Genomic DNA, 57671 nt, shown 5'->3' with positions numbered 1-57671 from the left:
AGGGCCCACGCGATCAGCTTGACGAGGGCGATCCCGAGGTTGGCGCCGAGCGCCGCGAAGATCGCCTTGTTTCCGTGACCCGAGCTCATGCAAAGCCTTCCTCGTGATTCGCGACCCGGACCCCTGCGCCCGCGTCGCTGCCGCCAATCCTAGGATGGACGAATGACCACCACCCTGCCCGCCACAGCGATTCTCGGAGCCGGATCGATGGGCGGTGCGATCCTGCAGGGGCTGCTCAGCCCGGAGGTGACCGTCGAGGGGGGTCTCCGCGTGACCAACCGCTCCGAGGCCAAAGCGGGCGCCCTGCGACGCGGAGCCGTCACGTCTCTGGCCACCGAGACCGATCCGGCCGCCAACGCGTCGGCGGTCACGGGCGCGAAGCTGGTGCTCATCGGCGTGAAGCCGTACCTGGTCGTCGACCTGCTGCGCGAGATCGCGCCGGTCCTCGAAGCGGGCACGATCGTCGTCAGCCTCGCAGCCGGGATCACCACCGCCGCGATGGAGGCCGTCCTGCCCGAGCACGTGGCCGTGCTCCGCTCGATGCCGAACACACCGGCCGTCGTGGGCCTCGCCGTCACCGGCCTCGCCGCCGGCAGCCGGTCGAGCGACGCCGACCTGGCGCTCGCCCGCTCTCTCTTCTCGTGCGTCGGCGACGTCGTCACGATCCCGGAGGAGAAGATCGACGCGCTCTCGACCATCTCGGGCTCGGGACCGGCGTACGTCTTCTACCTGATCGAGGAGATGACCCGTGCGGCCGTCGACCTCGGCTTCACCGACCACCAGGCCGCGACCATGGTGCAGGGCACGTTCCGCGGGGCGAGCGAGCTGCTGGCCCGCGAGGTGATCGATCCCTCCGAGCTGCGCCGCCGGGTGACGAGCCCGGGCGGGACGACCGAGAGGGCGGTGGAGGTGCTGCGGAGAGCCGACCTCAAGGCCGTGTTCGACGACGCCGCGGCGGCCGCGCTGGCGCGGGCCAAGGAGATCGGCGGCGAGTGAGGCGGCGTCGGGCGGTTCCTGCGACCCGCTCTACGACTCCAGGGCCGAGAACCGCTCGAGATCCGTCTCGGTTCCGCTGACGATGATGAGGTCGTGGTCGCCGACGACGGTGTCGGGGCGGGCCTCCTGGAAGGCGCCGCCGGGGCTCTTCACCCCGACGATCGTGACGCCGAACTTCGGCAGCACCTTGCACGCGCCGAGGCTCTGCCCCCGCACCGACTTGGGCGGGTACATCTTGACGATCGAGAACTCGTCGTCGAACTCGATGTAGTCGAGCATGCGGCCCGAGACGAGGTGCGCGACTCGCTCCCCGGCCTCGGCCTCCGGGTAGATGACGTGGGTCGCGCCGATGCGCGTGAGGATCTTGCCGTGCGAGGTCGAGATGGCCTTGGCCCAGATCTGCGGAACTCCGATGTCGACGAGGTTCGCCGTGATGAGCACGCTGGCCTCGATCGACGATCCGACGCCGACGACCGCGATGGCGAAGTCCGCGGCGCCGATCTGGCGGAGCGCGTCGATGTCGCGAGCGTCGGCCTGGACGGCGTGCGTCACGCGGTCTGCCCACTTCTGGACGAGTCCGGCGCTGGTGTCGACGACGAGCACCTCGCGGTCCTGGCGTTCGAGCTGGCCGGCGGTCGCGGCGCCGAACCGGCCGAGCCCGATGACCAGGACGGGGGCGTCGTGGGGAATCCGTTCAGCCAACGATCGGCCTTTCTTCGGGGCGGGTGAACAACTGGCGGCGCTGGCTGTTGGCCAGGGCCACGGCGAGCGTCACTGTACCAACGCGGCCCATCCACATCGTGACCGCCAGCACGTACTTGGCCGGGTCGGGCAGCGAGCTGGTGAGGCCGGTCGAGAGGCCGCAGGTGGCGAATGCCGAGATCACCTCGAAGAGCACGTGCGAGAGCTCCGCCTTGGTGATCTGCAGGATCACGATGGTCGCGACGGCCACGATCGTCGCGCCCCACAGGGCCACGCTGACCGACAGGCGCAGCACGTCGGAGGGGATGCGGCGGCCGAACGCCTCCATGCTGCGCTTGCCGCGCGCCTCGGCGAAGGCGGCCAGGAACAGCACGGCCAGGGTCGTCACCTTGATGCCGCCCGCGGTCGACGCGGAGCCGCCGCCGATGAACATCAGCATGTCGGTGACCAGGAGGCTCGAGTCGTGCAGGTGCGCGATGTCGATCGTCGAGAAGCCGCCCGAGCGCGCCATCGTGCTCAGGAAGAACGACTCGAAGACCGTCTTGCCGGCGTCGTCGGTGCCGAAGGTGCGCGGGTTGTCGAACTCGAGCACCAGGTAGAGGACGGCTCCGGCGACCAGCAGCACGGCGGTCGTGACCAGCGTCAGCTTCACGTGCAGCGACCAGCGGCGCGGATGCAGGGGGTTGCGCGTGATCGCGTAGATGACCGGGAAGCCGATGCTGCCGAGGAAGACGCCGACCATCAGCAGCCCGAGAAAGACGAAGTCGCCTTCGAACGGCGCGAGCCCGGCTGCGTTCGGCGTGAAGCCGGTGTTCGTGAACGCCATGGCCGAGTAGTAGAAGCTGTCGAGCACGGCGTCGCCGAACGGGATGCCGTCGATCAGCATCCGCGGAATCAGGAGGAGGGCGATCGCGAGCTCGATCGCGAGGGCGCTCACCGCCACCGTCGTCAGCAGGCCGCCGACCTCGCCCAGCCGCACCGCCTGCCCCTCGGGCACCGGGCCGGCGTGGGCGCGCAGCGGGTTGGTGTCGCTCGCCGCCATCAGCTTCGACCGGAGGCCGAGTCGGCGCGACACGACGAGGCCGAGGATCGACGCCACGGTCAGCACTCCGATCGCGCCGATCTGGACGCCCACGAAGATGACGACGTGGCCGAACAGCGACCAGTGCGTCGCCATGTCGACGGTCGCGAGCCCGGTGACGCAGATGACCGACACGGCGGTGAACAGCGAGTCGGCGACCGGGGTGATCTCGCCCGACGTCGACGAGATCGGCAGCATGAAGATGCCGGTGAAGACGAGGATCAGCGAGGTGAAGATGAGTATCGCGAACCGCGCCGGCGACTTGCGGGTGATGTCGTCGACCGAGTCGCGGAGCACGGCCAGAGGCCCTCGCGAGCCCTTCGAGACGGGGCGTCGCGGCTGGACCCGACCGGTGCGACCCACCTGCGGAGCTGTCGCCACCCGTCCTCCAACGCCGCCGAGATTCGCCTAGAAGCCTCCATGGTAGTCGGGCTCGCGGATCGATACCCTTGCGCCATGGCCGACATCTACACAGTGATCGCCGACCCTACGCGTCGCGAGCTGCTCCGTGTGCTTCGCGACCGAGCCGACGGCCAGGGCGCCCGTGGCCACGACGGCGACGGCCGCGGCAGCGACGGCGAGATCAGCGTCGGCGAGATGGTCGTCGAGCTGATGCTCAGCCAGCCGACCGTGTCGAAGCACCTCCGCGTCCTGCGCGACGCCGGGCTCGTGTTGGTCCGCGAAGAAGGGCAGCACCGCTACTACCGCATCGACTCCGAGCCGCTCATCGCCGTCGCCGAGTGGCTCACGCCGTTCGTGGCCGTCGTCGACGAGCCGATCGAGGCGCAGGAACTCGCCCCCGCCACCGGGCGCACCGTCCCCGCGCCGCTCCGCCGGGCCGCCGAGACCCTGCCCGATGTCGGCGACGTGGGGGCCACTCTCGGCCGTACCGTGGCCGGCGCCCGCAGCCGCATCCTCGACACCGCCAAGAAGCGGCTCGGCCACCGCGAACAGGGGTAGCCGGCTCGCTGGACACCGAGTCACATGCGCCCCTAAAGTAGCCACGAGGCACACGAGCAACACTCAGCGGGCCCCAAGACGATGTCGTCCGCTCCGAGTGAGCGGGTCGACCCCTAACCCGAGGCAGGACCATGTCGGACGATCTGACAGACGCGCGCTTTCTCACGGTGGCCGAGGTCGCCGACATGATGCGCGTCTCCAAGATGACCGTGTACCGCATGGTGCACTCGGGGGAGCTGCCGGCGATCCGATTCGGCCGCTCGTTCCGCGTGCCCGACTCGGCCGTGGCGGCCGTGCTGCGCGGCGGGGTCGCCGACGTCGGCTGACGTCGTGCAGGGCGGGCAGTTCCTGCGCCGGTTCGTGTTTCCGATCGCTGGCGAGTAGACTGACGCGAGGTATTTTTCCGCGGTTCTTGATGGGCCCGGTTTTTCCAGGTTTCATCCAACAGACAACTGCGAGGTGCCCTATGGGTTCTGTCATCAAGAAGCGTCGTAAGCGCATGGCGAAGAAGAAGCACCGCAAGCTGCTTCGTAAGACGCGTCACCAGCGCCGCAACAAGAAGTAGAGCAAACGCAAAAAGGCTCCTGCCCTTCGGGCGGGGGCCTTTTTTCGTGCCTCGCACGGCGGCAGTAGCATGACGGAGTGCCCGTGCCCCATGTGACCCTGCTGACGAAGCCCGGCTGCCACCTGTGCGACGACGCCCGCACCGCCCTCGAGGCGGTGCTCGACGAAGTGGAGTTCGCCGGCGCTCGCGACTACGACGAGCTGTCGATCCTCGACGATTCCACGCTGGCCGACGAACACGCCGAGGAGATCCCCGTCGTGCTCATCGACGGGCGCGTGCACACCATCTGGCGCGTCGAGCCGGAGCGCCTGCGCACAGCGCTGCGCGCTGCGGCACCGCCCCGCTGATAATTGTGCTCTGCCCGGTCTACGGCTCGAGGCGCGTAGGCCCGCGGAACAGGTAGGTCGTCTCGCGCAGGTTCGGCAGGTGCAGCATCAGCATGAGCACGCGCGCCAGGCCCATGCCGAAGCCGCCGTGCGAGGGCACGCCGTAGCGGAAGAAGTCGAGGTAGCCGCCGAGCTCCTCGGGATCGAGGCCCTTGTCGCGGGCGTTCGCCTCGAGGTGATCGATGCGGTGCTCGCGCTGGGCGCCGGTCGAGATCTCGGTGCCGTTGTAGATGAGGTCGTAGCTGTTCGTCAGGCTCTCGTCGCCCTCGTTGCGCATGTGGTAGAACGGCCGGATGCTCGACGCGTAGTCGGTGAGGAAAACGAAGTCGTGGTCGTAGGTCTCTTTGACGTAGGCCGAGATCTGGCGCTCGCCCTCGGGGTCCATGTCGTCGTCGGCGCGGGGGATCTCGTAGCCGCGATCGGCGACGATCTGCTTGGCCTCGGCCAGGGGGATGCGCGGGAACGGCAGCGACGGAACCGTCAGCTCGACGTCGAACAGCTCTGCGATGGCGGCTCCGTGCTTCTCGACCACGGCCGAGAACGCCGCGTGCAGAAGCTCTTCGTGCAGCTTCATGACGTCTTCGTGCGACTCGATCCAGCTGATCTCGGAGTCGACCGAGGTGAACTCCGTGGCGTGGCGGCTGGTGAACGAGGGGTCGGCGCGGAACGCGGGCCCGACCTCGAAGATCTTGCCGAAGCCGGCCGACTGGGCCATCTGCTTGAAGAACTGAGGGCTCTGCGCCAGGAACGCGCTGCCCTCGAAGTACTCGACGCGGAACAGCTCGGCCTTCGACTCGCTGGCCGAGGCCATGAGCTTCGGCGTCTGGATCTCCACGAAGTCGTGCTCGACCCAGTAGGTGCGGAGCGCGTGGAGCAGCGTCGTCTGGATCTTGAAGATGAGGGCGTTCTTCGGAACGCGGAGGTCGAGGAAGCGCCAGTCCATGCGCTTGTCGATGCCGGAGTCGTCGGCGATCGGGGTCTCGGGGATGGCGAGCGACGCCACGTCGAGCGACTCGAGCTTCACCTCGACGCCGCCGAGCTTGACGCGCTCGTCGTGCTTCAGCTCGCCGGTCGCCGTGAGGAACGAGCCCTGGGACAGAGCGGAGATGGTGTCGGACACCGGGGTGGCCTCGATCTCGCCGGCCTCGTTCGAGACGCGGGGGGCGACCAGCTGGACGGCACCGGACTCGTCGCGGAGCACGACGAACTGCACCTTCTTCTGATCGCGCACCGTCTCGACCCATCCGGACACCGTGACGGGCCCGTCGGAGGAAGCAGCGAGGTCTTTGATGAGGGTGCGTTCAGTCACGGTCCCCGAGTTTACGTGTCGGGCGGGTCTCTCGGGGCCGAGAGACCGCATCCCTGTGGAAAACCCTGGTGGGAGGTGTGCGCGACGGCGCAATCTACACTGGATGCCGTGCCCGCGAACCAGATCCACCTCGTCCGCCACGGCGAGGTGTTCAACCCCGAGGGCGTCCTCTACGGGCGCATCGAGGGGTTCGGGCTGTCCGACCTCGGCCATCGGATGGCCGAGGCGGCGGCCGACGCGCTGTTCGCCGAGAAGGCCCCCGTGCACGCTCTCTTCGCCTCGCCCCTCCAGCGCACGCAGGAGTCCGCGGCGCCCTGGTCGCACCTCTTCGGGCTCGACATCCAGACCGACGAGCGCCTGATCGAGCCGACGAACAAGTACGAGGGCCGCGCGGGCGGCTTCACGAAGTCCCTGGTGCGACCGGCCGAGTGGCCGTGGATCGCCAACCCCCTCAAGCCCAGCTGGGGCGAGGCCTACGTGAGCATCGCCGCTCGCATGCTCGCCGCCGTCGACAGCGCCTGGCGCAGCGTCGACGACGGCGACGTCGTGCTCGTCAGCCACCAGCTCCCGATCTGGATGGTGCACCGCAGCCTGGAGGGCGAGCGGCTGTTCCACGACCCGCGCCGACGTCGGTGCTCGCTCTCGAGCGTCACCACTCTCGAGCGCCACGACGACGCCTTCGTCGAGGTCGGCTATCGCGAGCCGGCCGCAGCCCTCCACGCGTCCGCCATCGACTCTGGAGCCGTGTGAACCTCAAGCGCCCCTCGACCCTCGTCCGCGCCGCCGTCCTCGGGGCCGCTCTCGTGGTGGCCCTCGCCGGCTGCTCGTCGAACGACCTCCTCGCGCAGTACCAGAGCGGATCGAACAAGAACTACATCTCGGGCGACGGCAGCGTCACCGAGGTCAAGGTCTCGGACCGCACCGACCCGGTGCAGTTCACGGCCACCACCGACGAGGGCAAGTCGATCTCGCGCAAGACCTACGAGGGCCACGTCGTCGTCCTCAACTTCTGGTACGCCTCGTGCCCGCCCTGCCGTGTCGAGGCCCCGGCGCTGCAGTCGCTGAGCGAGCAGTACTCGTCAGACGGCGTGCAGTTCATCGGCGTCAACGTGCGCGACGAGTCCGACACCTCGCGCGCCTTCGCCCGCAACTTCAAGATCACCTACCCGTCGGTCACCGACGTCACCGACGCGAAGGTCCAGCTGGCGCTGGCCGGCACCCGCGGACCGAACTCGACGCCGACGACGATCGTGCTCGACTCCAAGGGCCGCGTCGCGGCGCGCATCCTGGGCGAGGTCGACAAGAGCATCCTCAACACCCTCATCTCCGACACGGTGGCCGGCAAGTAGGTGTTCCAGGGCAACCCGTTCTACGAGGCGGTCACCAGCGGCCAGCTCGCACTGGCCCTGCCGGTGGCGATGCTCGCCGGCCTGCTGTCGTTCGTGTCGCCATGCGTGCTGCCTCTCGTGCCGGGGTACCTCGGCTACGTGGGCGGCCTGGCCGGCACGTCGCAGGACGCCCGGGGCAAGCGCCGCGACCGCGCCCGAGTGGTGGTCGGCGTGGTCCTCTTCATCCTCGGCTTCACCATCGTCTTCGTGGCTCTGAACACGGCCGCCGGCGCTGTGGCGGGGTTCTGGTACCTCCAGTGGCGGGTGCTCATCTCCCGGGTGCTCGGCGTCGTCGTGATCCTCATGGGGCTCGTCTTCATCGGCAACTTCCCCTTCTTCCAGCGCACGGCGAAGCTCACGATCAGCCCGAAGGTGGGCCTCGTCGGCGCCCCGCTGCTCGGCATCGTCTTCGGCCTCGGGTGGAGCCCCTGCCTCGGGCCGACTCTGGCCGCGATCACCGCGATGTCCGTCAACTCGGGCTCGGCGGCGCAGGGCTTCCTGCTCGGTCTGTTCTATTGCGTGGGCCTGGGCGTCCCGTTCCTGCTGGTCGCCCTGGGCCTCAGCTGGATGGCGCGCACCATCGCATTCGTCAAAAGGCACATCCGTGCCGTCAACCTTGTGGGAGGCAGCCTTCTGGTGGTCATCGGAGTTCTCATGGTCGTCGGGGTCTGGGCAGACCTCATGTCGCGCTTCGGGGCGGTGATCGCGAACTATGGCACGGTCGTCTGACACCGACAAGGGGCTGACCGGCGGCTCGAGCGACACCTCCGAAGACCGCGGTGTCGACCAGCGCGCCGATCCGCTGAGGCCGAGCGACCACATCGACTCCGAGCCCGGCGACTCGGGCGACTCCGGCATCACCCAGCCGCGGCTGAGCCCGCTCGGGTACCTCCGCTTCTTCTGGCGCCAGCTCACCAGCATGCGCACGGCGCTCCTGCTGCTCATGCTGCTGGCCCTCGCTGCCGTGCCCGGATCGCTCGTGCCGCAGACCAGCTCCGACCCGAACGGCGTCGCGCAGTACAAGTTCGACCACCCGACGCTCGCGCCGATCCTCGACAAGATCGGCCTGTTCAACACGTTCTCGACGCCGTGGTTCTCGGCCGTCTACCTGCTGCTGTTCGTGTCGCTGGTCGGCTGCATCATCCCGCGCGTCAAGCACCACCTCGAGGCGCTCCGCTCGGTCCCGCCGAAGACCCCGGCCCGACTCTCGCGCCTCGCCGGCTTCCAGGCCTTCGACGTGCCGCGCCCCGCCGATCCGAGCGCCGCGCCGGTGTCGGCCGAGATCGCCGTCGCGCACGCCAGGTCGCTGCTGCGCCGGGCCGGGTACCGCACGCGGATCGTCGGCGACTCGGTCAGCGCCGAGCGCGGCTACCTGCGCGAGACCGGCAACCTGGTGTTCCACATCGCGCTGCTCGGCATCCTGGTGACCGTCGGCATCGGCGGCGGCTTCGGCTACACCGGCCAGCGCGTCGTGGTCGTCGGCCAGACCTTCTCGAACGTGCTCGGCTCGTACGACTCGTTCAACCCGGGCCGGTTCTTCAACGACGCCCAGCTGGCGCCGTTCAACATCAAGGTCGACAAGTTCACGGTCAAGTACGAGCAGAAGATCCTCGACGCGATCGGAACGCCGATCGAGTACAAGACCGACGTGACGACGACCCAGCCGGGGGCGACGGCCGAGAAGAAGACGATCAAGGTCAACGAGCCGCTCCAGATCGGCGGCACCAACGTCTACCTGCTCGGCAACGGCTACGCGGTCAACGTGGTCGTCCGCGACGGCGAGGGCAACGTCGCGTTGAAAGACTCCATCCCCTTCCTCCCGCAGGATTCCAACCTCACGTCGCTCGGCGTCATCAAGGTGCCCGACGCACTGCCGAAACAGCTCGGCATGCAGGGCTTCTTCTACCCGAGCGCCGTGAAGCAGGCGACGGGCGCCTACGCGTCGAACTACCCCGACGCCATCAACCCGCTCCTCTCGCTCAGCGTGTACTCGGGCGACCTTGGTCTCGACGACGGCGTGCCGCAGTCGGTCTACACGCTCGAGACCGGAAAGCTCAAGGTCCTCGCCGGAACCCAGTCGACGGCCGAAGAGAAGCCGATCACCCTGAAGCCGGGCCAGACGGTGAAGCTGCCCGACGGACTCGGCTCGATCGAGTTCACCGGCGTGAGCCGGTTCGTCTCGCTCGACATCCACCACGACCCCTCGCAGCTCTACGTGCTCGTCTTCGCCGTGCTCATCGTGCTCGGCCTGCTCACGGGCCTGTTCGTGCCCCGCCGCCGCGTGTGGGTCAAGGCCGTCCAGGGCGAGAACGGGCTCCGCATCGAGTACGCGGGCCTCGCCCGCGGAGAAGACCCGACGCTCGAGCGCGCCGTCGGCGACCTGGCCAAGAGGCACCAGGCCGTACTCGACCCGAAATCGGCCTCCGATCGACGTAAGGTGAACCCGTGACGACTGATCAACTCTCGCTCTACTGCCTCTATGCGGCCTATTCGGCGATGGCGATCTACACGATCTCCTTCATCGCCTTCGCGCTCGACCTCGCGAAGCGGTCGGGCGACGCCCAGGTGGCCGCGACCGCGGCGATCAAGGCTCAGGCCCAGCGTCTCGCCGGCAAGGCCGAGATGATCGCAGAGAGCGCAGGAACTCCTGGCGGCTCCGTCGCCGTCCTCGAGCGCACCGACGTCGACACCGGCGCCGACGCGCCCCGCCGCTCGTCGAAGTTCGAGCGCATCGGCATGTCGATGATGGTCCTCGGACTCGCCGTCCACATCTCCTCCGTCGTGCTCCGCGGGTTCGCGGCCGACCGGGTGCCGTGGGCGAACATGTTCGAGTTCGGCCTCACCGGCACGGCTCTCATCGTCGCGGTCTTCCTGATCGTGAACCTGTTCGTCAACCTGAGGTACCTCGGCGCCTACGTGATGGGCCTGAACCTCATCCTGCTGGGCGTCGCCGTGGTCAACTTCTACGTCGCGGTCAGCCCCCTGGTGCCGGCGCTGCAGTCGTACTGGCTCGTCATCCACGTCTTCGTCGCCTGCCTCGGCACGGCGTTCTTCGCCATCGCCGGTGGGCTCTCGGCCGCGCAGATCATCCAGGACCGCCGCGAGACGGCGAAGAACCCGGGTCTGCGCCTGTTCGACACGCTCCCCGGAGCCGAGCGCCTCGAAGACCTCGCCTACCGCATCGCGCTGGTCGGCTTCGTGCTCTGGACCTTCACGCTCATCGCCGGCGCCATCTGGGCCGAGAAGGCCTGGGGCCGCTACTGGGGCTGGGACACCAAGGAGACCTGGACCTTCATCATCTGGGTCATCTACGCCGGCTACATCCACGCGCGAGCGACCCGCGGGTGGCGAGGAGCGCGATCGGCGTACCTGTCGCTGGTCGGCTTCGCGGCTGTCATGTTCAACTTCTCGGTCGTGAACCTGTTATTCAAGGGCCTTCACGCCTATTCGGGTCTGTAAGCGCCGCCGTTCTCGTCGAGGAGGGCGTGGCAGGCTCGGATGCGGTCGAGCCACCAGGCGCGGCGCTCGGCGGGCGCCGCGTGCTGCCGCAGCAGGTCGATGTCGACGTCGATGCGCCGCACGTCGACCGCACCGCCCGAGGGGAGCAGCGGCTCGCGAGTGACGTCGGCGTTCAGCATCGCCGCGGTGCCGAGACCGCAGTCGTGGGGGAGCGCGGGCACGGCGGCGGCGAGGTAGGCCCCCATCGAGAGCCCGACCGACGTGTCGATGGCGCTCGATACGACGACCGGCAGCCCGGCCTCGCGCACGATGCGCGTCGCGGCGGCCACCCCGCCGAGCGGCTGGGCCTTGATGACGAGGAGGTCGGCGGCTCCGGCGCGGGCGACGGCCAGAGGGTCGGCGGCCTTGCGGACGCTCTCGTCGGCGGCCACGGGCACCCCGGTGCCGGCGGCCCGTACGGCGGCGAGCTCTGCGACGGTGCGACAGGGCTGCTCGACGTACTCCAGGTCGAAGGGGGCCAGCGCCTCGAGGGCGGCCAGCGTCTCGTCGACGGACCAGTGCATGTTGGCGTCGACGCGCACCCTCCCGGCGGCACCGACGTACTCGCGCGCGGCCCGGACCCGGGCGACGTCGCCGGCGAGGCTCTGCCCCGGCTCGGCCACCTTCACCTTGACGGTGCGGCAGCCCGGGTACCGGTCGAGGATCCCCGCCACCAGCGCCGCGTCGACAGCGGGGAGCGTCGCGTTGACCGGCACCCGGTCGCGCAGGGGAGCCGTCTCGTCGCCCCACCCGAAGTCGATGGCGGCCCGGAGCCAGGTCGAGGCCTCCGCAGGCTCGTACTCGACGAACGGGCTGAACTCGGTCCAGCCGCGGGGCCCCTCGACGAGCAGCGCCTCGCGCACGTCGACACCGCGGAACCGGTTGCGGAGCGGAAGGGCCACCACGTGGGCGTCGCGGACGAGGTCGTCGATCGAGGGAAGCACGCGGCCCAGTCTTCCACCGGGGCCGGTGGCTAGGCTTGCAGCCATGCGCGACACCGTCTCCGACCTGTTCGATCCCCGCGAGTGGAATGAGGTCGAGGGCTTCGCCGGGCCGACGAATGCTGCGTTCACTGACATCACCTACCATCACGACGTCCGCGGCCAGGTCGCCCGGATCGCGTTCGACCGCCCGGAGGTGCGCAACGCCTTCCGGCCGCACACCGTCGACGAGCTCTACCGTGCCCTCGACGACGCCCGCATGAACCCGCGGATCGGAGTGGTGCTCCTCACCGGCAACGGGCCCAGCGCGAAGGACGGCGGCTGGGCGTTCTGCTCGGGCGGCGACCAGCGCATCCGGGGCCGCGACGGCTACAAGTACGAAGGCGACGAGGCTCTCAAGCCCGACCCGGCCCGGAGCGGCCGACTCCACATCCTCGAGGTGCAGCGGTTGATCCGCACGATGCCCAAGGTCGTCATCGCGGTCGTCCCCGGCTGGGCCGCGGGCGGCGGCCACTCGCTGCACGCCGTCGCCGACCTGACGATCGCCAGCCGCGAGCACGGCAGGTTCAAGCAGACCGATGCCGACGTGGGCTCGTTCGACGGCGGCTACGGCAGCGCGTACTACGCGCGGCAGATCGGCCAGAAGCTCGCCCGCGAGGTGTTCTTCCTCGCGCAGGAGTACTCGGCCCAGCGCGCCTACGAGATGGGCGCGGTCAACGCAGTCGTCGACCACGCCGAGCTCGAGGTCGAGGCACTGTCGTGGGCGCGCATCATCATGACGAAGTCGCCGACCTCGATCCGCATGCTGAAGTTCGCCTTCAACGCGGTCGACGACGGCATGGTCGGCCAGCAGGTGTTCGCCGGCGAGGCGACCCGCCTGGCCTACGGCACCGACGAGGCCGTCGAGGGCCGCGACTCCTTCCTGCAGAAGCGCGAGCCCGACTGGTCGCCCTACCCCTGGCAGTACTGATGTCGGGAGGGCAGTGATGCACGGGCTGCGAGCCATCGACGCACGGCGGCCGCGCGAGGTGCTCGAGGGGCTGCGCGACGCGCTGTCGGGCGGCGACGCCGTGAATCCGCGGGTGGATTCCGGAGTTCCTGCGGACCTCCCGACCCAGGTCGAGAAGCGGGTCGCCCTGGTGATCGAGACGAGCGGCTCGACGGGGAAGGCCAAGCGCGTGGCCCTCTCGACCGGCGCCCTGCTCGCCGGAGCGGCCGCCGCCGACTCGGCCCTGAGCGGCCCGGGCCAGTGGGTGCTCGCGCTTCCGGCGCACTACGTCGCAGGCACCAACGTGCTCGTCCGCTCGATCGCCGCCGAGACGGAGCCCGAGCTGCTCGAGCCGGGGCACTTCGATCCGGCCGCGTTCGCCGCTGCCGCACGGCGCCTGACGCATCCCGTCCGCTACACCTCCCTCGTGCCGGCCCAGCTCTCGACGATGCTCGACTCGCCCGACGCCTCTGCGCTCGCGCGATTCGACGCGGTGCTGGTCGGCGGTCAGGCCACCCCGCGATCGCTGCAGGAACGTGCACTCGCCGCCGGAGTCCGCGTCGTCCGCACCTACGGCTCGAGCGAGACGAGCGGAGGCTGCGTGTACGACGGCGTCCCCGTCGGCGCCACTCGAGCGGCCGTGGTCGACGGTCAGCTGGAGCTCAGCGGACCCACCCTCGCCGAGTACTACCTGGGAGATCCCGAGCGGACCGCGGCGGCGTTCGTCGAGCGTGACCGCGTGCGCTGGTACCGCACCGGCGATGCGGGCGTCGTCGACGACGAGGGCGTCGTCACCGTGACCGGCCGGCTCGACGACGTGATCGTCTCGGGCGGTGAGAAGGTCTCGCTCGGCGTCGTGGAGCGGATCGTGCGCGAGCTGCCGGGCCTGGCGGGCGCCGTCGTCGTGCGCGCCCCCCATGCCCGCTGGGGTGAGGTGCCGGTCGTCGTCGCCGTGCCGCCCGTCGCGCTGACCCTGGCCGACCTCCGGACCGCCGTCGCGGACTCCGCTGGTCGCGCCGCGGCCCCCGACCGCATCCTGGTCGTCGACGCTCTCCCGCTGCTGCCGAGCGGCAAGCCCGACCGCGTCGCCCTGGCACGCCTCGCCGCCACGGCCTGAGCCCCGGGGGTTTCGTTCCCGAAGGCTTTCCCTGGGCGTGAATTCACGCGCAGGGAAAGCGTCCCCAGAGCGAACTCCGGCCCCTCGCAGGGCGTGGAGCGAAGTGGCCGACTTCGGAGAGACGCCCGGTAAACTCCCGGGGTGCCACAGACGCGATCGAACAGCAAGAAGAAGACCGGCCGACCGGGCGGACGCCCCGGGAAGGTCGTCGCGCGCAAGGCGACGGCCGGCGACTGGATCTCGGGGGCGCGGCCTCGCACGCTGACCCTGTCGATCGCGCCGGTCGCCCTCGGCAGCGCCGCCGCCGCGGCCGTCAACGACTTCGACTGGCCGCTCGCGCTCCTGTGCCTCATCGTGTCGCTGTTCCTGCAGGTCGGTGTGAACTACGCGAACGACTACTCCGACGGGATCAAGGGCACCGACAAGTTCCGCGTCGGCCCTCCACGCCTGACCGGCGGCGGCGTCGCGAACGCGAAGAGGGTGCGCAACGTCGCCTTCGCCTCGTTCGCCGTCGCGGCCGGTGCGGGCATCGCCATCGTGATCATCACGCAGTTCTGGTGGCTCCTCGCCGTCGGCGCCGCGTGCGTGGTCGCCGCCTGGTTCTACACCGGGGGCCGTCGCCCGTACGGCTACAACGCCATGGGCGAGATCTTCGTCTTCGTGTTCTTCGGCCTCGTGGCGACGTGCGGCACCATGTTCGTCCAGGCGCACGACGTCTCGTACACGGCCGTCGGCTTCGCCGTCATGATCGGCCTGTTCTCGTGCGCGGTGCTGATGGTCAACAACATCCGCGACATCGAGCAGGACCGCCAGGCCGGCAAGCGCACGCTTGCCGTCGTCCTCGGCCAGCGCGGGTCGCGCATCGTCTACGCGCTCTTCCTTCTGGTGCCGTACGTGATCGTGTTCTTCTACACGTACCTCTTCTTCAACGTCGGCTACGTCTACTTCGCTCTGATCCTGACGCTGCCGGCCCTGCTCATCGGCGTCACGGCGAAGACGGCGAGAGAGCTGATCCTGGCGCTCCAGCTGTCGTCGTTCTCTGCGCTGCTGTTCTCGCTGGGCCTCAGCGCCCTGTTCTTCTTCGCGCAGCCGTAGCGCGCACCGGCGCGGCGTCAGGGCGCACCGGCGCGGCGTCAGCGCGCGTCGGTCCGGGACGCCCTACGCGTCTTCGGACGGCGGACCCGACTTGCGCAGCACGGGGCGGCCGCCGAGCAGCTCATCCTCCGCGTCGGCGTCGAGGTCGCGCTCCGGCACCATGCGCCGCTGCGCGATGCCCTCGGCGACACCGGCGCGAAGGCGGCCGAAGAAGATGTACGAGATGAGCAGTGCCAGCACCGCGGCGATTGCGGCGGCGATGTAGACGTTGATCGACGGGATGAACCTCAGCACCACGAAGATGACCGCGAACGTGCCGATGCGGGCGGAGGTGTAGAGGAGCGCTGCTTTCACGCTGGGCAGTCTAAACGAGCTACCTCGGCCGGGCGATCGCACAGTCGGGGCGCCTACCATCGCCCACATGGTCAAGGGTCTGATTGTTCTGATCGTGGCAGCCGCCGCGTTCGTCGTCTACGCCCTCGTCGACTGCCTCTTCACCGAGCATCAGCGGGTGCGCGCACTGCCGAAGCCGGTGTGGGCTCTGATCGTCATCGTGCTCCCCGTCGTCGGCGCCGTGCTGTGGCTGCTGCTCGGCAGAGCCCCGCGCACGCCGCGACGCACCGTCGCCCCCGACGACGATCCGGAGTTCCTGGGCCGCCCGTTCACGGCGGTGAGCGACGAAGACCGTCACGAACTCGACGAGCGCATCCGCCGCCTCGAGCAGGAACTCTCGGAGCCGCCCGCCCGCACGGACGACGACGGGCCGAGTGGCACACTGAAGTAGTGCCGACCCTTCCCGCCCCCTCGGGCAGTCCCGCTACCGATTTCGCCGTCGTGCTCCTCGCCGAGCTGCAGGCCTCGGGCGTCCGAGACGTCGTGCTCAGCCCGGGGTCGCGGTCACAGGCGCTGGCCCTCGCGGCGGCGGAGTTCGAGCGCGCCGGGCGCCTGCGGCTGCACGTCCGGCTCGACGAGCGCTCAGCGGGGTTCCTGGCCCTGGGGCTGGCGATCGAGTCGGGGCAGCCCACCGCCGTCGTCACCACGTCGGGAACCGCCGTCGCGAATCTGCATCCGGCCGTGCTCGAGGCGCATCACTCGGGCGTCCCGCTGATCCTGCTGACGGCCGACCGGCCCGACGAGATGCGCGGGATCGGCTCCAACCAGACCACGCACCAGCCGCGCCTCTTCGGCGAGGCACTCCGCCTGCTGCGCGACGTGCAGGCGCCGTCCGACAGCGGAGTCGACGCGCAGTACGTCCACGAGCTGGCGCGCGAAGCCGTCTCGGCCGCCCTCGGCCGCTCCGGCTCGCCCGACCGTCCCGCTGCACCGGGCCCCGTCCAGCTCAACGTGGCCTTCCGGGAGCCGCTCTCCGCCCCGGCGACCACGCTTCCGACCGAGGCTGCGCCTGCTCCCGGCGCAGGAACTCCGACGACCGCCGCCCTCCCCGGCCGCACCGCCGACCTCCGCGTCGACGAGGTACCCGGCACCGTCGTCGTCGCCGGCCACGCGGCCGGCCCCCGGGCCGAGGAGGCCGCCCGCCTGCTCGGCGCGCCTCTCGTCGCCGAGGTCTCGAGCGGCGCCCGCTTCGGCCCGCACCTCGTGCCGTCGTATCGGCAGCTGCTCGACGATCCCGCGTTCGGCGGCGCCGTGCGCCGCGTCGTCGTCTTCGGGCACCCCACGCTCACCCGCGAGATCCCCGCGCTGCTGAAGCGGGCCGACGTGGAGGTCGTCGTGGTGCGCGGCGGAGTCCCGGAGGCGTACGACCCGAGCCGGTCGGCGACCGTGGTCGACGACGTGCGGATCGAGGGCGACCCCGGCGGTCGGCAGCATCGCGGCTGGGTCGGAAGCTGGGTGCACACCGGTCGGGCGCTGCTGAGCGACGACGACGCGGCGCCCGACCTGGAGGCCGAGCAGTCCGAGTTCCTGCGCTCCGAGGTCGACGTGATCCGGCAGCCGGTGACACGTCGCCACCTGGTCGAAGCGCTCTGGCGCCTGACCTGGCCGCACGACCGGCTGATCCTCGGGGCGTCTCGGCTGATCCGCGAAGCCGACGTCGCCGTGACGGGCAAGAAGATCGCCGTGCACGCGAACCGCGGCCTCGCCGGCATCGACGGCACGATCGCGACGGCCACCGGAATCGCGCTCGCGTCGCAGGCCGGCGGCACCTCGGGAGGCCCTGCGCTCGACTGGGCCGACGGCGCCCGGGGCATCTCGCGCGTGCTCGTCGGCGACCTGACACTGCTGCACGACGCCGGCTCCCTGCTGTTCGGCGAGGGCGAGGCCCGCCCGCGGCTGCAGATCGTCGTGGGCAACGATGGCGGCGGCACGATCTTCGACGGGCTCGAGGTCGCGCAGACCGCGCCCGTCGACGCCATGACGCGCGTGCAGCTCACGCCGCAGCCGGTGTCGTTCGAGCACCTGGCCCGTGCCTACGGCTGGGACTACGTGCGGGCGTCGACCCGCGGCGAGCTCGAGCAGGCGCTCGCCGGGCCGACGGGCACTGTCATCGAGGTGCCGCTGGCGCGGTGAGAACGGCAGAGGCTCCGGGTCTGCAGGCGCTCCGGATCTGCGGGCGCTCCGGATCTGCGGGAGCTCCGGGTCTAAGGTCGAGAAATGGCCAAGACGTGGAGCACCGAACCGTCCGACGCGCTGAAGTTCGCGCGCGGCACCGCCCTCGACAGCATCGACACCGACGCCTCGCCCGGCTTCGGCGGCGACAAGAAGTACGGCCAGCAGTCGCTCGAGTCGGGCCGCGAGCAGCTGTCCGAGCTGCAGGAGAAGCTCTTCGCCGACTCGCGCGCGGCAGGTGGCACGAAGAGTGTGCTGCTCGTGCTCCAGGCGATGGACACCGCCGGCAAGGGCGGCATCGTCCGCCACGTGGTCGGCGCGGTCGACCCGCAGGGCATCAAGCACCACGCCTTCAAGAAGCCCACCGAAGAGGAGCTGGCCCACGACTTCCTCTGGCGGGTGCGCAACGAGCTGCCCGGCGTGGGCATGATCGGCGTCTTCGACCGGTCGCACTACGAAGACGTCCTCGTCGCGCGGGTCCGCTCGCTGGTCTCGACCGACGTGCTCGAGCAGCGCTACGACGAGATCAACGCCTTCGAGAGCGAGCTCGTCGCGAGCGGCACGACCCTGATCAAGGTGATGCTGCACATCTCGTTCGACGAGCAGAAGGCGCGTCTCGCAGAACGGCTCGACCGCCCCGACAAGCACTGGAAGTACAACCCCGGCGACATCGACGAGCGCAACCTCTGGGCCGACTACCAGAGCGCCTACCAGGTGGCCCTCGATCGCACGTCGACCGATCAGGCGCCGTGGTTCGTGGTGCCGGCCGACAAGAAGTGGTACGCGAGGGTCGCCGTCCAGCGGCTCCTCATCACCGCGCTCCGGGCGCAGGAACTCGACTGGCCGCCGGCCGACTTCGACGTCGCCGTCGAGAAGACGCGTCTCGCGGCCTCCTAGCGGGGCGCCGGCTCGGCCCGCCCGGTCAGCGTCGTCGGCGGTCAGCCCAGCGCGTCGGCCATCGGCATGAACTTCATCGTGGTCTCCGCGACCTCGCGACTGGCGACGGACTCGGCGACGATGCCCGCCCCGGCGTAGGCCCGCACGCGGCCGTCGGCGCCGTCGGCCGCTCGCGTCACCTGAGCGCACCGGAGAGCGATCGCCCACTCGCCGTCGCCGTCGGCCCCCACCCAGCCCACGGGGCCGGCGTAGCGGCCGCGGTCGAACGGCTCGAGCCGCGCGATGACGGCCAGGGCGGCGGGGGTGGGAGTTCCTGCGACCGCTGCCGTGGGGTGCAGGGAGTCGATGAGGTCGAGCGCGGACGCGCCGTCGGCCAGGCGCCCCCGGACGTCGGTGGCGAGGTGCCACACGTTCGGCAGCCGGAGCGTGAACGGCCTCTCGGCCGTGGTGACCTCGATCGCGTGGCGCTCGAGCGAGAGCAGGATGCTGCTCAGGGCGAAGGCGTGCTCGTCGAGGTCTTTCTGCGACGTAGCGAGCTCGAGCGCGTTCGCGGCGTCGGAGGCCGCGTCGATGCCGCGGCCCATGCTGCCGGCGAGGACCCGGGCGCTCAGCTCGCCGGACTCGCTGCGGATCAGCGTCTCGGGGCTCGACCCGATGAGCCCGTCGACCGCGAACGTGTAGGTGTCGGGGTAGGCGAACGCGAGGTCGCGCGCCACGCGACGCAGGTCGGCGTCGTCGGGGAGGGCGGCGTCGAGGGGCCTCGCCAGCACGACCTTGCTCAGCTCGCCCGACTCGATCGCGGCGACCGCGTCGTGCACGGCACCGGCGTACGCGGCCGCCGTGAACGCCGGCTCGGCGAACTCGACGTGCACCTCGGCGCCCAGCGACGTGCGCTCGCCGACGTCGGCGCCGTCGACTCGCGTGATCCAGTCGACGCCCGCGCAACGGCCGACGACGACCCGCGGCACGATGAGCACGCTCACGTCGTCGGACTCGTCCGCGAACGCGAAGGACCCGAACGCGACGAGCCCCGTTCCCGCGAGCCGCACCTCGTCGACGACGGTCGCAGCCGCGGCGATCCCTCGCCAGGCCTCGGCCGCCTCCCGCATCCGCGCCTCGCCCCGGAACTCGAGCCGCAGCGCCTCGCCGATGCCGGCGATGCCGTCGCCGCGCCGCACGAAGAGGAGCGGATCGCGAGGGTCGACGTGGGCGAGGAAGGGGGTGATGTCGTCGATCCGGGTGGTCTCGACGTGCAGGGGGTGGCTCACTTCTTCATCGTAACGACCGGGATCGCGGGGCCCTCGGGCAGTTGCGTCCCCTTCACCTGGGTGTTCGTCGTGCATCGCCTGCTCTCGGCCTGGGTGGAGATCGGGCCGGTAGGATTCCCTGCGTGACCAAGGCCGATATGAACAAGCAGCCCAGCGAGGTTGCCTCCATGTTCGATGGGGTGGCCGCGCACTACGACGTGACGAACGACATCCTGTCGGGCGGCAACGCGGTGCTGTGGCGCATCGCCACCGTGAAGGCGATCGGCGCCGAGCCCGGCGAGAAGGTGCTCGACATCGCTGCCGGCACCGGCACGTCGTCGGCCGCCATCGCCAAGGGCGGCGCCACCGTCACGGCTCTCGACTTCTCGGCCGGCATGGTCGCGGTCGGCCGCAAGCGCCAGCCGCACATCGAGTTCATCGAGGGCGATGCCGAGCGGCTGCCGTTCGACGACGGCACCTTCGACGCCGTCACGATCTCGTTCGGCCTGCGCAACGTGAACAAGCCGCGCCAGGCGCTCTCCGAGATGTACCGTGTGCTCAAGCCCGGCGGCCGTGTCGTGATCTGCGAGTTCTCGACCCCGCCCGTCGCCGCCCTGCGCTTCGGCTACCAGGCGTACCTGCGGCACGTGCTGCCCGGAATCGCCAAGGTCACCTCCAGCAACTCGCCCGCCTACACCTACCTCGCCGAGTCGATCGAGAAATGGCCCGAGCAGCAGGTGCTCAGCCAGTGGCTCCGCGGGGCCGGCTTCACCCGTGTCGCCTACCGCAACCTGACCGCAGGGATCGTGGCCCTCCACCGGGGCCACAAGCCCGCCGGCTCGACGAGGCGACCCGCCTCGGCCCCCGACGCCTGAACCACACGCAAAGGTGAACCCGTGAACCCCAGTGCACCTCCGGCTCGTCGGAGCTCGGGCTTGAGCTCGTCGCTCGGCCTCGCTGAGAAGCTCTTCTCGTCGGCCTCCGAGCGCCGCTTCGTCGCGGCCATCGACGCCGGCCTCGAGCGCGTCGAAGACGGCCTGCTCGTCGAGATGGCCTTCGGCGACGACCTCGCCGACGTCACTAGCCGCTACCTGCTCAGTGCCGGCGGCAAGCGCATCCGCCCGACGCTCGCACTGCTCATCTCGCAGCTGGGCGACGGGGCCACCGACGCCGTCGTGTCGGCCGCGCAGGCCGTCGAGATCACGCATCTCGCGTCGCTCTACCACGACGACGTCATGGACGAGGCGACCATGCGCCGCGGCGTCCCGAGCGCCCAGTCGCGCTGGGGCAACAGCGTCGCCATCCTTACCGGCGACCTGCTCTTCGCCCGGGCCTCCACGATCGTCGCCGATCTCGGCGAGGAGGCGATACGGCTCCAGGCGCAGACATTCGAGCGCCTCTGCCTCGGCCAGCTGCACGAGACGATCGGCCCGCGCGAGGGCGACGACCCCATCGCGCACTACCTCGACGTGCTCAGCGACAAGACCGGCTCGCTCATCTCGATGGCGGCCAAGGTCGGCGTCATGTTCTCCGGCGCCCCGCGGGAGTACCTCGGGCCGGTCTCGGCCTTCGGCGAGAAGATCGGCGTCGCGTTCCAGCTCGTCGACGACGTCATCGACCTGTCGCCGCAGAGCGAGGAGACCGGCAAGCGCGCCGGCACCGACCTCCTGGCCGGCGTCGAGACCCTGCCGCTCATGTTCCTGCGCGTCGAGGCCCAGACCGACATCGACTCGTCGGCGCTGCTCAGCGAGATCGAGGCCAACGTGCGCGCCGCGACCGCGGGCGGCGACGTCAGCGAGGCCGACCTCGCCGACACCGTCCGGCAGCTCCGCGAGCACGACGTCACGCGCCGCACCCACGACGAGGCCCGCCGCTGGGCCGACGACGCGGTCGCCGCACTCGCGCCGCTGCCGCAGGGCCCCGTGAAGAAGGCGCTGACCCGCTTCGCGGAGCGCGTCGTCGAGCGCCAGGCCTAGCTCTCCCGACTCAGGCCCTCGTGCCCGGGCTTGTCCGAGCGATTCGCAGCGGCACGCCGAACACACCCTGACCACCTGTCCGAGAACACCCCGAACCGCCCGGAAAAGAACGCAGTACCTATGACGACCTTGCGCCTCGCCATCGTTGGAGCCGGCCCCGCCGGTATCTACGCCGCCGACATCATCCTGAAGGCCGAACGCCAGTTCGACGTCCAGATCGACCTGTTCGAGCAGCTCCCCGCCCCGTACGGCCTCGTCCGCTACGGCGTCGCCCCCGACCACCCGCGCATCAAGGGCATCATCAACGCCCTCCGCGACGTGCTCGACCGCGGCGACATCCGCATCTTCGGCAACGTCCGCTACGGCGTCGACATCTCGCTCGACGACCTGAAGAAGCACTACAACGCCGTTATCTTCTCGACCGGCGCCATCAAGGACGCCGACCTCGACATCCCCGGCATCGACCTCGAGGGCAGCTACGGCGCCGCCGACTTCGTCAGCTGGTTCGACGGCCACCCCGACGTGCCGCGCACCTGGCCGCTGGAGGCCTCCTCGATCGGCGTCGTCGGCGTCGGCAACGTCGCCCTGGACGTCTCGCGCATCCTCGCCAAGCACGCCGACGACCTCCTTCCCACCGAGATCCCCGACAACGTCTACGACGTGCTCAAGGCATCGCCCGTCACCGACGTGCACATCTTCGGCCGCCGCGGTCCGGCCCAGGTGAAGTTCTCGCCGCTCGAGCTCCGCGAGCTGGGCGAGCTCCGCGACGTCGACATGATCGTCTACGACGAGGACTTCGACTACGACGAGGCCTCGAAGAACGCCATCGCCACCAACAAGCAGGTCTTCGTCATCGACAAGGTCCTGAACCAGTGGCGTCAGCGCGAGACCGGCAGCGCGTCGCGCCGTCTCCACCTGCACTTCTACGCCAAGCCCGTGCGAGTCGACGAGGTCGACGGCCGGGTCTCCGGCCTCACCTATGAGCGCACCCGGCCCGACGGCGCAGGCAGCGTCGAGGGCACCGGCGAGTTCCGCACCGTCGAGATGCAGGCGATCTACCGCGCCGTCGGCTACTTCGGCTCGCCCCTCGACGGCATCCCGTTCGACGAGAAGCGCGGCGTCATCCCGAACCACGAGGGCCAGGTGCTCGACGACCACGATCAGATCGTGCCCGGCGTGTACGCCACCGGCTGGATCAAGCGCGGCCCCGTCGGCCTCATCGGCCACACCAAGAGCGACGCGATGGAGACCGTGCAGCACGTGCTGACCGACCAGGCGTCGTGGTGGGCCCCGGCCGACCCGTCGCTCGAGGCGATCCCCGCGTTGCTCGAATCCCGCGGCGTCGCGTTCACCGACCTCGAGGGCTGGCACCGCCTCGACGAGCACGAGATGGCGCTCGGCGCCGGCTTCGAGGGCGAGGTCGAGCGCGTCCGCGTGAAGGTCGTGCCGCGCGACGAGATGGTCACGGTGTCGCGGGCTCAGTAGTCTCGGCGCCCGGGCCTGTGGATGACTTCTGCAGACTCCCGGGCGCCGCCGCTACCGTGGTGGCATGACGCTCACCGCCTCGCGCCCTGCCGCTTCCGGCCCGGGAGCACGCCTCCGCGGCATCGACGCGGCGCGCGGCATCGCCCTGTTCGGCATGTTCGCGGCGCACCTCGTCGACGTCGAGAACCCCGTCGACTGGAGCGAGCCGTCGACCTGGTGGTCGATCGTGGCGGGTCGGTCGTCCGTGCTCTTCGCCGTGCTCGCAGGCGTCTCGCTGGCTCTGACGACGGGGCGCGACAGGCCGGTCCGCGGCGCGGCCCTGACAGTCGCCCGGCGCAGGATCGCCACCCGCGGCGTCCTCATCGCCGTGATCGGCATCCTCCTGATGCTGCTCGAGACTCCCGTGGCGGTCATCCTCGCCACCTACGGCATCCTCTTCGTCGTGCTCCTCCCCGCCCTGTCGTGGTCGCGCGTCGCGCTCCTGACAGTCGCCGGCGGGCTCGCCCTCGTCGCGTTCCCCATCTCGCTCGCGTCGGTGTTCCCGCTCGCCGAGACCGGCGTCATCCTCCAGCAGATCTTCCTGTACTACCCGCTCGCGACCTTCGCCGCCTACCTGCTGCTGGGCCTGGCCGTCGGCCGCTCCGACCTCCGGTCTCCGCGCGTGCTCGGTGCGCTCCTCGGCGGGGGCACGGCGCTGGCCGTGGTCGTCTACTCCGTCGGCGAGGCCGTCACGCCCGGCGGCCTCCTGTTCCACTCGTTCGGCGGTCTGCGTCTCCGTGACTACGTCTTCGCGTCCGAGCCGCACTCCTCGACTCTCGTCGACATGCTGGGCTCGGCCGGCGTGGCCCTCGCCGTCATCGGCGCCTGCGGGCTCCTAGCCCGGGTTCCGCGCAACGCGCCGCTGTTCGTGCTCGCCCGCGTGGGCGCCATGCCGCTCTCGATCTACTCGGCCCACCTCGTCGTCATCGCCTGGCTCTACCACTCCGGGTTCCTCGACGGGCTCACGCCCGCGAGCGAGGGCACCGTCTGGGCCCTCTTCGTGGTCGGAGCCTGCCTCGCCGCCCTCGCCTGGGGCGGGCGTCCGGGGCCGCTCGAGCGTGCCGTCGCCGCCGTCGCGCGTGCCGTCGGCGGGCGCGCGCCGGAGGCCGTGGCACCAGGTGTCCAGGGCGGCGCTCCCGTGCTCGGCGCAGGGTCCTCGTCCGTCAGCGGAGTCGCCGCCGGCGAATCCACGTCGACATCGCCCCGAGACGACTGGGCGCCGCCGAGCGGCCGCCCGCTGTAGGCCCGGCCGCTCTGGGGGATGGCACCACGATCGGGTGGCGAAGGGGTCGGGTGCGACGGGTGCCGGGTGATGAAGGGGGCAGGCGCGGCGGCGGGCGGCGAGTTCCTGCGCCCGGATCGTCGCGCGAAGCGCTGGTCGAGCCCGCCTAGCGGAAGTTGACGAACTGGAGCGAGACGTCGAGGTCGGCGCCCTTGAGGAGCGCCATCGTCGCCTGGAGGTCGTCGCGGCTCTTCGAGGTCACGCGCAGCTCGTCGCCCTGGATCTGGCTCTTGACGCCCTTGGGCCCCTCGTCGCGGATCAGCTTGTTGATCTTCTTCGCGGCCTCTTGGTCGATGCCGTCTTTCATGGAGATCTCGATGCGGTACTCCTTGCCGCTGGCGTACGGGTCGCCGGCGTCGATGCTCTTCAGCGAGATGCCCCGCTTGATGAGCTTCGACTCGTAGACGTCGAGGACGGCCTTGGCGCGCTCCTCGGTGTTCGCCTTGATGAGCACCTTCTCGCCGCTCATGTCGATAGCGGCGCCGACGTTCTTGAAGTCGTAGCGCTGCTCGACCTCCTTGCGCGCCTGGTTGAGCGCGTTGTCGGCCTCCATCTTGTCGACCTTGCTGACCACGTCGAAAGAGCTGTCTGCCATGTCGTCCACCCTAGCGAATGGCGGCGACGGCGGCCTCCGCACGCGCCGTGGTCGAGACCACGGCGCGGAGGCTGTATTGTTGACGGGCGCCTTCGGTTGGTGAATACACTGGTCGAGTGCGCACCTGGCAAGTTACCCAAGCGGCCAAAGGGATCTGACTGTAAATCAGCCGGCGTAGCCTCCGGGGGTTCGAATCCCTCACTTGCCACACGGTGTCCGACGACGACACGGAAAAACACACTGTGTCCCTTCGACGCAGAAGAACGCAGAGACGCCCGGTGCTGAGCACCGGGCGTTTCGCATACCTGGGGGTCGCATGACCACGAACGCCGAGCTTCTCGAGACCGCCCGCTCCATCGCGCGGGAGGCGGGCGAGCTGGCTGCGCGGCGCCGGGCCCAGGGCGTCGAGGTCGCCGCGAGCAAGTCGAGCTCGGTCGACATCGTGACGCACGCCGATCGCGAGGTCGAGGCCCTGATCCGCGCACGGCTCGCAGCAGAGCGACCGGGCGACGGCTTCTACGGCGAGGAGTCCGGCGCGGAGCCGACGCAGACGGGTCTCACCTGGATCGTCGACCCGATCGACGGCACCGTGAACTTTCTCTACGGGATCCCGGCCTACGCCGTCAGCATCGCCGTCGTCGAGGGCGAGCCCGACCCGCTCACGTGGCGGGCTCTGGCCGCGTGCGTGTTCAACCCCGTCGCCGGGGAGGAGTACGTCGCGACCCGCGGCGGCGGCGCCTTTCTGAACAGCGAGCGTCTCGCCGTGTCGAGGCCCGCCGACCTGTCGCAGTCGCTGCTCGCCACCGGCTTCTCGTACGACCCTGTGCGCCGTATCGAGCAGGGCGCGGTCGTCGCCCCCCTCCTCGGCCGCGTCCGCGACATCCGCCGTATCGGGGCCGCGTCCCTCGACCTCTGCAGCGTCGCCGCGGGTCGGCTCGACGCCTACGTCGAGCGCGGCCTCCAGCCGTGGGATCACGCCGCCGGCGTCCTCGTCGCCGGTGAAGCAGGTGCGACGGTGCTCACCCCCGCAGGAGCCCAGGCCAGCCGCGACCTCACCTTCGTCTGCGCCCCCACCGTCGCCGCTGAGCTCGCGGAGGCACTCGCCGACGTCGGGTTCTGAGTGCCGAACCAGAGAGGGCGCAGGAACTCCCCGACACCGCCCGACCCCCCACACTTCGGTATATATCAATATCGGGCCTAGCCATCCGGTTGCGAATTCGCTACCATTGGTCAGGCGTTGCTCGTCCGGGAGGCTTTCCGGGGGCGCACGCTAGGGTGATTCGATCACCGTCGTCCGCGGCCGTCTCTCCGCGGGCAGTTCCCGGCCACAGCCCTGTGCAGCACTTTCTGCGCGGCGCCGAAGCCCGCCCCCGACCCTGAGGACCTACTCGCAGTGACCCAGCCTGACGCCGCCCCCACCGCCCACCGCGGAACCGCAGGCGACGTCGACGGCCCCACCGCGGCCCCCCTCACGCGACGTGCCGCGCGCGCCCGCGAGCGTCAGCTCGAGACGGCGGCGACCCTGGTCGTCGACCCGTCGCTGGCTGGCTCGTCGTCGCTGGCTGGCTCGGCTGCGCTCGCCGGTCCGGCTTCGCTGGCTGGCTCGACGTCGCTGGCCGATCCGACTGCTGTGGCCTCGGCGGCGCTCGGTGCCAATCCGGCTCGGGTCTCGCCGGCCCGCCTGTCTCCCGACGCGATGTCGTCGTCTGCCGTGTCGCCCGCGTCGGCGTCCGTGTCGACTGCTTCGGCGTCGCCAGCTCCGGTGTCGACTGCTTCGGGGTCGCCCGTTTCGACGCCGGCGAGTCCGGCGTCGGTCGCCTGGCCCGCCACACGCACGACGCCGGGCTCGATGGTCACGTCGCACACGTCGACGGGGTCCGGCCCGACGGTCGCGACGCCTGCGGTCGCGACGACCGGTGGCCCGACGGTCGCGACGCGCACCTCGGTGACGGCCGACCCTGTGGCTCGTGAGGCGACCCGTGCTGCCGAAGCCCCGTCGGTCGCAGCACCGGCCGCGGCCTCCGCCCCGGCGACGCGGCGGTCGCTGCGTGCCCAGCCGATGCGTCGAGTTCCTGCGCCCGGTTCCCCTCGTCGCGCACCCGCCGCGGCCCGGCCCGTGGTCTCGACCCGCGGCCGTCGCACCCGCCGCTTCGGGGTCCTCGGCGGCCTCCTCTTCGTCGGGGCCACCGTCGTCGCGACCTCCGTTCCCGCGAACGCCTACTTCGTCGACACCCCCGAGCACGTCGCCGTGAAGCTCGCCGCCGCCGTCGAGGCCGGCACCACCGTCGGCGGGGCCACCTCGTCGACCGCCGGGCAGGGCTACATCGCGTCGGGCACCGTCGTCGGCGCCAGCCTCGGCCGTGACGGCTACTCGGTCAGCGCCCCCAAGGTCACCTCGTCGAGCACCGACACCGGAGCGTTCGCGAACGACTCGACCGCGCCGGTCCAGTGGCCGTTCGCCACGACCTCGCCCATCAGCAGCGGCTTCGGCTCGCGGCAGGTCGCCAACTGCAGCTTCTGCTCCACGTTCCACGAGGGCCTCGACTTCACGCCCGGCGCCGGCACGCCGATCCAGATCATCGCCGACGGCACCGTCTCGAAGGTCGAGCAGGGCGGCGGTGCCCTGGGCTACAACGTGTGGATCGACCACACCATCAACGGCGTCCCGGTCACCAGCGTGTACGCGCACATGGTCGCCGGATCCATCAAGGTCACGCTCGGCGAGAAGGTGAAGGTCGGCCAGCAGGTCGGCAACGTCGGCTCGACCGGCAACAGCACGGGTGCGCACCTGCACTTCGAGATCCACCTCAACGGCGTTCCGGTCGACCCGTACCCCTGGCTCGTAGCCAACGCCGGAGCGTAGCGCCTCGCCTGCTGCGGCCGCGCGCGGCGCCGCCGAACGTCGGCCCCGCCCCGCCTCGTACCCGCCAATCGGGCGGCTCGGCCCGCGGGTTCGGTTCGGCCCCTCCGGGTCGGCGGAGACCCGCCGATGCGGCTCACGCCTGCCGATCCGGCGAGCTCCCTCCGAGGCGGCGACGTAGCCCCGCCGAATCGGCGCGTTCCCGCCGAACGGCAGGCGGGTTCGTGCCGATTCGGCGGGGGCGAGGCGGTGGCGGCCGGCTCGGCCCGCGGGTTCGGTTCGGCCCCGCCGGGTCGGCGAAGACGCGCCGATGCGGCTCACGCAGGCCGATCCGGCGCGCTCCCGCCGAGTCGGCGATGTAGCCCCGCCGAATCGGCGCGTTCCCGCCGAACGGCCGGCGGGTTCGTGCCGATTCGGCGGGGGCGAGGCGGTGGCGGGCGGCTCGGCCCGCGGGCTCGGTTCGGCCCCGCCGGGTCGGTGAAGACCCGCCGATGCGGCTCACGCCTGCCGATCCGGCGCGCTCCCTCCGAGGCGGCGACGTAGCCCCGCCGATTCGGCTCGCTCCCGCCGAACGGCAGGCGGTTTCGTGCCGATCCGGCGGGGGCGAGGTGGTGGCGGGCGGCTCGGCCCGCGGGCTCGGTTCGGCCCCGCCGGGTCGGTGAAGACCCGCCGATGCGGCTCACGCAGGCCGATCCGGCGCGCTCCCGCCGAGTCGGCGACGTAGCCCCGCCGAATCGGCTCGCTCCCGCTGAAGGTCCGGCGGCTTCGTACCGATTCGGCGGGGGTGACGCACGCGCAGCCACCCACACCATGCCGCACCGACAACGCCGCGGATCACCCCACCCAGCGCCGCGACCGCGATCAGGCCGAGCGGACCCAGACGGTCGCGTCGCCCGGCAGCGCCGGGCCGTCGAGCTCCACGGTCGCCAGCAGCTCGTCGCCGATCGGCAGCTCGACCGGCACCGTGCCGGTATTCGCGATGACGGTCACGACGCCGTTGCGGAACGCGACCACGTCGGCTCCGTATCCGTCGAGCCACTCGACCGAACCGGAACCCAGGTCGAACTCGGCCCGGAGCGCGAGCGCCAGGCGGTAGAGCTCGAGCGTCGACGCCGGCTTGCCGGTCTGCGAGTCGCGGGCGTAGGGCGCCCAGTCATCGGGTTGCGGCAGCCACGACTCGCCGCTGGTGTTGAAGCCGTAGGCGGGGGAAGCGGCCTCCCACGGGATGGGCACGCGGCAGCCGTCGCGGCCGTACCTCTCGCCGTTCGTGCGGAACCAGGTGGGGTCCTGGCGGGCCTCGTCGGGCAGGTCGATGGCCTCGGGCAGGCCGAGCTCCTCGCCCTGGTAGAGATAGGCCGAGCCGGGAAGGGCGAGCATGACGGCGCTGGCGGCGCGGGCTCGGGCCAGGCCGACCGCGCGGTCGGGGAGGCCCGGGCTCCTGGGGCCGATTCCTGCGCCCTGGGGGTTGTCGGCGGTCAGCCCGAGGCGGGAGGCGTGGCGGACGACGTCGTGGTTCGACAGCACCCACGTGCTCGGCGCGCCGACGCTGGAGAACACCTCGAGGGAGGCGTCGATGACGCGCTTGATCGACGGGGCCGACCAGCCGCTCTCGAGGTAGGTGAAGTTGAAGGCCTGGTGCATCTCGTCGGGGCGCACCCAGTTGGCGAGCTTCGAGAGCGGCTCGACCCACGCCTCGGCGACGAGGATCCGGTCGCCCGCGTACGTGTCGAGCAGCGCGCGCCAGGAGCGGTAGATCTCGTGGACGCCATCCTGCGCCCAGTACGGCGGCGTCGCGCCCTCTTCGAGCCCGCCGCCCATGCTGCCGCTGTCGGCGGGCGGGGTGTAGTCGGGCAGACCGGGCTTCTTGATCATGCCGTGGGCGACGTCGACCCGGAATCCGTCGACTCCGCGGTCGAGCCAGAAGCGCAGGATGTCGAGGAACTGCTCGCGCACCCACGGGTTCTGCCAGTCGAAGTCGGGTTGCGACGAGTCGAAGAGGTGGAGGTACCACTGGCCGGGCGTGCCGTCGGCCTCGGTGATGCGGGTCCAGGCCTCGCCGCCGAAGACCGACTGCCAGTTGTTCGGCGGCAGCTCGCCGTCGGCGCCCGTGCCGTCGCGGAACAGGTAGCGAGCCCGCTCGGTCGAGCCGGGCCCGGCGGCGAGGGCCTCCTGGAACCAGCGGTGATCGCTCGACGAGTGGTTGGGGACGAGGTCGACCACGAGGCGCAGTCCGAGCTCGGTGGCCTTTGCGCGGAGGGCGTCGAAGTCGGCGAGGGTGCCGAACCGCGGGTCGACGTCGCAGTAGTCGGCGACGTCGTAGCCGGCGTCGCGCTGCGGCGACGTGTAGAACGGCGACAGCCAGACGGCGTCGACGCCGAGATCGGCGAGGGCCGAGAGGCGTGAGGTGATGCCGGGGAGATCGCCCATGCCGTCGCCGTCGCTGTCGGCGAACGAGCGCGGGTACACCTGATAGATGACGGCTGTGCGCCACCACTCCGATCCCGTGTCGGCGGCGATCAGCTCGGAGGGGGAGATGTCTGAGGCGGGCACGGTGGACTCGTCGAGAGGCATGGGTGCCACGATACGACAGGCGTGCTCTGCTTTCCGTCTCCCTTGCCAGGCGGCCGATCTGATCGGTTAAGGTGGAGTATCCGACGTCGATTGGCCTTGACCTGAACATCTTCACCGACACTGAGACCGCCACCGGTTCCGCGTTCCCTCTCGCGCTCGGCACGAACGTCTTCGGGTGGACCGTCGGGGCTCCGACGGCGCTCGAGATCCTCGACGTGTTCGCGGCCGACGGCGGCCGGGTCATCGACACCGCCGACGTCTACTCCGCGTGGCTCCCGGGCAATTCGGGCGGCGAGTCCGAGGCCATCATCGGCCGGTGGCTGGCACGCCCCGGCAACCGCGACCGCGTGCTCGTCAGCACCAAGGTGGGCCAGCACCCCGACGCGCCCGGCCTCACGCGCGACAGCATCCGCCGGGGTGTCGAGGCGTCGCTGACCCGCCTCCGCACCGATCGCATCGACCTCTACTTCGCGCACTACGACGACGACGAGACGCCGCTGGAGGAGACCGTCGGCGCGCTCAGCGAGCTGGTCGACGAGGGCAAGATCCGGTATCCGGCCGCCTCGAACTACACGGGCGCGCGGCTCCGGCAGGCACTCGCGATCGCCGACCGCGACGGGCTGCACCCCTTCAGGGCGATCCAGTCGGCGTACAACCTCGTGCGGCGCGACGACTACGAGCGCGACGTCGCCCCGATCGTCGACCACTTCGGCCTCGCAGTGCTTCCGCACTCGGCGCTGGCGAGCGGATTCCTCACGGGCAAGTACCGCAACGGCGTCGACGACGGCGAGTCGCCCCGCGGCGGTCGTGCGCTGAGCTACCTCACCCCCGAGAACGTCGCCACGGTCGACGTCGTCATGGAGATCGCCGAACGCCACGGCGTCGTGCCGGGCGCCGTCGCCATCAAGTGGCTGGCCTCTCGCGACGGCGTGATCGGCGCCCTCTCCAGCGCCCGCTCGACTCTCCAGCTCGAGGGTCTGCTCGCGGCCTCCAGCCTCGATCTCTCGGCGCAGGAACTCGGGGCCCTCACGGCAATCTCGGAGCCCCCGGCCGCGTAGGCGCCGTCCGGCCCCTCCCGGCTCCCGCCCCGTGCGGTGACCGTCTGCGCCGTCGAGCAGGAGCTCCAGGCTGTGCGCGACCCGATGATGCCCCTCGCCGAATGTGTCGCCGCTCGGAATGCGGGGCGTCGAACGGTGTTGTCTTCAGGAGACATCTCGACAGAAGGAGCTCACATGACGGACGCACCTCGTATCGCACTCGGCGAAAGCGACCTCCGGGTCTTCCCCCTCAATCTCGGCGGCAACGTCTTCGGCTGGACGGCCGACGAAGAGACGTCGTTCGGCGTCCTCGACGCGTACGTCGCGGCCGGCGGCAACTTCATCGACACGGCTGACGTCTACTCGGCGTGGGTCCCTGGCAACGCCGGTGGCGAGTCGGAGTCGATCATCGGCCGCTGGATGGCGTCGCGCGGCAACCGCGCCGACATCGTGATCGCTACCAAGGTCGGCATGCTGGAGGGCTTCCAGGGCACCTCGCGCGACATCGTGCGCAAGGCCGTCGATGCATCTCTGCAGCGCCTCGGCACCGACTACATCGACCTCTACTACGCGCACCAGGACTTCACCGACCGCCCGGTCGAGGAGGCCGTCGAGGCTCTCGACGAGCAGGTGCAACTCGGCAAGGTCCGCGCCATCGGCGCCTCCAACTTCACCGGCCAGCGCCTCGAGCAGGCCCTGCGCTTCAGCGAGTCCGAGAACATCTCGAAGTATGCCGCGATCCAGAACAAGTACAGCCTCGTCGAGCGCGACGACGTCGAGGGAAGCGAGGGCGGCCCGACGGTCGCCGACGTGGCGCTCGCCGAGACCGTGTCGGTCATGCCGTACTTCTCGCTCGCCAGCGGATTCCTCACGGGCAAGTACCGCGACGGCGTGACCGTCGACAGCCAGCGCGCCAGCGGCGCCGGCGCGTACCTCGACGACCGTGGCCGCCGCGTGCTCGGGGTCCTCGACGAGGTGGCCGGAGCCCACTCGACCTCGGTCGCCACCGTGGCGCTCGCGTGGCTGCTCGCCCAGCCGTCGGTCGGCACGCCGATCGCGTCGGCCCGGACCGTCGAGCAGCTGCCCGACCTCGTCGCGGCCGCGACGCTGACGCTCGCCGACGACGAGGTCGCCGCCCTGTCGGCGGCGTCGTCGACCGTCTCGGCGTAGCCCGCATCGCGAGGGTGTCGGGGCGACCCGGCACCCTCCGTGCTGTCGGCGTCGTCTCGTGTCACGAGGCGCCTCGAAGTCCTGCTATTCTCGTGTGGTGCCAATCGCGGCCTGAAACACTGACGGCGCGACGGCTACGCCCCCTTAGCTCATTGGTAGAGCACTTCCTTGGTAAGGAAGAGGTAGTGGGTCCGATTCCCACAGGGGGCTCGTCCCTCTGAACGACACTGAACAACCGCTCGCGCGGACTCAGTCGAGATGCGGAGGCACAGGCCGGCCTAGTCGGCTGGTGCGGCGGGGTAGCTCAGGTGGTTAGAGCACACGGCTCATAATCGTGGTGTCGCGGGTTCGAGTCCCGCTCCCGCTACAGCTAAGACCCTCTGACCTGGCTTTTATTCGGGCAGAGGGTCTTTTTTATTCCAACCCCATTGCCTATATCGCTCAGAACTACGCTCAAGCTGTCGCCCTCCATCTGTAGCTTCGATCGACGCTCGTTTCAGTCTGCCTTGCACAGTCTTTGAAACACTGCGGATGGTTGCCCTGCAAGAAGCCGGCGCTACATCGGCTCAGCAGGCACAGATCTTGGAACGGGCGGTCACCTCCCCCCCCCTGCCAAGGAGGTGACCAACGCAGCTCATATTTCGGGTTGCCGTCTTGGACACCAGGGGAGGATGAGCAGAGGCACTTTGTCGACTCCGTCCGGCTAAAAGATCATGCCCAGGGGTCCAACGCCGACTGCCTTTCCACTCGACTGCCAAGTCGCGTCCGTGGGTTCGTCCTCAGGTACGCGGAACATAAAGCCATGGCTGCAGGGCGGATCCACCAAAAGACATTCTCAATGACGCATCGCTCGCCGACTGTCGCGTCACTCCGGCCGGTCATGTCCCTGACTCGGTAGCACCTGGTAAGCGCCATTACCCGTGTTGACCCCGGTACGCTTCATCTGAGGTCAAAACGGGCTCCATCGGGCCCGAGGTGGTGAGGGAGATGCTATGAGTAGCGGATACGGGCCGGGTATGGGTGCGTCGACGCCGGCCGTCGTTGTGGTGCCCTCGGGCGCCGGCCCGCAGTCTCGGGCCGTTCCTGTCGGGGGAGAGGCTGCCGCCCGCGAGCTGACGACAGCGGCGGCGGTGTTTCAGCGGGCCGCCCTGTCTTCGGGGACGCGGCGCTCGTATGAGTCGGATGTGCGGATGTTCTGCCGGTGGCTGGCCGGCTACACCGAGAAGGAACCCATCCCGGACTCTCTCGTCGAGGAGCAGCTGTCGTTCCCTCGGTCGGCGAAGGAAGTGGCGGAGTACCTGTCCGAGAAAGCGCTCCAACGCACCGTGGAGGACACTCCGCGGTATTCGACGGCGTCGATTGGTCGCTGGGTGGCGGCGATCGCGTGGGCCCACCATGAGCGGGGGTTCCGGAATCCGTGCGCTGACCGGCGGGTCACGGACACGCTGAACGGGATCCGTCGCAGCACCCACCGTCCCACGAAGCGTGCTTCGCCGTTGTTGGTGGCGGATCTGCGGAAAACCGTGTTGGCGGTTGACGTCACCTCGTACCCGGCGGGGGTGAAGGGCACCCGCGATATTGCCCTCCTCGTTTTCGGGTTTGCGGGAGCTTTCCGTCGCACGGAATTGTCCGAACTCCTCGTGGGAGATGTGTTCTTGCATGCTGAGGACGGTTTGCATGTGCGGGTGCGGTCCTCGAAGACGGATCAGGAGGGTCGGGGGCAGGTGAAGGCGTTGCCGTATGGGGCGAACTCGGCGACGTGTCCGCCGTGTGCGTTCCGCCGCTGGTACCGGCTCCTCCAAGCCCAGGACGAAGGACGGCCGGAGGTCATGCGCTCCCTTCGCGGCCAGGACCTCGCGATTCACGTCTGCCAGGACCTGTGGACGGGTGGCCTGCCGGGGCGGGCGCCGCTGTTTCGGGCGATGGCGAAAACTGGCACGATCAGGGCAACCGCGGTGTTGGGGGATGCGATCGGGCGGATGGTGACGGAGCGTGCTCACGCTGCGGGGATTCCGGCGGGAAGCATCACCGGGCACTCGCTGCGAGCAGGTTTCGTAACGCAGGCAATTAGGGCGGGAGCTACAGATCACCAGATCATGCGGCAGACCGGACACAAAAACCCGGCCACCGTGCACGTGTATGCGCGGGAAAATGCGCCGTTGGAGCAGAACGCCGTCATCACGCTCGGCCTCTAACCGGACACCGCGGATGATCACCACAGGCCACATCGGAAGCCAAGACTCAAGAGCCCACCGGCCGGACCCGAGTAAGTCGTGGGCGTGGGGGTTGTTTTCGGACTGGTGTGAGTCGTGGGGTGTGGAGGCGTTGCCGGCGTCCCGGGACACCCTTGCCGGGTTCCTGGACGCGTTCCCTGCCGCCTGGGCCACCCAGGTGGGCCGGCTCCAGGTGATCCTCGCCGTCCACGCCCAGGCCGGTATCGAGATCGATGCGCCCCGACTGACCGGGCACCCCGACTCCCTGTGGACGGCGCGGCCCGGTCTCCTGGACCCGCAGGAGGCGTTGATGCAGCTGCCCCGGTACCGATTCCCAGTAGGCCTCGTGGGTAGGCGGGACGGGTTCCTCATCGTCCTCACCGGGACCCTCGGATTCACCCGCAACCAGGCCCGCACGGTCACCCCGAACGACATCAGCATCTACCCCGGCCACGCCAGCATCCGTGGCCATGTCGTTCCGGCTGCGGATGTTCCGGGGGAGTGCCCGCGGTGCGCGGTGGCCGCCTGGTTGATGGTGATCGCCCCGCATTACGAACGCCTCCGCGGCTCCTACCTGCCGCTGCTGGACCCCACCACCGCGGACCCGCCCGTGCACGGCTGCCAGGACAAAGTGGGGGTGTTGTGGCGCGCGGGGGTCGCGTTGTTGCCATCGATCGACCAGACCGGCGCCGTCGGGACCGGCAGGCCGATCAGCGTCCGGACAATCACGACCATCATCAGCCACCGCCGCACCCCCACCGGACAGACAGAGAAACTAGGTCCACTGCTAGCTCCGGTGGGTCGGTACCGCAACGCCACCTCTCACGAGCTGGTCGCCGCACAGGATGATGTCCTCGACCAGATTGACTCGGCGAACGCGTACCTCGAGAATCTCCTGGCTGAAGCGCACCTGCTGAAAGAGCGCACCGTCTGGCCCGAAGAATGACTTCGGTTCGCGACGTGTCGGGGGTTAGTTGGTGAGGGTTTCGGGGTCGGGCAGAAATGATCTTGTCGGCGATGGTAGTGGCCCAGGTCTGGCAGCAATCAAAGACGCGTTTCACACCGAGGTGGTACTGGAATAGGAACGGTCAACGCTACGAGCCTGCCGAGGTGGGGCGGTGTTCTGCATCCGCCTGCTGTGCGGCGGCCTGTTATTCGTTCGAGGACTGGTCAGATGAAATGGGCGAGCTGCTCGATCATCCTCGCCGCCAAACGTATTTGCTCGATGTCTGTTGGTTCGAAATGCTCGGCGAGGGCATCTGCGACTCGTGTCGTGACGGCGTCTTGTCGGGACCTAATGAGACGGTGGCCTTCGGGTGTGGGCGAGACCAGGACACGGCGTCCGTCGTTCGGGTCGGGGGTGCGGTCCAGAAGGCCGCGTGCTTCGAGGGAAGCCACGGTCGATCCCATGGCCTGAGGAGTCACTCGTTCACGTCGCGCCAAGTCGACGATCGACTCCGGCCCATTTCGGTCAAGCCGGGACAACACGACAGTTTGAGAAGGAGAAACGCCGTCCTCCAATTCATCTCGCACCCGTCGATGAAAGACGCCTACAGCCACTCTGACTGCATTGGCTGTGGTGAAGAGATCATCGCTCTTGGTCATGGCAGGAATGGTCCACTTCATTTCGTCGTCTTCGTCGGCATCACCTAGGCGTACATCCTCTCCAAGGCGGCTAACAACCATGATGAAGCAGCCATAAGGGATTGCCAACTTGGCGTTCCGATTACCCGCCGATTTGTTCAACGACCCACGGACATAATCGCTGCTGAATAAGTGTGCGACTTCATATAAACGTGCGGTCGCCCCTAGCCGATCTCAATTCCACGGCACTTTAGAAGACCAGGTTGACAACCCAGGCTTTTCTTCTGTAGCGTCCTGCAGCAGTCGCACCGATCACGGTGAGCGACCACGGCACTTCGTGCCGGTAGCAGCAACGACGCTCTACAAGGAGACGCATGTCGAAGAAGCCGTTCGTGTCGGATATCAGTGGTGGGTTGGCCCGCCCTGGGGCTCTGAAGAAAGCCTCGGTCGCTGCCGTGGCTGTGGCGGTGGTGGTGGCGGGACTCACCGGTTGCAGCAGCAGCGGAACTTCCAGCACCACGTCCAGCGATAAGACCCTCACGCTGTACGACGGCAGCGCGCCGCCGTCGCTGAACCCGATGCTGCAGTCGAGCAAGCAGGTGACTAATAACCTCGCCTACGACAGTCTGCTCATCCAGACCGGTGCGACGAAGTTCACCCCGGAGCTCGCGAAGAGTTTTGCGTACGTCGGAACGGGTAACACCAAGATCGAGATCACCCTTCGGAGCAACGTGAAGTTTGCCGACGGAACGGTGATGACGGCTCAGGGCATCGAGGCGTACATGAAGGCGGCCATTGCAGCCAGCAAGATCACGACCGACACCTTCCCGGTTTCGAGCTACTCCACCCCCGACGCGACAACATTGGACATCTCCTTCTCGAAGCCGTTTCCTTACGCCCAGTTGCAATTCGATCAGGCCGGGATTTTCGGTACGCCGGTGAGCCCTAAGGCGCTGACCTCGACGCAGTTGGGGGCGGCGACGTTCGGTGCCGGCCCGTACAAGCTTGACGCCAGTCAGACCACGACCGGGACGACGTACACGTTCGTGAAGAACACGAACTATTACGCACCCAGCAAGCAGCACTGGCAGAAAGTCGTACTGAAGATCATCGGCAACAACGCCTCCCGACTGCAGTCGGTGGAAGCGGGCAGCTACTCGCTGGAGCAGGGCGCCCCGTCCGATGACTCCACCGCCAAGAAGGCGGGACTGGATCTGGTGACGAATCCGGCGACCAGCATCTACGGCATCATGATCCTTGACCGCGAGGGAAAGATCGTCCCGGCTTTGGCGAACCTGAAGGTCCGCCAGGCTTTGAACTATGCAGTGAACCGGACCGCCGACGCGAAAGCAATCGGCGGAACCGCCCACGAGCAGATCGCGGCGAACGGGTACGTCGGCTATTACGACTCGGACGTGTACTCGCACAACGTGACCAAAGCCAAGAAGCTCCTTGCCGAGGCGGGCTACTCCAACGGCTTCACCTTGCCGATTCTTTATGAGCAGACCGACCCGCTGTCGTCCACTGTCGTCCAGATCCTGGTGCCGGAGCTGAAGGCGATTGGCATCACGGTGAAGCTGACGGCCGCTGTCGGTATCCAGACCTACGGCACGGATCAGGCCAGTGGCAAATACCCAGCTGCCGTCCAGCAGATGCAAGGTCAGGTATTCACCTTGACCACGTCGCGCATCTTCGCCCCCGGTGGGCTGTTCAACCCGCTCGGAACGGCGTGGCCGACGGCGAGTTTCGAGTCGCAGTACCTGACGGCCAGTGCCGAGAGCGGCTCAGCTGCGACGGCGGATTGGTCGAAGCTCGGTCAGTACATCACGGACAACGCCTGGCTGGTTGACGTGGCGGGTCTTTCGAGCACGTACTACACGAGCAAGGACCTGAAGGTGCCGCCGGCGTGGGGCGTCTACCCCGACCCGGTCCTCATGACTCCGACAAACTAGCGGCCGCGAAAGGACGAGAACACCATGTTCAATTTTCTGGCCCGACGCTTCGCCATGGGTGTTGTCGTCCTGTTCGCCGTGTCCATCCTGACGTTCCTGCTGGTGGGGCTGATTCCGGGTAACGCCGCGGAAACCATCCTCGGCTCCACAGCCTCACCAGCAGCCGTCGCCGCCCTCGCCAAACAACTCCACCTCAACGAGCCGCTACCGCTGCAGTACTGGACATGGCTAACCAACGCCCTGCATGGCAACCTGGGCACCTCCGTGACAAGTGGTCAGCCGGTCCTGGCCGTCATTGGCAACCGGTGGCAGCCCACCCTTCTTTTGGTATTGCTGTCCACGATCGTCAGCGTGATCGCCGGCATCGTCCTCGGCGTCGTGTCCGCCCTTCGCGGCGGCTTGGTCGCCCGTGTCGTCGACGCCGGAGGCCTCATCGCCTTCGCCATCCCCGGCTTCATCATCGGGGTGGTCCTGATCTTCGTCTTCGCCCTGAAGCTGCGGCTGTTCCCTTTGAACGGCTACAACCAGCTGTCAACCGGGTTCGGATCCTGGGCGGGCAGCCTGGTGCTTCCGGTCATCGCGTTGTCGTTCGGGATGGTGGGCTTCATCTCCAAACAGGTCAGGCAGTCGATGGTCGACACCATGCAAAGCGAATTCATATTCACCTACGTCAGTAACGGCTTCCGACGCCGATCGGTGGCATACAAGCATGCGCTGAAAAACGCCATCGTCCCGGCGACCTCCTACATCGGGGTGCAGTTGGTGTCCGTAGTTGGCGCCACGGTGCTTATCGAAACGGTGTTCGCCTTTCCCGGGATCGGCAGCCTGGCGGTCACCTCCGCCACACAGCACGATCTTCCCGTCGCGCAGGCGGCGGTGCTGTTCTTCACGATCTATGTCGTCGTCGTCAACTTCGGCATTGATCTGCTCTACGTCGTCCTGAACCCGAAACTGAGGATCGCATCATGACAACCCTCGTCACGGAAAAACCTGTCCCGCTGCGGAAAAAGAACGCCCGGAAGATTCGCCCGGCGACAATCCTGGCTAGCGGCTGGCTCATCATCGTGGTGATCGCCACGCTTCTTGCTCCGGTCCTTGCCCCGCAGGGCGCCGACGTGCAGAGCCTGTCCGCCCAACTACAAGGGACGACCGGCAAACACCTGCTTGGCACCGACGAGCTCGGCCGCGACCTTCTGGTCCGGCTCCTGTACGGCGCCCAACCGACCCTCCTCGCCGTCGTCATCGTGGTGGTCATCACCATCGGACTCGGAGGCATCGCCGGGCTCATCGCTGGTTACTTGCGGGGCCGCCTCGACGGGGCCGTCTCCGCCGTGTTCGACGTGCTCCAATCCGTCCCCCCGGTCCTGATCAGCCTGGTCGTCTTCGCGATCTTCCCCTACAACCTCTTCGTCGTGATCGCCGCCACGTCGGTGTTCCTCAGCCCTTTCATCTACCGTGTCATTCGCGGCGCCACGTTGAGCCTCGGCGGTGAGCTGTATGTCACCTCCGCCCGGGCCACCGGACTCTCGCATCCCGCCATCATTTGGCGGCACCTCACCCCTCGGCTGGCTGGTCTGATCCGTGTCCAGGCGTCCATGATCGCCGCCGTCGCGATCACCACCGAAGTAGGCCTGGGGTTTCTCGGGCTGGACGTCGCACCGCCCAACGCGAGCTGGGGCGGACTGCTCGCCGACGGAACGCAATACCTCGCTCCCGACCCATGGATGATCTTCCCGCCGCTGATCGCGATCGCCCTGACCATCGTGTCGTTCGGCACCCTCGGAGAAGTGGCACAGAAAACTGCGAAGATCCGACGCCGGCTGCGGAGCCGTCTGAGCTCAGCGCCAGCTCGCCTGCGCACACAGCTCCAGGAGAGCACTGAACCGTTGCTCACAGAAGACCCGCAGTCTCTAGGTGCTGCGAACCTGTTGCAGACGGCGCAGGATGTCCTTCTCAGCGTGCGCGGGTTGACCGTGCGCACACGAGGGGACAACTCGGTCGCCCTGGTGGACGATGTCAACTTCGACCTGCTCCGAGGTGAGGTTCTGGGCATTGTCGGCGAATCCGGTGCCGGCAAATCCGTCATTGTCCGCTCGCTGATGCGAGCCTCCAACAGCACCCTAGTTGAAGGGCACGCACACCTCGACGGAACCGACCTTGTCACAGCGACCGAGCAAGTTATGGCGACCATGCGCGGCCGCCGGATCGCGTACATCGGCCAGGACCCACTCTCCGCCCTCGACCCGCTTTTCCGAATTGGGAACCAGCTCATCGAGGCTGTCCGCAACCACCGCACGATGAGCAAACAGGACGCCTACAAGGAAGGCCTCCGGCTGCTGGACGCGGTGAAAATTCCTTCGCCCGAAGACGTGATGCGGAAGTACTCATTCGAGATTTCCGGCGGACAAGCGCAACGCGTCGCCATTGCCCTCGCTCTCGCAGGCGACCCAGACCTTCTCATCGCCGACGAGCCGACCACGGCACTCGATGTCACCATCCAGATGGAGGTACTCGGGCTGCTGAAAGATTTGCAGCGGGAACGGGCCCTGTCGATCATCCTGGTCACCCATGACTGGGGAGTGGTCGCAGACATGTGTGACCGAGTGCTGACCGTGTATGCCGGGGAAATCGTCGAAGCGGGCAGCATCCGGAACGTTTTCCGGCATCCCGCGCACCCCTACACGGCAGCGCTACGCGCCGCTGACCCCCACCTGCAAACCCAGGGTAGCCGGCTGATGGTCATCCCCGGGAGAATGCCCGCCGCCATGGAACGACCCGACGGCTGCCGCTTCGCCGACCGCTGCCCCCTCGCCATCGAAATCTGCCGCACCCACCCAGCCCTCATGACGATCAGCGAACGACCCGACGCGGAACCCCACGCCAGCAGATGCTTCCGCGCATCCGACGTCGAAGAAATCGAGGAAGTCCCCGCACATGTATGACCAGCACGGCGACACGCCCCTCCTCCAGGTAGACGACCTCGTCGTGGAATACCCCGGCCGGCGCCGCGGTACCCCCTTCAAAGCGGTGGACCACGTGAGCTTCCATATCGGCCGGGGGCAAACCCTGGGGCTCGTCGGGGAGTCTGGATCCGGAAAATCGACAATTGCCAGGGCCATCCAGGGCCTCGTACCGGCCACGAGCGGTTCGATCAACGTCAACGGGATCCCCATCACGACCGAGCGCCTCGCCGACCGGCGGAGCCTTGCCAAGGTGGTGCAAACCGTTTTTCAGGACCCCTACGGGTCGCTGAACCCGGTCAAAAGCGTCGGCTCCATCATCGAAGAAGGTCTCCTCGTCCAACAGGGGACCCTCTCTGCTGCAGCCCGCACGGAACTTGTCGGCGACGAACTCGACCGGGTGGGGTTGCCGCGGACGGCGGCCAGCAAGCGCCCAGGGGAATTGTCCGGAGGACAACGGCAACGAGTCGCGATTGCCCGCGCCGTCATCACCCGCCCCGCCTTGGTCATCTGCGACGAGGCCGTCTCCGCCATGGACCTCTCCGTCCAAGCGCAAGTGTTGAACCTCCTGGCGGACCTTCAACACGATCTCGGCGTCAGCTACTTGTTCATCACCCACGACCTAGCGGTCGTCCGGCACATCACGACGCAGGTGGCGGTTCTCGAGCACGGCCGAATCGTGGACCTTTTGGACGGGGACACCCATCAGGAGCAATGGGACCCCTACACGAAAAAGCTGTTCGACGCCGTCCCGATCCCCGATCCGGACATCCAGTTGGCCAAACGCGCCACGTATGCGAAGTCTCAGTCCTCCACGCCACCTCTGACGGCGTCGTGAAGGTCAGCTGACCGGAATGGTGACCTGGCGGTGGTGCAATTCGGAGTGAGTTCCCTCGACGGCTATGAGCTCGTCATGGGTACCCCGTTGCACTACCTGGCCGGCTTGCACGACGAAAATGACGTCTGCGGCGCGGATGGTCGAGAGCCGGTGGGCGATGGCAATCGTGGTGCGACCGCGGGCCGCGGTGTCGAGGGCGTCTTGAACAGCACGTTCGGACAGAGAGTCGAGGGCACTGGTTGCCTCGTCCAAGACAAGAACAGCCGGATCTTTCAGCAAGACTCGCGCGATGGCAATCCGTTGTTTTTCACCCCCAGAGAGCCGGTAACCGCGCTCACCCACGAGAGTTTCATAACCGAGCGGGAACGACATGATGGTGTCATAGATGTTCGCTTGCTGCGCGGCATGACGTAACTGCTCGTCGGTAGCGCCTGGGAGGGCATAGCGGAGGTTTTCGGCAATCGTGGCATTGAACAGGTACGTCTCCTGGCTGACGATTCCGATGTTGCTGATCAGTCCTTACTGCTCGATATCCCTCACGTCGCGCCCGGCGAAACGTACGGCCCCGGCCGTCACATCGTACAGGCGAGGAATGAGGTAAGAAATGCTAGTCTTGCCCGCCCCGGAGGGACACACGAAAGCGGCAAACTGGCCTGGTTCGATGGAGAACGTCAGACCGTCAAGCGTTTTTTTGCCCGATGCGGCGTCCGGATACGCAAAGGAAGCGTTCTCGAAGACGATCCGACCGAGCGCTTTCGGCTCGAGAGGTTGCGGACGCTGCGGTGGGGTGATCGCGGGCACGAGGTCGAGATACTCGAAAATGCGGGCGAAAAGTGCACCGGAAGTTTGCAGGTCAAGGGCTGTGCGCAGGAGCCCCATGAGTGGGGAGGCCAGACGTGCCTGTACCGTCGTGAAGGCGACGATGGTCCCCGCGGTGACCGGGACACTGTGCGTCATCAGCCAAGCAGCTACCAGATAGATCACGGCAGGGATGATCGACAAAAAGACCTGTACCGTGGCGAAAAACCATTGGCCGCTCATCTGCTGCCGGACCTGCAGCCCAATTTGGGTGTGGTTCTCGGACGCGTAGCGTTCCACCTCGGTCCGCTGCTGATTGAAGCTTTTCGCCAACAAGATTCCAGATACGCTCAAGGTCTCTTGGGTGATGGCCGTCATGGTCGACAGCGACTCTTGTGTGGCGGTCGCGATGCGGGCACGCACCTGACCGACGCGACGCTGGGTGATGACGAGTGCCGGCAGGACAATCGCCGCGACGATGGTCATTTGCCAGCTGAGTAGGAGCATCGCTACGACGGCAGCCACCACGGTGACGGTGTTACCCAGAACGCTTGCGATCGTATTGGACAGGACGCCGGAGACGCCGCCGACGTCGTTTGCAAGGCGCGACTGAATCTCTCCCGTTTTGGTCCGGGTGTAGAACGCCAAGTCCATGCGCTGCAGGTGCGCAAACAGTCCGATCCGCAGAGCACCCATGACTTTGTTGCCGACGATGGCGGTGAGCCATGTTTGCCAGACGCCGATCGCGGCGGAAAAGAGCCAAATGCCGACCATCACGCCCACGAGAGAGACGAGAACAGGAACGTTCGGACCTTCCTTCGGGAATAAGCCGAGGTCAAACGCTTTCTGCGTCAGCAACGGCGGGATGACACTGATGCCGGCATCTATGAAAACGAGGAGCACTGTGACGATGAGCGCACGCTGGTGGGGGGCAAAAAGCTCTCGAATGCGGGGAATCAAGTGGGAAATTTTAGGGGCCGCCGCGTTGGCGGCCTTTTGCGCCGCCGTGTCGCCTCGAGAGCCACGCCCCCCTCCGCCCGGGCCACGCATACTCACAGAACCGCACTCCGCCGCGACTGCGGGTCATCGAGACGGCAGATGCCGACAGCGTCCGTAGAACGAAAGGCGAGAGGCGGCGCTATTGTGCCGGCTCGACGACGCAAAAGTCTCATTCGGCGAGAATCGAGTACAGGGCCCGGCGGGCCTCGTCCATTTTGTTCCGACCAGCCTTGCGTTGCTCCGGCGTGGCGGAGAACGAGAACTGTTTGGTCGCACCGGCCAGCTTGAGGGCACTGGCGAGGAACTCGTCGCCGTCCGGGTTAGTGTTCGCGCGGGCCTCATTCCAGGCATCATCGATCTCGGCGGTGTGCGCCGCCTCGAAGGTCGCGCCCTCCGTGGTGAGGGCAAACGTTTGCTGGCCGCCTGACTTGGTGTCGTGAATGAGGTCATTGTCGACCAGCTGCGACAGGGTCGGGTACATGGATCCGGGACTTGGCTGCCATGCGTTGTCGGTTCGCTCCGCGATGGATTTCATCAACGCGTATCCGTTGGAGGGTGCCTCGCCGAGAAGAGCGAGAATCACGAGACGGATGTTCCCCGGCCGTGCACGACTGCGACGCGACCTGTCGCCACCTCGCCCGAAACCACCCATCTCATTTGCTGCAAGCCCGAAACTTGGGCCGCCATCGCGATTCCCGCTTCGACGCCCTGTGCTGTCGAAGTCAGGCCGCCCCCCGCGACGCTGTCGACGTCCGTCTTCGGTGCCCCCAAATCCGTGACCATATCGTGCCATCAAAAACTCCCTATAGTCGTCGCGCGTTCCTCCAGCTATGGGGCGGGACCATCACGAATTGGATGCATTGAGCGATATGTTTACGATATGTCGGAAACAGTCGTTTAGCAAGACGCGGGGCGCGATCACATTTGGCTCAGGCGGTTGCGGAGCGTCATGCTGCGCTCGTCGAGCCCTCAAATGCGGCGGTGGCACCCCTGTGGGCGTTACTTCGTCTCAATGGCGTCGAGGGAGGCGACCGCTGAGGCTTCCCAGATCTTGGCGCGGCTCAGGTCGATGGCGACCTGCGCCGGGTCCGAAGCGTACGAGAAGCGCTCGAAGAGGTCGTTGCTGCTCCCGAAGAAAAGCGGCCCGATCACCGTGTAGGACACGGCGTCGCCGCTCGCCGTGAGCGCCCGCTCGACGCGACCACGTGAGCAACCCGCCATGCGAACAGCACCATGGCCAACACAACTGCGATGATCACGCCGTAGGCGAGGTTGCTCGTGATCACGACCACGGCGATCGTGACGCCCATGACTATCGTCTCGGGCACCGGTATCCGGCGCAGGGTCGGCGGATTTACGCTGTGCCAGTCGACGGTGGTGACGGCGACCACCATCATGACGGCCGCGAGGGCAACCATCGGAATCTGCCCCATGACCGCGCTCGGCCCGGTGACGAGAGCTAGGAGAAAGACCCCGGCCACCGTGGTCGAGATGCGAGTGCGGGCTCCCCCGGTCTTCACGTTGAGCAGGGTCTGGCCGATCATCGCGCATCCGGCAATGCCTCCATAGAAGCTTGCGAGCAGGTTCGAGATGCCGAGCGCCCACGACTCCCGGCGCTTGGGTGACGGCGTATCGGTGATCTCGTCGACGAGCTTCGCCGTGAGGAGGGTCTCCATCAGGCCGACGACGACCACGCTGAGCGCGGTGGGCCAGATCAACTGCAGGGTGTCGAGGTTCAGCGGCACGGCGAGGGGGGTGATGCCGGGGAGCTTTCCCGTCGAGGGCCCCCGTCGGCCACGTTCGGCACGACGAGGTGCGCGACGATCACGATCACGGTAACGACGACGATCGCGATCAGGGGCGACGGCACCGCCTTCGTGAAGCGCGGAACGACGAAGATGATGGCGAAGGTCAGGGCGAAAAGCACGTACGCCAGCCACGGCACGTTCAGCACGTGGGGCACCTGAGCCGTGAAGTCGAGTACGCCGAGCGCGTTCACGAAGCCGGTCATCACCGACCGTGGAATGAGCCGCGCGAGCCCGGCGAAGCCGAAGACGATCTGCGGGACGCCGGCGAGCACGACCGTCGGCAGCACGTACTGCACCCCGTGCTGATGCACCAGGGGTGCGATTACGAGCGCGACCAACCCGGCCGCCGCCGTGATCACGCCGGGCCGCCCGCCGAGTATCGACATCGCGATCGCCAGCACGATCAACGCGACGAGGCTCACCATCGGGTCGACCCCGGCCACGATCGAGAACGAGATTACCTCGGGCACGAGCGCCAGCGTCGTCACCAGGCCCGCGAGCACTTCGCGTGACAGCAGCCGCGGCGACCGGACGGCCGACAAAACTGCTAATGACAGGCGAGAGGCCGCTGCGACGGCAACATCGCCGGGGGCTTTTATCGTTTATCTGAGGGCGCACAACAGCCCCAGCCTTTCTCAGGCTGAGGCTGACGTTGAGTGCTACTTCGTGCAGGCTGGAGGCGTGGTGCGTCCCGCCGAGCGCGCGTCGATGCTCGGAAAAGTTCGAGCTACATGAGCTGCGGCGAGGTCGAGGAAACGCTCGAGGCGGGCCCGGTCGACGCGACGGGCGGTGGAGACGGATCCGGTCCGGGGAAGACGGATGGACGCAGTGTTGGTCATGGAGACTCCTTAGATATCGGCGGGGCCACATCCTTGGAGCCATAACAGCGGGAACGTCACGCTTTCGGAACGACCTACAGTCTGATCACGATATATCGTAATCTATCGCAGCGGGAATGGCAAGAGAGACTACTTCTATCGCTGAGGCGAGGGATCTGGACCGTGGTGGTGGTGAGAGCCCCACAGCTGAATGCCGATGATGAGTGTGGCAACCGTCATGATCATGGCGGAGAGAGCGAGGGAGCCTTGGATGCCGACGGCGGCGCCGAGGGCCGCAACGGTGAGTCCGCTTCCGGTCCGGAGTCCGTTGGCGACCGTGTTGTACAACCCGATGGTGCGACCCCGCTCTGCCGCGGGTGCGTTGAGCTGCACGATGCTCTGGCTGACGGATTGCGAGGCGATGCTGCCAACGCCGGCGAAAACCAGTGCCGCGATCGCAACGAGGTAGTGATGGGTCGTGGCGAAGAGAAGGATGCAGCCGCCGTAGAACAACGTGCCGGCCACCGCGATGCCGGCCGTTAGCTTGACGGCGCCGACGGCTTCGAGAACGAATCCGCCGACGACGCCCCCGGTACCGCTGGCCAAAAGAAGTGCCCCGTAGGCCAGGCCCGCGCCTCCGGCCCCGAGGCTGACAGCGAACGATGGCATCGACACCTGCAGGGACCCGCCGACGAACAAGGCAGTGACGCCGGCTAGGGCCATCATCGCGATGATGGCACGGGGCAATGGGACGGTGCGGAACGTGCGGAAGGCGCCGATCAACGCGGCGCCTGGCATGGGAATAGCAGGGGCGGGGTGAACTTGACCGCTTGCGGATACGGTGTCCCGGGTATGGCCGGTGAATGGGGTGCGGACCATCAGCCAGGTCATGGGCAGGTAGAAGGCGACGTTGGCGAAAATGCCGGCGACGGGTCCGAGCCCCAGCAAGAGGATGGAGCCGACGGCGGGGCCCGCGAGAATGCCCAGGCTTCGGAACGTGGCGTTCATCCGGATCGCGCCCGGCAGGTTGGCCGGCTCGGCGAAGTCGTGCAGAAGGAACTGTTCGGCTGGGCCCCATAGTGACCCGGCGCATCCGTGCAGGACCAGGAGGATGCAGGCAGCCCAGATGGAGAGGCAATGAGTCGCAAAGAGGATTCCCCAGCTGAGGGAGACGCTCATGAACAGCAGTTGAGCTATCTGGATCAGGCGGCGGCAGTCGAAGCGTTGTGCGAGGCCGCCGAATGTGACGGAAAACAGCAGCGATGGCAGCCAGTGGCTGATGATCTCGAATCCGGTGAGGGCGGGGGAGTGGAAGGTTTGCCAGAGCACCCAGTAAGTGATGACGTGTTCGATGTTGTCGCCCATCATCGACGTGCCCGCTGTGAACAGGTACGGGCGGAAGTGCCGGTTGCGGAGAGCCGCGAACCGGACCGCCCGCCCGGTCTCTGATGTCATCGTGTCAGTGTCGGACTGCGGTCATCAATGCCGACCCGACTTGGTGGGGAGGGCGATGCCGAGGCGGCGTCGCTGGAGGGAGTCGAACAATGCGACGAGAAGGGCCACTCCGAAAAATCCGAGGGTGATGGTGAGGGTGCGATGCGCGGCCTCGGCGGCCGTGCCGCCGGAAGCGACGACGCTGTAGTACACCGACAGTGCGATCGAGATACCGATCGCGGAACCGAGACGCTGTCCGACCTGCATCATGGAGGAACTGACGCCGGCCTTGGGGACGGGGACGTTCTGCATGGTGAGAGTCAGATTCGGGGACAGGACGGAGCCGCTACCGCAGCCGGCGACGAGCATCGCTGCGGCGATGTAGATCCCGACACCGCCGGGAAGGTGGGTGCCGTGGGCGTACAGGTAGGCAATGAGGGATGCGGCACCGATTCCGACGCAGGCAACGATGAGGCCGCCGACGACCAGAGGACGGCCGTAGCGCATGACAAGTTTCCCGGCGCGGACGGCAACAAACGCGGATCCGACAGCGAACGGCGCGGTGACCAGGCCGGCTTGCAGCGCGGGGAACTTCAGTCCTTCTTGAAGGAAGAGCGTCACGATCAACGCGACAGAGTTCAGGCCGGCGAAGTACGCCACCCCGAGGGCGGTGCCGTTTCGGAACGACCTCTCGTTGAGGACGCTCATATCGACGATGACCGAGCCACCCCTGCTCTTGACGCGGCGTTCGACGAAATAGAGGACGACGATCCCGAGCCCGGCTACGGCCAGGCTCCACCACCGGTTCGGGTTGTCACCAACCCCGGTGGTGGTGACGAAGGGGAACATCAGCGCCAGGGTGGTGAGAGTGATGACGAGCAGCCCGCCTCCATCGAGGGAGACATGACGGCGGTCTTGCTTCTCCTGCGCAGGGACGAGCCGCCAGGCGAAGGCCAGGATGATGAGTGCGATGGGAACGCTGACACCGAATACCCACCTCCAGCCGCTGACCGTGCCGGTCAAAAAGATGATGACGCCGCCGAGAACTGGGCCGATGGTGTTCGACAACCCGATGACGGCACCGTTGAAGCCGAATGCGCGGCCGCGTTCGTCTCGCCGGAACACCTGCTGGACGAGCCCCATGCCCTGCGGGTTGACGACACCGGCGGCAGCGCCCTGGATGAGGCGGGCGATGACGAGGAAAAGTTCGTTAGGTGCCAGCGCCGCTGCCAGGGACGCTGCAACGAAAAGGACCAGGCCGCCGAGGAGAAGCTGTCGGCGGTAGCCGGCGTCGCCGAGTCGGCCTGAGGCGACGAGGGTGAGTCCGAAGGTGAGGGTGTAGCCGGCGACCAGCAGTTGCAGTCCGAGAGAGCTGGCGTGAAGAGAGGTTTGGATGGTCGGCAGCGCGACATTGACGATGGATACGTCGAGCATCGTCAAAAAGCTCATGGCCAGGCAGACGCCTAGGATTCGCCACCGGCGAGGATTCACGGGCTCTTCTGCGAGATCAGCTCTGGGGGTTGTGGTGCCTTGTTCAGTCATTGTTCGCTCCCACGATCTCTTCGCCCATGTCGTGATCGGTGTGGGCTACGGCACCGCGTTTCCAGTACGCACGCGTGTAGACGTCGCGGCTGCTGAGGCCACGCTCAAGAAGGAGATGGCGTCGGATCGACCGCATGGCCCCTGCCTCGCAGCCGACCCAGATCTCTCCGTCACCGTCGGGCAGTTCAAGACCAAGAGCGGCATCCACCAACCGTGCGCACGGTTCCTCCGACTCAACGATCCACTGCGGTTCCACAGTGGCCGGTGACGTGACAGAAACTGTCTCTTTAAGGCTCGGAACTTCGATCAGGGCATGCACCTCATGCCCTGCAGGGAGGGTTTCCACGATGGCACACAGCGCCGGAAGCGCCGACTGATCGGCAATGAGAATAGTCCACTCGCTTTCTGGGCGAGGTTGGAAGCCTGGCCGGCTTCCTGCGGAGACCTCGAACTGATCGCCGGGCTTCGCCGAAGACGCGAACCGGGTGGCCGGACCGTCGGCATGGATCGCGAAGTCGATGGTGAGCCGCGATTGCTCCTGGTCGAAGCTGCGGACGGTATACGTGCGGGCGACCTGCTCTCCGTCGTCTTGCAGCATGAAGACCTTGAAGTGGCCGCCGGGACCGGTCACTTCCCAATCCTGCAGGTCGTTCTCCGCCACGATCCGCACCATATGGTCCGTCAGACGTGTGGCTGAGCGGACCGTGACCTTCCGGTGGGGCAGACGCCTCCGGCCACCACCCCGCTCGTCCCGGCCGCCCCTGCGTTCATTCTGTCCTCCGCCTCGTTCGCCGCGACCCTCGCCTCGTTCGCCGCGACCCTCGCCCCGTTCCCCGCGACTCTCGCCTCGTTCGCCGCGATCGGACCGCGTCCCGCGGGCGTTGCGGTCGGTGTCGGTCCGGTCACGCGCAGGGGCGTTGCTGTCGTCTGCTGTTGTCATGGTGTTCCTGTTCTTGGCGTGACCGAGCAGATGCACCGGTCGAGGGCGGTGCCGGGTAACTGCTGCTGCAGCTACCCGGCAGAAGGAGTCCGGTAGTTAGTCGGCGTCGATGGGCTGGTCGTGGTACTCGGCGTACAGGTCGGGGAGGTACGTGTTGAGGTGCTCCCACTCGACGAGGGTGTGGATCACAACCTTTCGCAGGTACTCCTCCGTGCAGTGGGTCGTCTCGTCGCGGACGAGTTTGCCGTTGACGGGTTTCCAACCGATCCACTCGCGGCTGCGGGTTTCGACGCCGCCGAGCGGCGCGGGGCGTGAGTAGGCGAGGCACAGGTGGCTGCCGGGCTCGTCGAAGGTCTCGAAAGACCCTTTGCCGGTGCTGGTGGCACCGGCGTCTTTGAGCTCCTGCGCCCACTCGTCGGTGAAACCGAAGTCGCGGAGGTCGAACTGGTGACGGATGGTGTCGTACATCCGGTCGCCCTCACCGAGGTCGAGGCTTTCGGTGGTGTGGATACCCTGCGAACCGTTCTCCCAGTTGATGTAGTAGTGGTCGAAGTGATCCGCCGGGCTCCAGATCTTGTAGCGCAGGTTCCCCTGCCCCGGGACCATGCTCTTTGATTTAAGATTCCGCCAGTTGCGGTACCAGTTCTCCATTTCCGCGGTGATGTGCGCGGGACGGACACGGTAGGTGGCGACGTATCCGGAGCCGTCTTCAAACATGCAGTAACCGAGCTCGACGTTGTCGTAGCCGTAGGGCTTCAACAGGTTCATGAAGTCGTGCGGCTGAATGGCATCTTCGACCTTCATCGGGCCACCGTTGACGATCTGCATTTCGACTGGGGTCGGCATGTGCAGGGGGTAGTTGTGGAAGTACTTCGCCAGCGGCATGGCCTCTTCTTCAGGGAAGAGTTTCTGCTTGACGGGGATGATGCTCGGGTCGTCGGTCTCGATGCGTTCTTTGGGGATGTTGTAGTACATGGGTGGTGCCTTTCTGGGTAGATCTCTGCGAGGCGGGAAGCGGTGCGTGCGCTTAGTCGGCGTCGATGGGCTGGTCGTGGTATTCGGCGTACAGATCCGGGAGGACTTGGACGAGGTGTGCGCGTTCGACGGTGTTGTGAGCGAGGACATTTTTGAGGTAGGTCTCGTTGACCGGGGTGTCTTCGTCGCGGACGATCTGACCGTCTTTGGCCCACCAGCCGATCCATTCGCAGTTGATGTTCTCGGTGCCGCCCAGGGGGCCCGGGCGGGACATCCGAAGGACCAGGTGGTGGCCCGGACCGTCGAATTCCTCCCAGACGGCGGTGAGGCGGATGCCTGCTGCGGTGAGGGCGGCCTGGCGTTCTTCGGTGAGGCCGTAGTCGCGAAGGTCGATGTCGTGGTTGATCGACGGCATGCCCTGTCGCGGGTCACCTGAGGCCCCGAGGTCGAGGGTCTCGACGGAACGGATGCCTTCAGCGGCGTCCTTGCCGTTGACGTACTCGTGGTCGAAGTGGTCGGCAGGCATCCAGATCTTGTACCGGAGGTTGCCATCGGGATAGTCGACGCCCTCCTTCTTGTAGTTCATCCACGGCCCGTACCAGCGCCGCCAGGCCGGGTCCCAGGTCTCATCGGTGGTGGAGTACTGGATGTAGAAGCCGGATCCGTCCGGCATCATGCAGTACCCGTATGCCGGCAGTTCGTAGATGTTTCGGTCTACGAGGCTCAGCCAGTCCTCCGCCGGGATGGCGTTGGCGGAGTTAATCGGGCCGCCTTCCAGTAGTTGCCGCTCGAGGGGCGAGGGCAGGTGCAGCGGGTAGTCCGTGTAGAAGCGAGCAAGGGGCTTTTTCTGCTCCTCTTCGGAGAGCTCAGGGACCTTGTACGTGTCGTGTCCTGTCGTCATGATCGTTCCTTTCGTAAGAGTCGGCGCTGGGGTGGGGCCGCTATGCGGTGATGATGCCGCCGTTGATGTCGATGACGGCGCCGGTGATGAAGGAGGCTTCGTCGCTGGCGAGGAAGTTCACAGCGCCGGCAATGTCCTCGGGGACGCCGAGGCGACCAAGAGGCGTGCGAGCGAGAAGCTCCTCGCGCATGGCATCGGGGAGGACGTCCTCGTCGGGGACGTCTTGTTCGATGTGGCCGGTGAGGACGCAGTTGACGGTGATTCCGTGCGGGCCGAGCTCTTTGGCCATCTCCTGCGTGAGGGAGATCATCCCGCCACGAGCAGCGGCGAAGGAGGGGTTGAAGTACCAGCCGCCGGCTTTGCCATCGACGGTTGTCATGTTGATTACTCGCGGCGCCTTGGACTGCTTCAAGTAGGGCAAGGCGAGCTTGGTGTTGAAGAAGGCGCCTTCGACGACTTCCATCGAGTGGTGCCAGACCGCTTTGTCGGTCTCTTCCAGATTGTGTCGGTCGTGGCCCCCCGAGCCATTGACGACGACGTCGATGCTGCCGAACCGGTCGTGGATCCAGCCGAGGACGGTCTCCTGCGTGGTCGTCTCGTTATAGAGGTTCGGGTCGCACTCGATGTTTTCGGCGAGGCGCGCTTCGGGATTCTGCGCGAAGCCGATGACTTGGTCGGCGTACTTCGGGTCGAGCTTTGCGATAGCGTCCTGCGCCTTGCCGTGGAAAGAGCTCAAGAACGCGACATTCATACCGTTGGCGAGAGCCATCCGGACGATCGCGAGACCGTTGTTGCCGGCGCCGCCGGTGATGATCATGGTCTTGCCAGTGAGGTCAAGCATGGTGTTCCAATCTGTTACGAGGCCCAGTTCAGGCGCAGTGAGGAAATGCCGTGTGCGGTGCTGATCCGGCGTCTTGGCGCACGCACCCTGAAGGATGGGGTTAGTCGAAGAACGGTTCGCGGTCGCTGACCCACCGGTCGATGAAGTCGTAGGTGTGCGCGATCGTGTCCCCGGCCGGAAGCCCGTGATGCGCGATGGCGGGGGAGGGACGGAACAGGTGGTCGGCCCCCTCGACGTACGCCACGGTTTTGTCTTTGCTCGTGGAGTGGTCGTAGATGGTTTCGGAGGCCGCGAATTCCCACCCGGCTGTCATCCCCATCGTCAGAAGCGGCACGGAGATTCCGCTGACATTACCGGTGGTGCAGTTGTAGCTGGAGGCCCAGTCGATGCCCCGCACGGTCGTGTCGTCGTACCCGTAGGCGGCAGTGGTCCGGACCGCGTACGAATCAAGGAACGTCCGCACCGTGGTGTGCAGAGCACCGTCCCAGTACGAATCGGTCAGAGTCTTGGTGTTCTCTGGGCCGCGTAGGGAGACCACCGTCTCTTTCGTGACGGAACCATTCGCGCGGATCAGGGTGTGGGGCTCGCGGGTGTGGGACATCAGCCGGGTGTCTTGGGCATACAACTTGTTGTTGCGGAACCCCTGCTCCGCGCCAGGGATGGTCAGAGGTTCGTCGTCCGCGTAGTTTCCGCGTCCCGATTCGATGACGGCGAGACGCTCCAAGGCGTGGTCGATGATCCGGTTGTTGCGCTCACCCTGGGCGCGCTGGAAGGTGCGAATGAATTCCTCGCTGTACGTCGATCCATGAGGGTCGAAGCCGTTGCGAGGATTGAACAGGTCTAAGTCGGGGTTGATCAGGGTGCCACTGGACTCGTCGATGACGGCGGGGTCGAGGCTGAACAGGCGCATCGCGCCGTTGCCCCAATTCGAGTCGACCAGCAGCAGCCCATCCGCTGGAGTGAGATCGGTGAGATCGGCGGAGCAGGCGACTAACTTTTCGGGGCCCCGGAAAGCGGACGGGCCGTTTTCGGCAATGTTTTGGAAAGCGCTGAGGAGGGTGCCGCCGCCGCTGTGGCCGAGGAGGATCACCGTGGACACGTCGGGTTGGTCGCGGAGGTAGTCCATGACCTGCCCTGTTTCGGCGATCTTCGCATCGAGGCTGAGCCGGCTGTCACTGACGTTGGCGCACCACACCTGGTAGCCGCGGGCGCTGAGTTCGGGGCCAGCGGAGAACGAGAGGTAGTCGGCGTCGGAGTGCATGACGAGAACGGCAATACCGGACTTGTTCGACCCTGCGTCCGGGACGTAGTGGACGGCGGGGATGTTCCGCCCGATACGGACGAAGGTTCCAGCGGAGCTCATAGGTATCCTATTCCGATCGACGGGGAGGCGACACGTGGCGAGTAGGTGGTCTGCATCAGATGTCCGCCTTGGGGATGCGCTCGTCCGTTGGTGCGATTCCGGTCCCGAACTCGCTGCCGTCCTGACCGATTAGAACGTCGTTTTCGAGGTTCTGCTCCGGGTGGTGCTCGGCGAGGAAGACGGCGTTCTCGTTGACGCGCTTTTTGTTCAGCGGGTAGAAGATGATCAGGATCAGGGCGGTGAGGATGAAGCCGGACATCGGCACGAGGGTGGCGATGTCGTAGAGGCCGTTGACCGTGGAGGTCTTGAACGCGTTGGCTTGCGTGTAGCCGATGAAGCTGAGCATGAAGCCGAGGACGAGGCTCGAAAGGGCTTGCCCGATCTGAGTGGCCATCGTGTAGACGCTCGTAACGGCTCCCTCTGCCCTTCGGTTGGTGCGCACCTGGGTGTCGTCGATGATGTCGGTGATGAACGCCCAACTGAGAGCGCCGAACGCGCCGATACCCAGGGTGTTGATCAGGTAGAACGCGATCCAGACATAAGGGCTGTGGGTGTGGAGGATGAACGCCGTGAACTCCGACGCGGCGATCAGGAGGCACCCCACGGCCACGGTCTCCTTCTTGCCAAACCGGATTCCTATCCTGCCCATGAAGAAAAACACCAACAACGCCAGAACCGTGGACAGTAGGTCCGCGAGGGACTGCGCTGCGGGGTCGTTGAAGTAGTTCGGGTAGATGTAGGAGGCCATGCCCTGCAGGCTGGTGTTCGAGAGCTCCCGGATCATCACCACGAACACGATCGCGAGCAACGCCCGATTCACCAAGATGGCTTTTGCAACAGCTTTGATATCGATGCGCGTTGAGGTGGACTCGCTGCTTCGCACCCGTTCGGTGGTGAGGAAGTAGGTGATCATGTACGACCCGAAAGCAATCACCGACACAGCCAACGCGCACCACATCAACTTCGTGCCCGACAGAACCGAGTTCCCTTTGACGGTGGAATACACCAGCAGCGGAATGACGATGCTGACGATCGCGATGGCGAAAGATCCACCCAAGTTGCGGTAGTTCGAAAGTTTAATGCGGTCGTTGGGGTTGTTGGTCATGACCGACGGGAGAGCGCCGTAGGGGATTTCGATGGAGCCGTAGAAGACGCTCAACCAAAGGATGTAGGAACCGATCATCCAACCGATCTTGACTCCGAGAGGCGCCCCGGAAAGCCAATTCGCGTACAGCAGGAAGCTCATGACCGCGAAAGGTCCGGATACGCGCAAGATCCAGGGCCGGAATTTGCCGTTTTTCGTCGTCTTCGACCGGTCCACCAGCTGCCCAATGACGATATTCGCAAAAATCGTTCCGATGGCTACGATCGTCAAGACGATGCCGACGAGCGCCGCGTCGACCCCCATCACGTCGGTATAGAACTTCAAAAACAAGAAGTTGACCAGGGCAATGAGGGTGTTGTTGCCGAAGTCACCGAACGCGTAACCGAACTTGTCGCGGAAACCGAACGGCCTCACGGCCACGGCCGCAGGGGTTGCTTGAACAGTCATGCTTTTCCCGTCAAAAGAGGAACAAAAAGGCATCGGGGTTTACCCTTGCGCAGGCGCTCGGTCGAGGAGTGCCGGTGCGTGAGTCGCAGAGGGGTAATTTGCGTACCCGTAGCGGGGCGCGGAGCGCCCCGAACATCGAGCAAGGTTCCGCTTGGCAACGCGAATCGGGCGGGGATGCAACGGCGCACGCAGGCGGCTGTGCGTCGCCGAAGTTTTGCCGTCATTGCCTGCGCCTTTGCATCGTGTAGACCCGTGAACCCTTGCAGAAAGAAAGGTTCGGTTGTCGATTTTAGGAAACCGAGCTTTGCTTTGTCAAGATGGGCGTCGCCATGGCTCATTCATGTCGAGACCGCGAGAAGCGGGCATGGTTGTGCTTTGACCGGGTTGAGAGGTTCGGCGCGACGGTACGGGAATGCGGATTGGAATTAATGGGAAGCTCGGCGGGCAGACGCGCGAACGTCCTTGGGTGCATACGTGCGGATCCGATCCCCTCGCGGTTTTCTGAAGGATTTTGACCACGCTGCGCATGGCGGGTGGATGTTCGCTCCAGTGGTGCGGTAGCGGCCCAGGAAATTATTTACTAGCAGGTGATTCCCAGACCATGTGTTGCTCCCGGACCTCTCCGCGTCCCCGGCTGACGTGAAGGCCTACTTCGGGATCCATCCACTGTCGTCTCGCCTCGACGACAGCATCGTTTGGCGTACCGACGAGAAGCCAGTCGGCACACAAATCGCGGCAAAACGTTCACTGCCGCTGGCGATATTGTTCGATGCTGGTTCGACGTGGCAGGCGTTTTGGTTACGCGGCAGTAATCCGTGCGTGGGTGTGGTGGAGTCGGGTGAGGAGGTCGAGGACCTCGGGCTGCTGGCTAGAGGAATCCTCCCGCGGTGCGGTAGGAGGATGCGCGGACACCGAGACTGGGCCCCCCGTCGCTAAGGGGCTTCAGGAAGACGTCGCTACCGGTGTTGGCCTGGTTGATCTGGTCGGCGAGCCAGTGTTCGGGGACGATGTGAGTTGCGTCGACGGTGGTCACCCAACTGGTTCGGGGTGTAGCGGGGGTGGGCCGGCACAACGGCGCAGATGGCGGTGATGGAGTCATCCATGACCGCATCGTGCATCACACAACCGCAAGCCACGACGCGAAATAGGGCCCGTGCCCGTGCCTTTAGGGCAACACATGGCCGGCACCTAGCTGACCGGCGAGCATTGCACAGACCTGGCAGGCGCCACGGTTCGGGGTTAGGGCCTCACGGGCGCAGTTCCTGGTCAGGAGGAACCAAGAGCGGGGGGGGGGGGGGGGGGGGGGGGGGGGGGGCGGGGGGGGGGGGGCCCCCCCCCCCCCCCCCCAAAAAAAAAGGGGCCAAAATAAAAAAAAAAAAAACACCCAACCTAAAAAAAAAAAT

53 protein-coding genes, 3 tRNA genes and 1 pseudogene (1 of these 57 running past the window's edge) are annotated in these 57671 nt (G+C 67.3%); 33 read left to right on the top strand and 24 right to left on the bottom strand.

All coding sequences use genetic code 11. The annotated features are described in order from the left end of the window. On the bottom strand, positions 1-89 hold the start of the coding sequence (locus EDF46_RS05255) for a cation diffusion facilitator family transporter (RefSeq protein WP_123505258.1). 874 nt of this gene lie to the left of the window's left edge; the window shows 89 of its 963 coding nt (coding positions 1-89); the start codon lies at positions 87-89; the stop codon falls past the left edge of the window. A gap of 73 nt (positions 90-162) precedes the next feature. Here EDF46_RS05255 and proC point away from each other — a divergent pair, with 73 nt between their 5' ends. Then, entirely contained in the window at positions 163-996 is an 834-nt protein-coding gene (gene proC, locus EDF46_RS05250; protein ID WP_123505257.1) for a pyrroline-5-carboxylate reductase, read from the top strand. Between the two features lie 30 nt (positions 997-1026). On the opposite strand, the gene EDF46_RS05245 is transcribed toward proC, so the two are convergent. Further along, positions 1027-1698 (bottom strand): TrkA family potassium uptake protein, encoded by a 672-nt coding sequence (locus EDF46_RS05245; protein WP_123505256.1) that lies wholly within the window; start codon positions 1696-1698, stop codon positions 1027-1029. After that, a complete protein-coding gene (locus EDF46_RS05240; protein WP_123505874.1) occupies positions 1691-3082 on the bottom strand; it encodes a TrkH family potassium uptake protein in 1392 nt (463 codons plus the stop codon). The genes EDF46_RS05245 and EDF46_RS05240 overlap by 8 nt, the downstream gene beginning before the upstream one ends. A 153-nt stretch (positions 3083-3235) precedes the next feature. Between EDF46_RS05240 and EDF46_RS05235 the strand changes: the two genes are divergently transcribed. The 4 genes from EDF46_RS05235 to EDF46_RS05220 all read left to right on the top strand — a co-directional run bounded on the left by EDF46_RS05235 (position 3236) and on the right by EDF46_RS05220 (position 4651). Continuing rightward, positions 3236-3739: a helix-turn-helix transcriptional regulator gene (locus EDF46_RS05235; RefSeq protein WP_123505255.1), complete on the top strand. Its 504-nt coding sequence runs from the start codon at positions 3236-3238 to the stop codon at positions 3737-3739. Positions 3740-3870: 131 nt separating this feature from the next. After that, on the top strand, positions 3871-4065 hold the full coding sequence (locus tag EDF46_RS05230) for a helix-turn-helix domain-containing protein (protein ID WP_123505254.1): 195 nt from the start codon (positions 3871-3873) through the stop codon (positions 4063-4065). Between the two features lie 140 nt (positions 4066-4205). Next, positions 4206-4304, top strand: a complete 99-nt coding sequence (locus EDF46_RS05225; RefSeq protein WP_003792170.1) for a 30S ribosomal protein bS22 — start codon at positions 4206-4208, stop codon at positions 4302-4304. 77 nt (positions 4305-4381) lie between these two features. Then, complete coding sequence (locus EDF46_RS05220) at positions 4382-4651, top strand: glutaredoxin family protein (protein WP_123505253.1); 270 nt, start codon at positions 4382-4384, stop codon at positions 4649-4651. A 19-nt stretch (positions 4652-4670) separates the two neighbouring features. Here the strand turns inward: EDF46_RS05220 and aspS are convergent, their stop codons facing one another. Continuing rightward, on the bottom strand, positions 4671-5999 hold the full coding sequence (gene aspS, locus EDF46_RS05215; RefSeq protein WP_233579885.1) for an aspartate--tRNA(Asn) ligase: 1329 nt from the start codon (positions 5997-5999) through the stop codon (positions 4671-4673). Positions 6000-6107: 108 nt separating this feature from the next. Here aspS and EDF46_RS05210 point away from each other — a divergent pair, with 108 nt between their 5' ends. The 5 genes from EDF46_RS05210 (at position 6108) to ccsB (ending at position 10846) form a co-directional block, all read left to right on the top strand. Further along, entirely contained in the window at positions 6108-6749 is a 642-nt protein-coding gene (locus tag EDF46_RS05210; protein ID WP_123505251.1) for a histidine phosphatase family protein, read from the top strand. Continuing rightward, positions 6746-7348, top strand: a complete 603-nt coding sequence (locus tag EDF46_RS05205) for a TlpA disulfide reductase family protein (RefSeq protein WP_123505250.1) — start codon at positions 6746-6748, stop codon at positions 7346-7348. The genes EDF46_RS05210 and EDF46_RS05205 overlap by 4 nt, the downstream gene beginning before the upstream one ends. Before the next feature lie 69 nt (positions 7349-7417). After that, the gene (locus EDF46_RS05200) at positions 7418-8116 is read left to right on the top strand and encodes a cytochrome c biogenesis CcdA family protein (RefSeq protein WP_123505873.1); all 699 of its coding nucleotides are present in this window, start codon (positions 7418-7420) and stop codon (positions 8114-8116) included. Then, on the top strand, positions 8100-9836 hold the full coding sequence (locus EDF46_RS05195; protein ID WP_123505249.1) for a cytochrome c biogenesis protein ResB: 1737 nt from the start codon (positions 8100-8102) through the stop codon (positions 9834-9836). Before EDF46_RS05200 ends, EDF46_RS05195 begins: the two co-directional genes overlap by 17 nt. Continuing rightward, a complete protein-coding gene (ccsB, locus tag EDF46_RS05190) occupies positions 9833-10846 on the top strand; it encodes a c-type cytochrome biogenesis protein CcsB (RefSeq protein ID WP_370454066.1) in 1014 nt (337 codons plus the stop codon). Before EDF46_RS05195 ends, ccsB begins: the two co-directional genes overlap by 4 nt. Here ccsB and EDF46_RS05185 read toward each other — a convergent pair. Beyond that, positions 10831-11829: an o-succinylbenzoate synthase gene (locus tag EDF46_RS05185; RefSeq protein WP_233579884.1), complete on the bottom strand. Its 999-nt coding sequence runs from the start codon at positions 11827-11829 to the stop codon at positions 10831-10833. The two genes, ccsB and EDF46_RS05185, sit on opposite strands and share 16 nt — an antisense overlap. Positions 11830-11872: 43 nt before the next feature. Between EDF46_RS05185 and EDF46_RS05180 the strand changes: the two genes are divergently transcribed. From EDF46_RS05180 to EDF46_RS05170, 3 genes are all read left to right on the top strand, one after another. Further along, positions 11873-12796 (top strand): 1,4-dihydroxy-2-naphthoyl-CoA synthase, encoded by a 924-nt coding sequence (locus tag EDF46_RS05180; RefSeq protein WP_123505247.1) that lies wholly within the window; start codon positions 11873-11875, stop codon positions 12794-12796. A 16-nt stretch (positions 12797-12812) separates the two neighbouring features. Further along, the gene (locus EDF46_RS05175; RefSeq protein WP_123505246.1) at positions 12813-13931 is read left to right on the top strand and encodes an AMP-binding protein; all 1119 of its coding nucleotides are present in this window, start codon (positions 12813-12815) and stop codon (positions 13929-13931) included. Positions 13932-14072: 141 nt separating this feature from the next. Next, positions 14073-15026, top strand: a complete 954-nt coding sequence (locus EDF46_RS05170) for a 1,4-dihydroxy-2-naphthoate polyprenyltransferase (protein ID WP_123505245.1) — start codon at positions 14073-14075, stop codon at positions 15024-15026. 63 nt (positions 15027-15089) lie between these two features. Here EDF46_RS05170 and EDF46_RS05165 read toward each other — a convergent pair whose 3' ends face one another. Continuing rightward, a complete protein-coding gene (locus EDF46_RS05165; protein ID WP_158614155.1) occupies positions 15090-15380 on the bottom strand; it encodes a DUF4229 domain-containing protein in 291 nt (96 codons plus the stop codon). Between the two features lie 67 nt (positions 15381-15447). Here EDF46_RS05165 and EDF46_RS05160 point away from each other — a divergent pair, with 67 nt between their 5' ends. From EDF46_RS05160 to EDF46_RS05150, 3 genes are all read left to right on the top strand, one after another. Next, positions 15448-15810 carry a PLD nuclease N-terminal domain-containing protein gene (locus EDF46_RS05160; protein ID WP_123505243.1) on the top strand — a complete coding sequence of 121 codons (363 nt, stop codon included), beginning with the start codon at positions 15448-15450 and terminating at the stop codon, positions 15808-15810. Then, positions 15810-17552, top strand: coding sequence for a 2-succinyl-5-enolpyruvyl-6-hydroxy-3-cyclohexene-1-carboxylic-acid synthase (gene menD / locus EDF46_RS05155; RefSeq protein ID WP_123505242.1), 1743 nt, complete (start codon positions 15810-15812; stop codon positions 17550-17552). The genes EDF46_RS05160 and menD overlap by 1 nt, the downstream gene beginning before the upstream one ends. Positions 17553-17636: 84 nt before the next feature. Further along, positions 17637-18488, top strand: coding sequence for a PPK2 family polyphosphate kinase (locus EDF46_RS05150; RefSeq protein WP_123505241.1), 852 nt, complete (start codon positions 17637-17639; stop codon positions 18486-18488). A 41-nt stretch (positions 18489-18529) separates the two neighbouring features. On the opposite strand, the gene EDF46_RS05145 is transcribed toward EDF46_RS05150, so the two are convergent. Continuing rightward, complete coding sequence (locus EDF46_RS05145; protein ID WP_233579883.1) at positions 18530-19756, bottom strand: isochorismate synthase MenF; 1227 nt, start codon at positions 19754-19756, stop codon at positions 18530-18532. A gap of 122 nt (positions 19757-19878) precedes the next feature. Between EDF46_RS05145 and EDF46_RS05140 the strand changes: the two genes are divergently transcribed. The 4 genes from EDF46_RS05140 (at position 19879) to EDF46_RS05125 (ending at position 24478) form a co-directional block, all read left to right on the top strand. Beyond that, on the top strand, positions 19879-20610 hold the full coding sequence (locus EDF46_RS05140; RefSeq protein WP_199738215.1) for a demethylmenaquinone methyltransferase: 732 nt from the start codon (positions 19879-19881) through the stop codon (positions 20608-20610). 21 nt (positions 20611-20631) lie between these two features. Next, a complete protein-coding gene (locus EDF46_RS05135; RefSeq protein ID WP_123505239.1) occupies positions 20632-21711 on the top strand; it encodes a polyprenyl synthetase family protein in 1080 nt (359 codons plus the stop codon). Positions 21712-21831: 120 nt separating this feature from the next. Beyond that, on the top strand, positions 21832-23196 hold the full coding sequence (locus tag EDF46_RS05130; protein WP_123505238.1) for a pyridine nucleotide-disulfide oxidoreductase: 1365 nt from the start codon (positions 21832-21834) through the stop codon (positions 23194-23196). Positions 23197-23260: 64 nt separating this feature from the next. Next, the gene (locus EDF46_RS05125) at positions 23261-24478 is read left to right on the top strand and encodes a heparan-alpha-glucosaminide N-acetyltransferase domain-containing protein (RefSeq protein WP_123505237.1); all 1218 of its coding nucleotides are present in this window, start codon (positions 23261-23263) and stop codon (positions 24476-24478) included. A gap of 145 nt (positions 24479-24623) precedes the next feature. Here EDF46_RS05125 and EDF46_RS05120 read toward each other — a convergent pair whose 3' ends face one another. Then, positions 24624-25112 (bottom strand): YajQ family cyclic di-GMP-binding protein, encoded by a 489-nt coding sequence (locus tag EDF46_RS05120; protein WP_123505236.1) that lies wholly within the window; start codon positions 25110-25112, stop codon positions 24624-24626. A gap of 126 nt (positions 25113-25238) precedes the next feature. On the opposite strand from EDF46_RS05120, the gene EDF46_RS05115 reads away from it, so the two are divergent. The 3 genes from EDF46_RS05115 to EDF46_RS17975 all read left to right on the top strand — a co-directional run bounded on the left by EDF46_RS05115 (position 25239) and on the right by EDF46_RS17975 (position 27975). Next, positions 25239-25320 (top strand) — tRNA-Tyr (locus tag EDF46_RS05115). A gap of 108 nt (positions 25321-25428) precedes the next feature. Continuing rightward, positions 25429-26232 (top strand): inositol monophosphatase family protein, encoded by an 804-nt coding sequence (locus tag EDF46_RS05110; RefSeq protein WP_123505235.1) that lies wholly within the window; start codon positions 25429-25431, stop codon positions 26230-26232. Between the two features lie 273 nt (positions 26233-26505). After that, positions 26506-27975, top strand: coding sequence for a M23 family metallopeptidase (locus tag EDF46_RS17975; protein ID WP_148061147.1), 1470 nt, complete (start codon positions 26506-26508; stop codon positions 27973-27975). Between the two features lie 858 nt (positions 27976-28833). On the opposite strand, the gene EDF46_RS05095 is transcribed toward EDF46_RS17975, so the two are convergent. Continuing rightward, complete coding sequence (locus EDF46_RS05095) at positions 28834-30543, bottom strand: glycoside hydrolase family 13 protein (protein WP_123505232.1); 1710 nt, start codon at positions 30541-30543, stop codon at positions 28834-28836. Positions 30544-30614: 71 nt separating this feature from the next. Between EDF46_RS05095 and EDF46_RS05090 the strand changes: the two genes are divergently transcribed. From EDF46_RS05090 to EDF46_RS05065, 6 genes are all read left to right on the top strand, one after another. Continuing rightward, positions 30615-31601 (top strand): aldo/keto reductase, encoded by a 987-nt coding sequence (locus EDF46_RS05090; protein ID WP_233579882.1) that lies wholly within the window; start codon positions 30615-30617, stop codon positions 31599-31601. 174 nt (positions 31602-31775) lie between these two features. Beyond that, the gene (locus EDF46_RS05085; protein WP_123505231.1) at positions 31776-32750 is read left to right on the top strand and encodes an aldo/keto reductase; all 975 of its coding nucleotides are present in this window, start codon (positions 31776-31778) and stop codon (positions 32748-32750) included. Positions 32751-32888: 138 nt separating this feature from the next. Then, a tRNA-Thr gene (locus EDF46_RS05080) sits at positions 32889-32960 on the top strand. An 83-nt stretch (positions 32961-33043) separates the two neighbouring features. Beyond that, positions 33044-33117: transfer RNA gene (locus EDF46_RS05075), tRNA-Met, on the top strand. A 625-nt stretch (positions 33118-33742) separates the two neighbouring features. Beyond that, complete coding sequence (locus tag EDF46_RS05070) at positions 33743-34945, top strand: site-specific integrase (protein WP_123505230.1); 1203 nt, start codon at positions 33743-33745, stop codon at positions 34943-34945. A 121-nt stretch (positions 34946-35066) separates the two neighbouring features. After that, on the top strand, positions 35067-35909 hold the full coding sequence (locus EDF46_RS05065; protein ID WP_123505229.1) for a hypothetical protein: 843 nt from the start codon (positions 35067-35069) through the stop codon (positions 35907-35909). A 224-nt stretch (positions 35910-36133) separates the two neighbouring features. Here the strand turns inward: EDF46_RS05065 and EDF46_RS05060 are convergent, their stop codons facing one another. Further along, positions 36134-36676 (bottom strand): MarR family winged helix-turn-helix transcriptional regulator, encoded by a 543-nt coding sequence (locus EDF46_RS05060; RefSeq protein WP_148061146.1) that lies wholly within the window; start codon positions 36674-36676, stop codon positions 36134-36136. Positions 36677-36921: 245 nt separating this feature from the next. Here EDF46_RS05060 and EDF46_RS05055 point away from each other — a divergent pair, with 245 nt between their 5' ends. Genes EDF46_RS05055 through EDF46_RS05040 form a run of 4 tightly spaced genes read left to right on the top strand, consistent with a single transcriptional unit; the run spans position 36922 to position 42297 of the window. Beyond that, positions 36922-38499: an ABC transporter substrate-binding protein gene (locus tag EDF46_RS05055; protein ID WP_123505227.1), complete on the top strand. Its 1578-nt coding sequence runs from the start codon at positions 36922-36924 to the stop codon at positions 38497-38499. Positions 38500-38523: 24 nt separating this feature from the next. Next, positions 38524-39468 (top strand): ABC transporter permease, encoded by a 945-nt coding sequence (locus tag EDF46_RS05050; RefSeq protein ID WP_123505226.1) that lies wholly within the window; start codon positions 38524-38526, stop codon positions 39466-39468. Continuing rightward, complete coding sequence (locus EDF46_RS05045) at positions 39465-41441, top strand: dipeptide/oligopeptide/nickel ABC transporter permease/ATP-binding protein (RefSeq protein ID WP_123505225.1); 1977 nt, start codon at positions 39465-39467, stop codon at positions 41439-41441. Before EDF46_RS05050 ends, EDF46_RS05045 begins: the two co-directional genes overlap by 4 nt. Beyond that, the gene (locus EDF46_RS05040; protein WP_123505224.1) at positions 41434-42297 is read left to right on the top strand and encodes an ATP-binding cassette domain-containing protein; all 864 of its coding nucleotides are present in this window, start codon (positions 41434-41436) and stop codon (positions 42295-42297) included. The genes EDF46_RS05045 and EDF46_RS05040 overlap by 8 nt, the downstream gene beginning before the upstream one ends. A 3-nt stretch (positions 42298-42300) precedes the next feature. On the opposite strand, the pseudogene EDF46_RS05035 reads toward EDF46_RS05040, so the two are convergent. The 14 genes and pseudogenes from EDF46_RS05035 to EDF46_RS04985 all read right to left on the bottom strand — a co-directional run bounded on the left by EDF46_RS05035 (position 42301) and on the right by EDF46_RS04985 (position 56268). Then, a pseudogene (locus EDF46_RS05035) lies at positions 42301-44145 on the bottom strand (ABC transporter ATP-binding protein). Between the two features lie 118 nt (positions 44146-44263). Next, positions 44264-44677, bottom strand: a complete 414-nt coding sequence (locus EDF46_RS05030; RefSeq protein WP_158614154.1) for a PadR family transcriptional regulator — start codon at positions 44675-44677, stop codon at positions 44264-44266. A 416-nt stretch (positions 44678-45093) separates the two neighbouring features. Next, positions 45094-45258, bottom strand: coding sequence for a hypothetical protein (locus EDF46_RS18925; protein WP_370454065.1), 165 nt, complete (start codon positions 45256-45258; stop codon positions 45094-45096). Further along, complete coding sequence (locus tag EDF46_RS18920) at positions 45243-45839, bottom strand: SulP family inorganic anion transporter (protein ID WP_370454064.1); 597 nt, start codon at positions 45837-45839, stop codon at positions 45243-45245. Before EDF46_RS18920 ends, EDF46_RS18925 begins: the two co-directional genes overlap by 16 nt. Then, positions 45830-46372, bottom strand: a complete 543-nt coding sequence (locus EDF46_RS18915) for a SulP family inorganic anion transporter (RefSeq protein ID WP_370454063.1) — start codon at positions 46370-46372, stop codon at positions 45830-45832. Before EDF46_RS18915 ends, EDF46_RS18920 begins: the two co-directional genes overlap by 10 nt. A 189-nt stretch (positions 46373-46561) precedes the next feature. Beyond that, on the bottom strand, positions 46562-46741 hold the full coding sequence (locus EDF46_RS18280) for a hypothetical protein (RefSeq protein ID WP_158614153.1): 180 nt from the start codon (positions 46739-46741) through the stop codon (positions 46562-46564). A 135-nt stretch (positions 46742-46876) separates the two neighbouring features. Next, on the bottom strand, positions 46877-48175 hold the full coding sequence (locus EDF46_RS05020; RefSeq protein WP_123505222.1) for an MFS transporter: 1299 nt from the start codon (positions 48173-48175) through the stop codon (positions 46877-46879). A gap of 24 nt (positions 48176-48199) precedes the next feature. After that, positions 48200-49696, bottom strand: a complete 1497-nt coding sequence (locus EDF46_RS05015; RefSeq protein WP_123505221.1) for an MFS transporter — start codon at positions 49694-49696, stop codon at positions 48200-48202. Further along, positions 49689-50357 (bottom strand): siderophore-interacting protein, encoded by a 669-nt coding sequence (locus EDF46_RS05010; RefSeq protein ID WP_158614151.1) that lies wholly within the window; start codon positions 50355-50357, stop codon positions 49689-49691. Before EDF46_RS05010 ends, EDF46_RS05015 begins: the two co-directional genes overlap by 8 nt. 375 nt (positions 50358-50732) lie before the next feature. Beyond that, a complete protein-coding gene (locus EDF46_RS05005; RefSeq protein ID WP_123505219.1) occupies positions 50733-51611 on the bottom strand; it encodes a DAPG hydrolase family protein in 879 nt (292 codons plus the stop codon). Between the two features lie 52 nt (positions 51612-51663). Continuing rightward, positions 51664-52512: a DAPG hydrolase family protein gene (locus EDF46_RS05000; RefSeq protein ID WP_123505218.1), complete on the bottom strand. Its 849-nt coding sequence runs from the start codon at positions 52510-52512 to the stop codon at positions 51664-51666. A 40-nt stretch (positions 52513-52552) separates the two neighbouring features. Continuing rightward, a complete protein-coding gene (locus EDF46_RS04995; RefSeq protein ID WP_199738214.1) occupies positions 52553-53329 on the bottom strand; it encodes an SDR family NAD(P)-dependent oxidoreductase in 777 nt (258 codons plus the stop codon). A 124-nt stretch (positions 53330-53453) separates the two neighbouring features. Continuing rightward, a complete protein-coding gene (locus EDF46_RS04990) occupies positions 53454-54716 on the bottom strand; it encodes an alpha/beta hydrolase (RefSeq protein WP_123505216.1) in 1263 nt (420 codons plus the stop codon). Positions 54717-54771: 55 nt separating this feature from the next. Beyond that, on the bottom strand, positions 54772-56268 hold the full coding sequence (locus EDF46_RS04985; RefSeq protein WP_158614150.1) for an MFS transporter: 1497 nt from the start codon (positions 56266-56268) through the stop codon (positions 54772-54774). Between the last annotated feature and the right edge of the window lie 1403 nt (positions 56269-57671).

The sequence above is a fragment of the Frondihabitans sp. PhB188 genome, from assembly GCF_003752365.1.
GTDB lineage: Bacteria > Actinomycetota > Actinomycetes > Actinomycetales > Microbacteriaceae > Frondihabitans.
The sequence above is the reverse complement of the archived record's forward strand: the minus strand, read 5'-3'. Positions and strand labels throughout refer to the sequence as shown.

Coding starts and splice junctions, on each gene's coding strand:
- proC (WP_123505257.1), top strand. CDS start 163: ATGACCACCACCCTGCCCGCCACAGCGATTCTCGGAGCCGGATCGATG.
- EDF46_RS05235 (WP_123505255.1), top strand. CDS start 3,236: ATGGCCGACATCTACACAGTGATCGCCGACCCTACGCGTCGCGAGCTG.
- EDF46_RS05230 (WP_123505254.1), top strand. CDS start 3,871: ATGTCGGACGATCTGACAGACGCGCGCTTTCTCACGGTGGCCGAGGTC.
- EDF46_RS05225 (WP_003792170.1), top strand. CDS start 4,206: ATGGGTTCTGTCATCAAGAAGCGTCGTAAGCGCATGGCGAAGAAGAAG.
- EDF46_RS05200 (WP_123505873.1), top strand. CDS start 7,418: ATGCTCGCCGGCCTGCTGTCGTTCGTGTCGCCATGCGTGCTGCCTCTC.
- EDF46_RS05195 (WP_123505249.1), top strand. CDS start 8,100: ATGGCACGGTCGTCTGACACCGACAAGGGGCTGACCGGCGGCTCGAGC.
- EDF46_RS05180 (WP_123505247.1), top strand. CDS start 11,873: ATGCGCGACACCGTCTCCGACCTGTTCGATCCCCGCGAGTGGAATGAG.
- EDF46_RS05175 (WP_123505246.1), top strand. CDS start 12,813: ATGCACGGGCTGCGAGCCATCGACGCACGGCGGCCGCGCGAGGTGCTC.
- EDF46_RS05160 (WP_123505243.1), top strand. CDS start 15,448: ATGGTCAAGGGTCTGATTGTTCTGATCGTGGCAGCCGCCGCGTTCGTC.
- EDF46_RS05150 (WP_123505241.1), top strand. CDS start 17,637: ATGGCCAAGACGTGGAGCACCGAACCGTCCGACGCGCTGAAGTTCGCG.
- EDF46_RS05130 (WP_123505238.1), top strand. CDS start 21,832: ATGACGACCTTGCGCCTCGCCATCGTTGGAGCCGGCCCCGCCGGTATC.
- EDF46_RS05125 (WP_123505237.1), top strand. CDS start 23,261: ATGACGCTCACCGCCTCGCGCCCTGCCGCTTCCGGCCCGGGAGCACGC.
- EDF46_RS05120 (WP_123505236.1), bottom strand. CDS start 25,112: ATGGCAGACAGCTCTTTCGACGTGGTCAGCAAGGTCGACAAGATGGAG.
- EDF46_RS05110 (WP_123505235.1), top strand. CDS start 25,429: ATGACCACGAACGCCGAGCTTCTCGAGACCGCCCGCTCCATCGCGCGG.
- EDF46_RS05095 (WP_123505232.1), bottom strand. CDS start 30,543: ATGCCTCTCGACGAGTCCACCGTGCCCGCCTCAGACATCTCCCCCTCC.
- EDF46_RS05085 (WP_123505231.1), top strand. CDS start 31,776: ATGACGGACGCACCTCGTATCGCACTCGGCGAAAGCGACCTCCGGGTC.
- EDF46_RS05070 (WP_123505230.1), top strand. CDS start 33,743: ATGAGTAGCGGATACGGGCCGGGTATGGGTGCGTCGACGCCGGCCGTC.
- EDF46_RS05055 (WP_123505227.1), top strand. CDS start 36,922: ATGTCGAAGAAGCCGTTCGTGTCGGATATCAGTGGTGGGTTGGCCCGC.
- EDF46_RS05050 (WP_123505226.1), top strand. CDS start 38,524: ATGTTCAATTTTCTGGCCCGACGCTTCGCCATGGGTGTTGTCGTCCTG.
- EDF46_RS05045 (WP_123505225.1), top strand. CDS start 39,465: ATGACAACCCTCGTCACGGAAAAACCTGTCCCGCTGCGGAAAAAGAAC.
- EDF46_RS05040 (WP_123505224.1), top strand. CDS start 41,434: ATGTATGACCAGCACGGCGACACGCCCCTCCTCCAGGTAGACGACCTC.
- EDF46_RS18280 (WP_158614153.1), bottom strand. CDS start 46,741: ATGACCAACACTGCGTCCATCCGTCTTCCCCGGACCGGATCCGTCTCC.
- EDF46_RS05020 (WP_123505222.1), bottom strand. CDS start 48,175: ATGACATCAGAGACCGGGCGGGCGGTCCGGTTCGCGGCTCTCCGCAAC.
- EDF46_RS05015 (WP_123505221.1), bottom strand. CDS start 49,696: ATGACTGAACAAGGCACCACAACCCCCAGAGCTGATCTCGCAGAAGAG.
- EDF46_RS05005 (WP_123505219.1), bottom strand. CDS start 51,611: ATGTACTACAACATCCCCAAAGAACGCATCGAGACCGACGACCCGAGC.
- EDF46_RS05000 (WP_123505218.1), bottom strand. CDS start 52,512: ATGACGACAGGACACGACACGTACAAGGTCCCTGAGCTCTCCGAAGAG.
- EDF46_RS04995 (WP_199738214.1), bottom strand. CDS start 53,329: ATGATCATCACCGGCGGCGCCGGCAACAACGGTCTCGCGATCGTCCGG.
- EDF46_RS04990 (WP_123505216.1), bottom strand. CDS start 54,716: ATGAGCTCCGCTGGAACCTTCGTCCGTATCGGGCGGAACATCCCCGCC.
- EDF46_RS04985 (WP_158614150.1), bottom strand. CDS start 56,268: ATGACTGTTCAAGCAACCCCTGCGGCCGTGGCCGTGAGGCCGTTCGGT.